The 55,319-nt window shown below is 68.4% G+C and carries 59 protein-coding genes (1 of these 59 running past the window's edge); 46 read left to right on the plus strand and 13 right to left on the minus strand.

All coding sequences use genetic code 11. The annotated features are described in order from the left end of the window. Window positions 1-30 precede the first annotated feature (30 nt). The gene (locus tag ACWGCN_RS14750; protein WP_452459544.1) at window positions 31-858 is read right to left on the minus strand and encodes an SDR family NAD(P)-dependent oxidoreductase; all 828 of its coding nucleotides are present in this window, start codon (window positions 856-858) and stop codon (window positions 31-33) included. A gap of 107 nt (window positions 859-965) precedes the next feature. Between ACWGCN_RS14750 and ACWGCN_RS14755 the strand changes: the two genes are divergently transcribed. Then, window positions 966-1,538, plus strand: coding sequence for a TetR/AcrR family transcriptional regulator (locus ACWGCN_RS14755; RefSeq protein WP_452459545.1), 573 nt, complete (start codon window positions 966-968; stop codon window positions 1,536-1,538). A 17-nt stretch (window positions 1,539-1,555) separates the two neighbouring features. Here the strand turns inward: ACWGCN_RS14755 and ACWGCN_RS14760 are convergent, their stop codons facing one another. Both ACWGCN_RS14760 and ACWGCN_RS14765 read right to left on the minus strand, forming a co-directional pair. Next, a complete protein-coding gene (locus ACWGCN_RS14760; protein WP_379313418.1) occupies window positions 1,556-2,206 on the minus strand; it encodes a response regulator in 651 nt (216 codons plus the stop codon). Further along, window positions 2,203-3,366 (minus strand): sensor histidine kinase, encoded by a 1,164-nt coding sequence (locus tag ACWGCN_RS14765; protein WP_452459546.1) that lies wholly within the window; start codon window positions 3,364-3,366, stop codon window positions 2,203-2,205. Before ACWGCN_RS14765 ends, ACWGCN_RS14760 begins: the two co-directional genes overlap by 4 nt. 139 nt (window positions 3,367-3,505) lie before the next feature. On the opposite strand from ACWGCN_RS14765, the gene ACWGCN_RS14770 reads away from it, so the two are divergent. After that, window positions 3,506-4,123 (plus strand): hypothetical protein, encoded by a 618-nt coding sequence (locus ACWGCN_RS14770; RefSeq protein ID WP_452459547.1) that lies wholly within the window; start codon window positions 3,506-3,508, stop codon window positions 4,121-4,123. A 19-nt stretch (window positions 4,124-4,142) separates the two neighbouring features. Here ACWGCN_RS14770 and ACWGCN_RS14775 read toward each other — a convergent pair whose 3' ends face one another. Beyond that, window positions 4,143-4,940: a hypothetical protein gene (locus ACWGCN_RS14775; RefSeq protein WP_379313414.1), complete on the minus strand. Its 798-nt coding sequence runs from the start codon at window positions 4,938-4,940 to the stop codon at window positions 4,143-4,145. Window positions 4,941-5,066: 126 nt separating this feature from the next. Between ACWGCN_RS14775 and ACWGCN_RS14780 the strand changes: the two genes are divergently transcribed. From ACWGCN_RS14780 to ACWGCN_RS14790, 3 genes are all read left to right on the plus strand, one after another. Beyond that, window positions 5,067-5,801 carry a sulfite exporter TauE/SafE family protein gene (locus tag ACWGCN_RS14780; RefSeq protein WP_378988949.1) on the plus strand — a complete coding sequence of 245 codons (735 nt, stop codon included), beginning with the start codon at window positions 5,067-5,069 and terminating at the stop codon, window positions 5,799-5,801. A gap of 101 nt (window positions 5,802-5,902) precedes the next feature. Further along, the gene (locus ACWGCN_RS14785) at window positions 5,903-6,691 is read left to right on the plus strand and encodes an inositol monophosphatase family protein (protein ID WP_378988950.1); all 789 of its coding nucleotides are present in this window, start codon (window positions 5,903-5,905) and stop codon (window positions 6,689-6,691) included. A gap of 176 nt (window positions 6,692-6,867) precedes the next feature. After that, the gene (locus tag ACWGCN_RS14790) at window positions 6,868-7,365 is read left to right on the plus strand and encodes a hypothetical protein (RefSeq protein ID WP_378988951.1); all 498 of its coding nucleotides are present in this window, start codon (window positions 6,868-6,870) and stop codon (window positions 7,363-7,365) included. Window positions 7,366-7,439: 74 nt separating this feature from the next. Here the strand turns inward: ACWGCN_RS14790 and ACWGCN_RS14795 are convergent, their stop codons facing one another. Then, the gene (locus tag ACWGCN_RS14795) at window positions 7,440-8,048 is read right to left on the minus strand and encodes a nucleoside/nucleotide kinase family protein (protein ID WP_387442755.1); all 609 of its coding nucleotides are present in this window, start codon (window positions 8,046-8,048) and stop codon (window positions 7,440-7,442) included. Between the two features lie 79 nt (window positions 8,049-8,127). On the opposite strand from ACWGCN_RS14795, the gene ACWGCN_RS14800 reads away from it, so the two are divergent. The 3 genes from ACWGCN_RS14800 (at window position 8,128) to ACWGCN_RS14810 (ending at window position 10,462) form a co-directional block, all read left to right on the plus strand. Further along, window positions 8,128-8,949 carry an acyl-CoA thioesterase gene (locus ACWGCN_RS14800; protein WP_378988953.1) on the plus strand — a complete coding sequence of 274 codons (822 nt, stop codon included), beginning with the start codon at window positions 8,128-8,130 and terminating at the stop codon, window positions 8,947-8,949. A gap of 44 nt (window positions 8,950-8,993) precedes the next feature. Beyond that, complete coding sequence (pdxT, locus tag ACWGCN_RS14805; RefSeq protein ID WP_378988954.1) at window positions 8,994-9,614, plus strand: pyridoxal 5'-phosphate synthase glutaminase subunit PdxT; 621 nt, start codon at window positions 8,994-8,996, stop codon at window positions 9,612-9,614. Window positions 9,615-9,706: 92 nt separating this feature from the next. After that, the gene (locus tag ACWGCN_RS14810) at window positions 9,707-10,462 is read left to right on the plus strand and encodes a YebC/PmpR family DNA-binding transcriptional regulator (RefSeq protein WP_378988955.1); all 756 of its coding nucleotides are present in this window, start codon (window positions 9,707-9,709) and stop codon (window positions 10,460-10,462) included. A 59-nt stretch (window positions 10,463-10,521) separates the two neighbouring features. On the opposite strand, the gene ACWGCN_RS14815 is transcribed toward ACWGCN_RS14810, so the two are convergent. Beyond that, window positions 10,522-11,022, minus strand: a complete 501-nt coding sequence (locus ACWGCN_RS14815; protein ID WP_452459548.1) for an SRPBCC domain-containing protein — start codon at window positions 11,020-11,022, stop codon at window positions 10,522-10,524. A 91-nt stretch (window positions 11,023-11,113) separates the two neighbouring features. On the opposite strand from ACWGCN_RS14815, the gene ACWGCN_RS14820 reads away from it, so the two are divergent. Then, window positions 11,114-11,623: an O-acetyl-ADP-ribose deacetylase gene (locus ACWGCN_RS14820; protein WP_452459549.1), complete on the plus strand. Its 510-nt coding sequence runs from the start codon at window positions 11,114-11,116 to the stop codon at window positions 11,621-11,623. A gap of 43 nt (window positions 11,624-11,666) precedes the next feature. On the opposite strand, the gene ACWGCN_RS14825 is transcribed toward ACWGCN_RS14820, so the two are convergent. Beyond that, the gene (locus ACWGCN_RS14825; RefSeq protein WP_452459550.1) at window positions 11,667-12,359 is read right to left on the minus strand and encodes a FadR/GntR family transcriptional regulator; all 693 of its coding nucleotides are present in this window, start codon (window positions 12,357-12,359) and stop codon (window positions 11,667-11,669) included. A 199-nt stretch (window positions 12,360-12,558) separates the two neighbouring features. Here ACWGCN_RS14825 and ACWGCN_RS14830 point away from each other — a divergent pair, with 199 nt between their 5' ends. From ACWGCN_RS14830 to ACWGCN_RS14850, 5 genes are read left to right on the plus strand one after another with little or no spacing between them, the layout of a single operon-like run. Further along, on the plus strand, window positions 12,559-13,701 hold the full coding sequence (locus tag ACWGCN_RS14830) for an acetamidase/formamidase family protein (RefSeq protein ID WP_449966165.1): 1,143 nt from the start codon (window positions 12,559-12,561) through the stop codon (window positions 13,699-13,701). After that, window positions 13,698-14,930 carry an amidase family protein gene (locus ACWGCN_RS14835; RefSeq protein WP_452459551.1) on the plus strand — a complete coding sequence of 411 codons (1,233 nt, stop codon included), beginning with the start codon at window positions 13,698-13,700 and terminating at the stop codon, window positions 14,928-14,930. Before ACWGCN_RS14830 ends, ACWGCN_RS14835 begins: the two co-directional genes overlap by 4 nt. A gap of 14 nt (window positions 14,931-14,944) precedes the next feature. Beyond that, window positions 14,945-15,958 carry an ABC transporter substrate-binding protein gene (locus ACWGCN_RS14840; RefSeq protein ID WP_452459552.1) on the plus strand — a complete coding sequence of 338 codons (1,014 nt, stop codon included), beginning with the start codon at window positions 14,945-14,947 and terminating at the stop codon, window positions 15,956-15,958. Next, the gene (locus ACWGCN_RS14845) at window positions 15,955-16,824 is read left to right on the plus strand and encodes an ABC transporter permease (protein ID WP_452459553.1); all 870 of its coding nucleotides are present in this window, start codon (window positions 15,955-15,957) and stop codon (window positions 16,822-16,824) included. Before ACWGCN_RS14840 ends, ACWGCN_RS14845 begins: the two co-directional genes overlap by 4 nt. Before the next feature lie 19 nt (window positions 16,825-16,843). Beyond that, window positions 16,844-17,650: an ABC transporter ATP-binding protein gene (locus tag ACWGCN_RS14850; protein ID WP_452459554.1), complete on the plus strand. Its 807-nt coding sequence runs from the start codon at window positions 16,844-16,846 to the stop codon at window positions 17,648-17,650. 50 nt (window positions 17,651-17,700) lie between these two features. Here the strand turns inward: ACWGCN_RS14850 and ACWGCN_RS14855 are convergent, their stop codons facing one another. Both ACWGCN_RS14855 and ACWGCN_RS14860 read right to left on the minus strand, forming a co-directional pair. Continuing rightward, entirely contained in the window at window positions 17,701-18,966 is a 1,266-nt protein-coding gene (locus tag ACWGCN_RS14855) for an amidohydrolase family protein (RefSeq protein ID WP_452459555.1), read from the minus strand. A 110-nt stretch (window positions 18,967-19,076) separates the two neighbouring features. Continuing rightward, entirely contained in the window at window positions 19,077-19,748 is a 672-nt protein-coding gene (locus ACWGCN_RS14860; RefSeq protein WP_378988965.1) for a GntR family transcriptional regulator, read from the minus strand. A 202-nt stretch (window positions 19,749-19,950) separates the two neighbouring features. On the opposite strand from ACWGCN_RS14860, the gene ACWGCN_RS14865 reads away from it, so the two are divergent. The 10 genes from ACWGCN_RS14865 to ACWGCN_RS14910 all read left to right on the plus strand — a co-directional run bounded on the left by ACWGCN_RS14865 (window position 19,951) and on the right by ACWGCN_RS14910 (window position 28,300). Continuing rightward, window positions 19,951-20,697, plus strand: coding sequence for a sulfite exporter TauE/SafE family protein (locus ACWGCN_RS14865; protein ID WP_452459556.1), 747 nt, complete (start codon window positions 19,951-19,953; stop codon window positions 20,695-20,697). Window positions 20,698-20,765: 68 nt separating this feature from the next. After that, window positions 20,766-21,965, plus strand: coding sequence for an amidohydrolase (locus ACWGCN_RS14870; RefSeq protein WP_452459557.1), 1,200 nt, complete (start codon window positions 20,766-20,768; stop codon window positions 21,963-21,965). A 68-nt stretch (window positions 21,966-22,033) separates the two neighbouring features. Next, window positions 22,034-22,846 (plus strand): ABC transporter ATP-binding protein, encoded by an 813-nt coding sequence (locus tag ACWGCN_RS14875; RefSeq protein WP_452459558.1) that lies wholly within the window; start codon window positions 22,034-22,036, stop codon window positions 22,844-22,846. Beyond that, window positions 22,843-23,697, plus strand: coding sequence for an ABC transporter permease (locus ACWGCN_RS14880; protein ID WP_452459559.1), 855 nt, complete (start codon window positions 22,843-22,845; stop codon window positions 23,695-23,697). Before ACWGCN_RS14875 ends, ACWGCN_RS14880 begins: the two co-directional genes overlap by 4 nt. A gap of 51 nt (window positions 23,698-23,748) precedes the next feature. Then, window positions 23,749-24,882 carry an ABC transporter substrate-binding protein gene (locus ACWGCN_RS14885; protein WP_378988970.1) on the plus strand — a complete coding sequence of 378 codons (1,134 nt, stop codon included), beginning with the start codon at window positions 23,749-23,751 and terminating at the stop codon, window positions 24,880-24,882. 60 nt (window positions 24,883-24,942) lie between these two features. Beyond that, window positions 24,943-25,389: an acyl-CoA thioesterase gene (locus tag ACWGCN_RS14890; protein WP_378988971.1), complete on the plus strand. Its 447-nt coding sequence runs from the start codon at window positions 24,943-24,945 to the stop codon at window positions 25,387-25,389. Between the two features lie 80 nt (window positions 25,390-25,469). Then, the gene (gene ruvC / locus ACWGCN_RS14895; protein WP_358111945.1) at window positions 25,470-26,039 is read left to right on the plus strand and encodes a crossover junction endodeoxyribonuclease RuvC; all 570 of its coding nucleotides are present in this window, start codon (window positions 25,470-25,472) and stop codon (window positions 26,037-26,039) included. Further along, window positions 26,036-26,635 (plus strand): Holliday junction branch migration protein RuvA, encoded by a 600-nt coding sequence (gene ruvA / locus ACWGCN_RS14900; protein WP_378988972.1) that lies wholly within the window; start codon window positions 26,036-26,038, stop codon window positions 26,633-26,635. Before ruvC ends, ruvA begins: the two co-directional genes overlap by 4 nt. A gap of 3 nt (window positions 26,636-26,638) precedes the next feature. After that, window positions 26,639-27,733, plus strand: a complete 1,095-nt coding sequence (gene ruvB / locus ACWGCN_RS14905; protein ID WP_452459560.1) for a Holliday junction branch migration DNA helicase RuvB — start codon at window positions 26,639-26,641, stop codon at window positions 27,731-27,733. 54 nt (window positions 27,734-27,787) lie between these two features. Then, window positions 27,788-28,300 (plus strand): GtrA family protein, encoded by a 513-nt coding sequence (locus ACWGCN_RS14910; RefSeq protein ID WP_378626902.1) that lies wholly within the window; start codon window positions 27,788-27,790, stop codon window positions 28,298-28,300. 186 nt (window positions 28,301-28,486) lie between these two features. On the opposite strand, the gene ACWGCN_RS14915 is transcribed toward ACWGCN_RS14910, so the two are convergent. After that, entirely contained in the window at window positions 28,487-29,065 is a 579-nt protein-coding gene (locus ACWGCN_RS14915) for a DivIVA domain-containing protein (RefSeq protein WP_378626903.1), read from the minus strand. A 36-nt stretch (window positions 29,066-29,101) separates the two neighbouring features. Beyond that, window positions 29,102-29,731 (minus strand): TetR/AcrR family transcriptional regulator, encoded by a 630-nt coding sequence (locus ACWGCN_RS14920; RefSeq protein WP_378988974.1) that lies wholly within the window; start codon window positions 29,729-29,731, stop codon window positions 29,102-29,104. A gap of 82 nt (window positions 29,732-29,813) precedes the next feature. Here ACWGCN_RS14920 and ACWGCN_RS14925 point away from each other — a divergent pair, with 82 nt between their 5' ends. The 6 genes from ACWGCN_RS14925 (at window position 29,814) to ACWGCN_RS14950 (ending at window position 37,091) form a co-directional block, all read left to right on the plus strand. Further along, window positions 29,814-31,304: a flavin-containing monooxygenase gene (locus tag ACWGCN_RS14925; protein ID WP_452459194.1), complete on the plus strand. Its 1,491-nt coding sequence runs from the start codon at window positions 29,814-29,816 to the stop codon at window positions 31,302-31,304. A 143-nt stretch (window positions 31,305-31,447) separates the two neighbouring features. After that, complete coding sequence (yajC, locus tag ACWGCN_RS14930; protein ID WP_378988976.1) at window positions 31,448-31,789, plus strand: preprotein translocase subunit YajC; 342 nt, start codon at window positions 31,448-31,450, stop codon at window positions 31,787-31,789. Window positions 31,790-31,887: 98 nt separating this feature from the next. Continuing rightward, a complete protein-coding gene (secD, locus tag ACWGCN_RS14935) occupies window positions 31,888-33,585 on the plus strand; it encodes a protein translocase subunit SecD (RefSeq protein ID WP_379314378.1) in 1,698 nt (565 codons plus the stop codon). After that, on the plus strand, window positions 33,582-34,757 hold the full coding sequence (gene secF, locus ACWGCN_RS14940) for a protein translocase subunit SecF (protein ID WP_452459195.1): 1,176 nt from the start codon (window positions 33,582-33,584) through the stop codon (window positions 34,755-34,757). Before secD ends, secF begins: the two co-directional genes overlap by 4 nt. Before the next feature lie 25 nt (window positions 34,758-34,782). Further along, on the plus strand, window positions 34,783-36,495 hold the full coding sequence (locus ACWGCN_RS14945; protein ID WP_452459196.1) for an ABC transporter substrate-binding protein: 1,713 nt from the start codon (window positions 34,783-34,785) through the stop codon (window positions 36,493-36,495). Between the two features lie 23 nt (window positions 36,496-36,518). Beyond that, on the plus strand, window positions 36,519-37,091 hold the full coding sequence (locus ACWGCN_RS14950) for an adenine phosphoribosyltransferase (RefSeq protein ID WP_378626917.1): 573 nt from the start codon (window positions 36,519-36,521) through the stop codon (window positions 37,089-37,091). A gap of 1 nt (window position 37,092) precedes the next feature. On the opposite strand, the gene ACWGCN_RS14955 is transcribed toward ACWGCN_RS14950, so the two are convergent. Next, window positions 37,093-37,701: a GNAT family N-acetyltransferase gene (locus ACWGCN_RS14955; RefSeq protein WP_452459197.1), complete on the minus strand. Its 609-nt coding sequence runs from the start codon at window positions 37,699-37,701 to the stop codon at window positions 37,093-37,095. 233 nt (window positions 37,702-37,934) lie between these two features. On the opposite strand from ACWGCN_RS14955, the gene ACWGCN_RS14960 reads away from it, so the two are divergent. Continuing rightward, the gene (locus ACWGCN_RS14960; protein WP_452459198.1) at window positions 37,935-39,605 is read left to right on the plus strand and encodes an ABC-F family ATP-binding cassette domain-containing protein; all 1,671 of its coding nucleotides are present in this window, start codon (window positions 37,935-37,937) and stop codon (window positions 39,603-39,605) included. On the opposite strand, the gene ACWGCN_RS14965 is transcribed toward ACWGCN_RS14960, so the two are convergent. Then, entirely contained in the window at window positions 39,523-39,966 is a 444-nt protein-coding gene (locus ACWGCN_RS14965; protein ID WP_452459199.1) for a nuclear transport factor 2 family protein, read from the minus strand. The genes ACWGCN_RS14960 and ACWGCN_RS14965 overlap by 83 nt on opposite strands. Window positions 39,967-40,058: 92 nt before the next feature. Here ACWGCN_RS14965 and ACWGCN_RS14970 point away from each other — a divergent pair, with 92 nt between their 5' ends. The 15 genes from ACWGCN_RS14970 to ACWGCN_RS15040 form a co-directional block, all read left to right on the plus strand. Further along, a complete protein-coding gene (locus ACWGCN_RS14970; RefSeq protein WP_452459200.1) occupies window positions 40,059-40,577 on the plus strand; it encodes a winged helix-turn-helix transcriptional regulator in 519 nt (172 codons plus the stop codon). Between the two features lie 92 nt (window positions 40,578-40,669). Further along, window positions 40,670-41,617 carry a hypothetical protein gene (locus ACWGCN_RS14975; RefSeq protein WP_387444439.1) on the plus strand — a complete coding sequence of 316 codons (948 nt, stop codon included), beginning with the start codon at window positions 40,670-40,672 and terminating at the stop codon, window positions 41,615-41,617. Next, complete coding sequence (locus ACWGCN_RS14980) at window positions 41,614-42,930, plus strand: adenylosuccinate synthetase (protein WP_452459201.1); 1,317 nt, start codon at window positions 41,614-41,616, stop codon at window positions 42,928-42,930. The genes ACWGCN_RS14975 and ACWGCN_RS14980 overlap by 4 nt, the downstream gene beginning before the upstream one ends. Window positions 42,931-42,998: 68 nt before the next feature. Then, a complete protein-coding gene (locus ACWGCN_RS14985; protein WP_452459202.1) occupies window positions 42,999-43,628 on the plus strand; it encodes an NUDIX hydrolase in 630 nt (209 codons plus the stop codon). Between the two features lie 219 nt (window positions 43,629-43,847). Further along, window positions 43,848-44,864 carry an alkaline phosphatase family protein gene (locus ACWGCN_RS14990; protein WP_452459203.1) on the plus strand — a complete coding sequence of 339 codons (1,017 nt, stop codon included), beginning with the start codon at window positions 43,848-43,850 and terminating at the stop codon, window positions 44,862-44,864. Between the two features lie 307 nt (window positions 44,865-45,171). Continuing rightward, a complete protein-coding gene (locus tag ACWGCN_RS14995; protein ID WP_101467044.1) occupies window positions 45,172-47,544 on the plus strand; it encodes a RelA/SpoT family protein in 2,373 nt (790 codons plus the stop codon). Between the two features lie 198 nt (window positions 47,545-47,742). Continuing rightward, window positions 47,743-49,392, plus strand: a complete 1,650-nt coding sequence (locus ACWGCN_RS15000; RefSeq protein WP_452529039.1) for a cutinase family protein — start codon at window positions 47,743-47,745, stop codon at window positions 49,390-49,392. 52 nt (window positions 49,393-49,444) lie between these two features. Beyond that, the gene (locus ACWGCN_RS15005) at window positions 49,445-50,656 is read left to right on the plus strand and encodes a hypothetical protein (protein WP_452459205.1); all 1,212 of its coding nucleotides are present in this window, start codon (window positions 49,445-49,447) and stop codon (window positions 50,654-50,656) included. A 9-nt stretch (window positions 50,657-50,665) separates the two neighbouring features. Further along, a complete protein-coding gene (locus tag ACWGCN_RS15010) occupies window positions 50,666-51,520 on the plus strand; it encodes a MinD/ParA family ATP-binding protein (protein ID WP_378626934.1) in 855 nt (284 codons plus the stop codon). Next, window positions 51,517-52,158, plus strand: a complete 642-nt coding sequence (locus tag ACWGCN_RS15015) for a hypothetical protein (protein WP_449966109.1) — start codon at window positions 51,517-51,519, stop codon at window positions 52,156-52,158. Before ACWGCN_RS15010 ends, ACWGCN_RS15015 begins: the two co-directional genes overlap by 4 nt. A gap of 94 nt (window positions 52,159-52,252) precedes the next feature. Further along, window positions 52,253-52,546: a hypothetical protein gene (locus ACWGCN_RS15020; RefSeq protein WP_056815437.1), complete on the plus strand. Its 294-nt coding sequence runs from the start codon at window positions 52,253-52,255 to the stop codon at window positions 52,544-52,546. Window positions 52,547-52,554: 8 nt separating this feature from the next. Continuing rightward, window positions 52,555-52,800, plus strand: coding sequence for a hypothetical protein (locus ACWGCN_RS15025; protein ID WP_371852067.1), 246 nt, complete (start codon window positions 52,555-52,557; stop codon window positions 52,798-52,800). 8 nt (window positions 52,801-52,808) lie between these two features. Continuing rightward, window positions 52,809-53,405, plus strand: a complete 597-nt coding sequence (locus ACWGCN_RS15030) for a hypothetical protein (RefSeq protein ID WP_378988991.1) — start codon at window positions 52,809-52,811, stop codon at window positions 53,403-53,405. Next, window positions 53,402-54,217: a hypothetical protein gene (locus ACWGCN_RS15035; RefSeq protein WP_378626938.1), complete on the plus strand. Its 816-nt coding sequence runs from the start codon at window positions 53,402-53,404 to the stop codon at window positions 54,215-54,217. The genes ACWGCN_RS15030 and ACWGCN_RS15035 overlap by 4 nt, the downstream gene beginning before the upstream one ends. Before the next feature lie 56 nt (window positions 54,218-54,273). Next, window positions 54,274-55,319: the 5' portion of a hypothetical protein gene (locus ACWGCN_RS15040; RefSeq protein ID WP_379313399.1), read on the plus strand. It continues 406 nt past the right edge of the window; only the first 1,046 of its 1,452 coding nucleotides appear in the window; the start codon lies at window positions 54,274-54,276; the stop codon falls past the right edge of the window.

Raw genomic sequence — 55,319 nt, forward strand, 5'->3', positions numbered from 1 at the left:
ACGCCCGCCGAGGCATTCTCGTGCGTCGACTCAGCGCTGGACGAGCTCGGTGGTCAGGGTGTCGAGGCGGATCGCGTTGTCCGGGTCGAAGTCCTTGCGTGTGAGGGGGAGCCGGGTCCGGCGCCGGAAGGCGGTCACCTGATCGGCGGGTGGCTCGTCGAGGAGCTGGGCGATCGGCGGGACCGCTTGATCGACCGATCGGCCGACAACGAATCCGGCGGCCTTGGCCAGTATCCGGTGGGGTGCGGGCAGCGGGTCGGCCATCGCGGTCCGCACCATCATCGGGTTGTAGAGCACGTAGCGGGTGCGGGTGTTCGGGTGGCGGTGCGGGAAGGCGACGCCGAGCAGGTCATTGGCGCGTGAGGCCTGCATGGCGGCGCGCATGCCGGTGTAGCCCTCGCGCAGGGTCAGGTCGTCCCAGTGGATGCGGCCGGGAAAGCCGCCGGGGCCACAGATGTTCATGATGACCGGGGTATCCGCGCGTTCCAGCGCATCGACGAGACCGTGTCCGAGAACGAATCGGCTCAGGTAGTGCAGCGCGAAGGTGAACTCGGTGCCGTCCTCGGTGACCTCGCGCCGTGGCCGGAAGCGCTGGGCGCCGAAGACGAGGCCGTCGACGGTACCGGCCAGCGCGGTGACCCGGGCAAGAGTGTCCCGCATTCCCGTCAGGGTGCTCAGATCTGCTCGCAGGAACACCGCGCGCTCGCCTGCGCCGATCGCGGCGGCCGCCCGGCCGAACGCCTCGCCTTTCGTCGCGCCGCTGGCGATCGCGATCACCCGGTCGCCGCGTCGCAGAAAATGTAGGCCGAGCCCTTTGCCCATGCCGTCGGTGCCGCCGGTGATGACATATGTGCGCATCGAATCCCGTTCTCCTCGAATCACTCTGGACTGTGTCATCGGCCGATATGTCGAGGCTAGAAACGAACGCGCCACCAAGTCAACATCTGATGACTTAGCATGACTTCATGGAACCGAAAGCCGAACCCCGTCGCCGCGACCGCGCGGCCACCCGCGCCGCGCTGCTCGACGCCGCACGAATCCGCTTCGCGGCGCAGGGTTTCGACGGCACCGGACTGCGCGAGATCGCCGCTGAGGTCGGGGTCGATCCCGCCTTGGTGTCGCGCTACTTCGGTTCCAAGAAGGGGCTCTACGCCGAGGCGATGCACCTGGAGATCCCCACCGGAGTGGCCGCCGATCCGCACCGCCCGGTCGTCAGCATCGCCGACGCCCTGCTCCACGATGTCGTGTACCAGGACTGGTCGCGCTACGGCGGCGAACACCCGCTCCTGGCCATGCTCCGATCGGCCGGTCACGACGATGTGCGCGATCAATTGCGCGCCCAACTCTGCGACGGCTACCTGCGTGAATTCGCCGACCGGCTCGACGGACCCGACGCGGAACTACGCGCGGAGCTGATCGGCGCCCTGCTGATCGGCCTCGGCGCGCTGCGCTCGGTGATCGGCACGCCCGCCGTGAGCGCGGCGCCGTTCGACCGAACCCGGGTGCTCGCCGCGCGCATGGTGAACGCCCTGACCTGAACCCGGGCGCGGGCGTTTCAGAGGAGGCCCTGCTCGTGTGCGTAGATGGCGGCCTGGGTGCGGTCACGCACGCCGAGACGGTTCAGGATGCTCGAGATGTGGTTCTTGACGGTGCCCTCGCTGAGGTAGAGGGACCGGGCGATCTCGCGGTTGGCGGCGCCGGTGGCGAGCAGACGAAGGACCTCGGTTTCGCGACCGGTGAGCTCGACGGTGGGGCGTGGTGTGCGGGATCGGACCATGGCGGCCAGGCGCGCGGTGACGGCGGCGGAGTACTGGTCGACGCCCGCGTGCGCGAGGCGGATCGCCTGGGCGAGTTCGGCGGCGGGGAGGTCTTTGAGCAGGTATCCGGAGGCGCCCGCGCGCAGGGCCGCGACGATATAGCCGTCGTCGTCGAAGGTGGTGAGCATCAGCACCGTCGCCCGGCCGCGCACGAGAGCGGCTGCCTCGACGCCGTCCATTCCGGGCATCCGCACGTCCATCAGGACCACATCAGGTGTCAGCGCGCCAGTCGATTCGACTGCCTCGGCGCCACTTTCGGCCGTGCCGACTACGTCGATACCGGACTGCAAGGCGAGCAGCGCGGCGATCCCTTCGCGGACGAGACGCTCATCGTCGGCGATCAGCACGCGGACCTTCGGCGCAGGAATACCGGCATCGTGTCCGATCATCGCGCCACCACCGGGATCCTGACGAGCAGACGAGTTCCTGTGGTGCTGGAGGTGATTCGCACCTCGCCGTCGACCAGATCGAGCCGTTCACGCATTCCGGTGAGCCCCTGCCCCTCGACCGTGCCCGGCGCGAAACCTGTTCCGTTGTCGGCGATGTCGAGGACGCCGGTGGCCGGTGTCAGGTCGACCCGGACCGCCACCGCGGTGGCGCCGGAATGGCGGCGCGCGTTGGTGAGTGCTTCCTGCGCGGCGAGATACAGGGCGAGGCGGACAGGCTCGCCGACGGCGTCCTCGGTGCCGGTGAGGTCGAGGGACACGGCGAAGCCGGTGTCGTCGAGCCGGATCGCGAGCGCTCGCAACGCGGTGGCGAGGGTGAACTGTGTGTCGTCGGCGCGCAGGGTGCCGACCGCGCGCCGTACCTCGTCGAGCGCCAGGCGCGTGGAATGACGCCCCTCGGCGAGCGCCCGGTCGGCGATATCGGCGTCCAACGACCGGTAGGCGGCCGATTTCTCCAGTTGGATCGCGGTAACCACGAGATGGTGGCCGACGCTGTCATGGATATCGCGGGCCACCCGGGTTCGTTCGGCGACGGTCGCGAGGGAGACTGCCTGGTCGGCGTATTCCCGGAGCCGGGCGTGCGCGTCGGACAGTTCGGTGAGCAGTGTTTCCGCGCGCCGCCGCCCGGTTTCCTCGCGTTCGGCGATCACCGCGATCGCGAGGGCGAAAACGACGCCGATCGTGAACATCAGCAGATCCGAGAGCGCTTCGGGATTCGTTCGCAGCGCCGGTCGCCCGAGGACGATGATCCCGGCGAGGAGTAGACCGCCACCGGCGAGTGTGTAGGCGACACGGTGTCCGACGGTGAAATAGGCAGTGAGCGGCAGCAAGACGAACAGGACCTTCGCATTGCCGCTGCTGTCGAGCACGGTGATCACCGTGTACAGGACGGCGCGGACGACCAGCCCGGCGATCGCGAGGGTCCTGGACCCAGTGAACCTCCCTGCGGCGATCTCGAGCCCTCCCGCGAGCAGGAGGGTCCCGGCGAACGCGCTGGACCGGGCAGGGTCGACAGGTCCGGTCGAGGCGACGGCGAGCCCGGCGACCAGCACGGAGACGTAGAGGAAGCACGCCACCCAGGTCAGTGCGCGCGGTCGATGCATTCGCTGAGCGTATGGCCGGATTCGTCGCACGGCCACGGTCGCGGGGCAATTTTGGCCGAAGGTCATGGGTCGCCCGGCACTTACCGCCGTGACCACCGGATTCCTACCGTCGAACTCGACATCGAGAAGGGATTTCGACATGGACACACGAGCACTACTGCGACTGGGCGGCATCTCCGGCTTCGTCTGCGGCGGAGCGATCGCGGCGGCGGGCGCGATCGAACTGATCGCCGCGGGCAAGATACCGCTCACCCAGGTTCTCAACGGGGCGGCCGTCCCCTTCGGGATCGGACTGCTGGTGGCGTTGTACGCGCTGCTGCACCAGCGTCTCGGCCGCTTCGGCGCACTCGCCTTCGTCGTGCAATTCCTCGGCTTCGGCTATTTCGCGGGTATCGCCTTCGCCATGAACTTCGTGCTGGTGTATCTGGACAAGCCGGTGGTCGACGAATTGCTCACCAGCCCGGCCGAATTCGCTTTCCTCGCCACCGCGGTCATCGCGCTGAGTGGAACGTTGCTGTTCGGCACAGCGCTGCTGCGTAGCGCGGCGGTCCCGCGCGGCGCGGCCATCCTCTACACCGCGGGCCTGTCCGTGCTCTGCCTCACCTTCCTGCTCCCGGCGACGCTGGTGCGCGTCGGACACATCGCGGCCGGATTCGGCATGGTGTGGCTGGCCTGGGCGGTGTGGTCGAGCGTGACGGTCGCCCCGGCGGCTACCGCTCGCGCGTGGCAGCCGTCGACACCCGATCCGGTGCGATAGCGCTACCAGGGGCCGCGGCCTACGGCTGGCCCGCCGCGCCCTCGGTATCGGCGGTGAGGGCGTCGGCGAAGTTCTCGGCGTAGCCGAGGATGAGCTGGCGCTGGGTGGGCAGGAGAACGGCCAGCTCGTGCCAGGCGATGGCGGTGGGGGAGCCGTAGAGGTGGGTCAGGTCGGTGACCAGGGCAGCGGCTTGCTCGGGGGTGGGGGCGGTGGGGCGGGCGAAGGCGAGCAGGGAAGCGCCGATGGCGATGTGGCGGTAGCCGTGGGTGGCCATGCGGCGGATGACAGTGTGGTTGTCGTAGGTGCTCCAGTCGTCGGCGAAGTACCCGTTGGGGATACCGGCGATGGCGAGGTCGTCACGGTCCACCGGGACCCGCTGGATCAGCACGACGTCGTCGACCACACGGTCGGGGGAACGGTTGGCGGCGACGAGCGCGGCGAGTTCGTCCTCGGACGCGTTGCGGGTGTCGCGCAGCGCGTCCCACGGAACGCGGGCGGACGGGTTGTCCAGCAGCGCGGCGATGCGCGAGACCGTGGCGTTCTCGGCGTGGTGGGTGGCGGCGGGGTCGTCCGGGTCGTCGTGGACGACCCCGCCCTCGCCTTCGACGAGTCCGAGCGTGGCGTGCATGCTCGTGTAGGCGCACTGGCCGAGATCGTCGAGCGTGCAGAGGATCCTGGCATCGGGATGATCCATGCGGACCAGCTCTAACGCGTCGAGCAGCTGGGCGAAGGTGGTGACGTCGTCGAGGCGGGCAACGGTGTTGGAGTCCAGCCGGTTACGTCGAACGGGTGGTTCGCCCGGCTCGAAAGTCGTCATCTGCACTCCGACATCCTGGCACGGCCTTCGGCGCGTCGGAGTGATCCCGGCGCAGGTGGGCGATGTGGGCTCGGTATCGGTTGGCCCAGGAATTGCTGCCAACTGGGCATACCGTACAGTCGGTCCGTGACCGCGCTCGACTTCTCCTTGCTGGTCGTCGCGGGATTCTTCACCGGCTTGATCGGTTTCGTCACCGGGATGGCCTCGATCGTCTCCTATCCGGCGCTGCTGGCCGCCGGTCTGCCGCCCGTCGCGGCCAATGTCACCAACACGGTCGCCATGGTCGCCGTCGGTGTCGGGGCGACCGCGAATTCCGGGCGTGAACTCGTCGGCCGAGGGCCCACGCTGGTGCGCTGGGCGGTGCTGGCGGCCGTGGGCGGGCTGCTCGGCGCGCTCGCGCTGCTGGTCGCTCCGGACGGCGCGTTCGAGGTGGTCGTGCCGTTCCTGGTGGCGATGGCGTCGATCGCGCTGTTGGTGCAACCACTGGTGCGCCACCATATCGGCGAGCTCAGCGCGCCCTGGATTGTGCCGGTCGGCATCCTGCTCACCTCCGTGTACGGCGGATACTTCGGCGCGGGCGCGGGCGTGATCTACCTGTCGATGATGATGCTGTGCACCGCCGAATCCATCTGGAGCGCGTCGATTCTCAAGAGCTTCCTGCTCGGCATCGCGAACCTCGTCGCCGCGGTCGGCTTCGCGGCCTTCGGACCGGTGCACTGGGGCGCGGCGCTGGCCCTCGGCGCGGGTGCGCTGGCAGGTGGCTGGTGTGGTCCGCCGGTGGTGAAAGTGATTCCGCCGAGTGTGTTGCGGGTGACCGTCGGTATCGGCGGACTCGGGCTCGCCGTGTATCTGGCCCGATAGGCGTACCTCCGCGTTGGCTCGGGCCGTGCGCGCTGCGTGTCCGGGCCGATCAGACCGCTGTTCGCCTGCCGGGCGGCGACACGGTCCGTAGCCTGGAGACGGTGCACCACTCAGATAGTGAAATCGCAATCCACGCAACAGAAGTCGCTTCGGCGGTGATCCGGTCGGCCTTCCACGGCCCGCTCACTCGCTACGCCAAACAGGGCGACGATTTCGCCACGCAGGCCGATATCGCGGCCGAGAAAGCCATCCTCGACGTCCTCGCGACCGAATGTCCGGGCGACCGGTTCGTCGCCGAGGAATCGGGCGTCACCGGCTCTGCCCGCAGCGATCGGACGTGGTTTGTCGATCCACTCTGTGGCACCAGGAATTTCGCCGTCGACACCGCGTTCGTGGCGGTCAACGTCGCGCTGCGCGACGGCGACGCCGTGACAGTGGCGGCGACCGCCGACCCGTTCGCCGACGAAGTGTTCTGGACGGCGGGGCAGGGCGCGTTCCTGCGCACCGAGGGCCGCGACGAGCCGTTGCGCCCGCACTCGGGAAGCCATCTCGTCGATGTCGACCTCGACCACCCGTTCCCCTGGTCGACCCCGGCGCGGCTCTTCGACGCCGAAGGCTTTGCGGGAGAGTTCCATCCGCGGGTCCTATCGACCTCGTTAGCCCTTGTCTGGGTGGCGGCCGGGCGTCGCGCCGCCTACATCACCGGCGGCGATCTCCGCGACAGCGTGCATTTCAGCAGCGCGATCGCGGTGTGTCAGGCGGCTGGCTGCGTGGTTACCGGTCTCGCCGGGCAACCGCTGCACACCGCGCCACACGGGCTCATCGCGGCAGCGGACGCGCCGACCCATGCGCGGCTGGTCGAGGCGGTGGTGGGTCTGCGCGCCGGGTGACGCTGGGGTGCATCACAATCGGGCGCATCTCACAGCCCCCGGTTGTCTGTGTCTCAGAGTTTCCTCAACATCACTGGGTAGCGTCCTCGCCGTGGCATCGAGGCCTGCGCTGTGTGGCGCCGGTCCTCCGCCGTCGCCCAGAGGGCGAGATTCCGACCCGACGTAAGGACGAGTGGATGAAGTTTCGTAGGACCGGACGAGTCGCGATCGCAGGATTGGCTGTGGTCGCCGCGCTCGGCCTGAGTGCGTGCAGTGACGACAAGGGCGACAAGCCCGCGCCCAAGACCACCACCAGTGCCAAGGCTCAGGGTTCGGCAACCGCGGACCTGCCGGCGGTGCCGACGGTCGAACAGCTCAACGCGCAGCTCACCACCGCACTGGATCCGGCGGTCCCCAACGACCAGAAGCTGGACTTCGTGCAGGGCATCGAGGCAGACCCCGAGCTGCCGAACCGCCTGGCACAGGCCGTCCAGGACAACAACGTCCAGGTCCAGGTGACCGAGGTGACTTCCTTCGGTGACAGCGTCAACGCCAAGGCCAACTTCACCGTCAACGGCCAGACCAATGTCGTCGACGTGCCGTTCGTGGCCGAAGCGGGCAAGTGGAAGGTCCAGAAGTCGTGGGCCTGCGGCATGCTGACCAACCTGGGTCAGACCTCGGTCGCCTGCGCCTGATCGTCGTCGCTCGAGCCCCGTTCGTCTGTCGGACGGGGCTTTCGCGTATCCGGGCTGTTTCGGCTCCCGTGCTGTCAGCGGCGAAGTGCCGCCCGATCGGGGTGATCCCAGCGAACGGTCCAGGTCGCTTCCTCGGGATTGTCGGCAGTGTGATCGCGCACAGCGGGCAGCGTCCATCGCTGCTCGGCGGGGGTGCGCCGCAGCGCCGCCTGCTCACTCAGTTCCAGGCGGATCGCGAGATCGAAATCCAGACCGCGACCGAGCAGCATCGGCCCCGCGAGCACCAGCACCAGATCGGCCTGCGCGGGCCGAATCGCCGCCCGCGCAGACCTGTCCCGCTCCTCGTCCCACAGCGCGGGCAACCAGCGCCCTTCGGTGCGGAGCACGTCGAGGATCTCGCGGCGCATGGCCTCGTAGTCGAACCATGCTGTGCGATAAGACCATTCGTCATCGCGCCCGTATTCCATGCGGAGCGACGCGGGTCGCACGAAGTCGTGCACCGACACCACCGCCGCCGATCGCCCCCGGTCGGTGAGCGTGTCCACGATCCGGCGGCCCAGTTCCACCGGGGCGGCCGCGTCGGCGCCGTCGACCGCGAGCACCCGTCGCCCCGGCAGCTCGACGAGCCGGTCGGCGACGAGCCGGGCGAGGGCGGCGGGAGAGGTGGGAGTGAACGTCGGCACCGGACCATCTCAGCAAATTCCGGGCCGCTGTGCAGAGCCGGACATACCGCCCGGTCGGCAAGGCGATAATCTCGAGCGCATGGCGACAATCGAAGAGGCGCTCGCGATCGAGCGACTGGAGCGCGACATCTTCCGCGGTGCTTCCACGGAGTCTCAGCTACCGCGCACCTTCGGCGGTCAGGTGGCCGGGCAGGCGCTGGTCTCGGCGGTCCGCACCGTCGATCGCAGCTTCCAGGTGCATTCTCTGCACGGCTACTTCCTGCGACCGGGCAATCCGGAGGAACCCACCGTCTACCTGGTGGAACGCATCCGCGACGGCCGGTCGTTCTGTACGCGGCGGGTCACCGGCGTGCAGGACGGACAGGCGATATTCACGATGTCGGCCTCGTTCCATCACGGTGACGAAGGGCCCGAACACCAGGACGTGATGCCCTCGGTCGACGGTCCCGACGACCTGCCCGATGCCAGCGTGACCATGACCCCCGAGCGGCTGTGGGCCATGCGTGAATGGGAGCACTGGGACATCCGCACGGTCCCACAGGATCAGGTCGTCGCGCGCGACGGCGCGGTCTCACCCCAGCAGGTGTGGTTCCGGTACCGGCACCCGCTGCCCGACGACCCGATGTTCCACGTCTGCACGCTGGCCTACATGAGCGATATGACGCTGCTCGGCTCGTCGAAGGTGATCCACCCCGACGAACCGACCCAGAACGCGTCGCTCGACCACGCCATGTGGTTCCTGCGCCCGTTCCGTGCCGACGAATGGCTGCTCTACGACCAGTCCTCACCCTCGGCCGGTTTCGGTCGCGCGCTGACCGGCGGCAAGATCTGGGACCGCGAGGGCAACCTGGTCGCCGCTGTCGTCCAGGAAGGTCTGATCCGCACGCCGCGCCAGAAGTGAGCGTGAGCGGGCCCACATCGGGCGCGCTCGTAAGCTCAACGGCTGTGAACGCAACCTCGACCCCCACCCGGCCGACCATCGGTGTCCTCGCGCTACAGGGTGACGTGCGTGAACACGTTGCCGCGCTGGAGCACTGCGGGGCCGATCCGGTGCTGGTGCGGCGCGAGGCGGAGCTGGCCGCGGTCGACGGGCTGGTGCTGCCCGGTGGCGAGTCGACCGCGATCTCCAAGCTGTTGCAGGCATTCGACCTGCTGGAACCGTTGCGGGCGCGGCTGCGCGACGGGCTGCCCGCGTTCGGGTCGTGCGCGGGCATGATCCTGCTCGCCTCGGAGGTCCTCGACACCAGGGCCGACGCCCAGCACCTGTCCGGCATCGATATGACGGTGCGGCGCAACGCGTTCGGTCGGCAGGTCGATTCCTTCGAGACCGACCTGGACTTCACCGGTCTCGACACGCCCGTGCGCGCGGTGTTCATTCGCGCGCCGTGGGTGGAGCGGGTGGGCGACGGCGTCGAGGTGCTGGCGCGGGTGCCGCACGGCCCCGCCGAGGGCCGCATCGTCGCTGCCAGGCAGGGCAACGTGGTGGCGACCTCCTTCCATCCCGAGGTGACCGGCGATCTTCGGGTGCACGAACTGTTCGTCGACCTGGTTCGGGCTGCGCGATAAAGCCCGCGTCGGCGGGCGTGGTGGACGGTGAGTAGGCTGGATCGAGCTTGTCCGCCCGGGCAGACGCGCAACCGACTTGAAGGAAGTAGGGCATGAGCGGCCACTCCAAATGGGCCACCACCAAGCACAAGAAGGCGGGAATCGACGCCAAGCGCGGCAAACTCTTCGCCAAGCTGATCAAGAACATCGAGGTGGCGGCCCGCACTGGTGGTAGTGACCCTGCGGGCAATCCGACGCTGTTCGACGCCATCCAGAAGGCGAAGAAGACATCGGTCCCCAACGACAACATCGAGCGCGCCCGCAAGCGCGGTGGTGGTGAAGAGGCCGGCGGCGCCGACTGGCAGACGATCATGTACGAGGGCTACGGGCCCAACGGTGTGGCCGTGCTGATCGAGTGCCTCACCGACAACCGCAACCGCGCCGCGGGCGAGGTCCGGCTGGCGATGACCCGCAACGGCGGCAACATGGCCGACCCGGGTTCGGTGTCGTACCTGTTCGCCCGCAAGGGCGTGGTGACGCTCGAGAAGAACGGCCTGTCCGAGGACGACGTCCTCGAGACGGTGCTCGACGCGGGCGCCGAAGACGTCAACGACCACGGCGACGTCTTCGAGATCATCTCCGAGCCCGGCGATCTGATCGCGGTGCGCTCGGCCCTGCAGGCCGCGAACATCGACTACGACTCCGCCGAGTCCGGTTTCCAGGCGTCGGTGTCGGTCGCGGTCGACGCCGACGGTGCGCGCAAGGTGTTCAAGCTGGTCGACGCGCTCGAAGACAGCGACGATGTGCAGAACGTGTACACCAACGTCGACATCTCCGACGAGGTCGCCGCGGAACTCGACGACGAGTAGATCGTTGTCCGTCGAACCCGCCCCGGTCGTGAATTCGGCCGGGGCGGTTCACGTTTCGGCTAGGACGCGCGCTGCTGGTAGTAGCCCGACATCGACGGGTAGTAGTCGGCGAAATCCGGTCGTTCGGTGTGCGTGCAGGCCGCGACGAACATGTCCGCGTAGTACTCCCACCCCGGACCGATCTGCGGGATCTCCGCCAGCTGATATTCCGACGTCAGATGGTGGACCAGGCGCAGTTCGGTGGCCGCGCCGGTGTCGAGCAACGTCACCTCGAGCCGCCACAGGCCGATCTGGTCGGTCGAGGAGACGCCGAGGTGGATCGGTGGGGTGCAGTCGTCGATGCGCATCGCCGACCACGGTTCACCCTCCTCGAAGCGCATCTGCACCCGGATGGTGTTGCCGGTCCCCGACTCGCCCTCCCAGGTGCCGTACCACCCCGAGGTCAGATGCGGATCGGTCAACCGTGCCCACACCTCCTCGATCGGCAACCCCAGCGACCTGGTGATCACCAGGTCCCGCCCGTCGGGCGTCGTGACGATGTCACCGGTGGGTATGGCCATGCGTGGTTCTCCTCGCCTCGGACGGACCGACCATGCCTGCTCACTCGACCGTACCCGTGGACTACGTCGACGCCCCGGCACAATGAGGATCATGACGCGAATCGAGACGGTCCGGGGCGACATCACCGAGCAGCAGGTGGACGCGGTGGTCAACGCCGCGAACTCCTCGCTGCTCGGCGGCGGTGGCGTCGACGGGGCGATCCACCGCAAGGGCGGTCCGCAGATCCTGTCGGAATGTCGCGACCTGCGCGCCTCGCACTACGGCAAAGGCCTGCGTACCGGCCAGGCGGTGGCGACCACCGGGGGCCTGCTCCCCGCCCGCTGGGTGATCCACACGGTCGGCCCCGTGTGGTCGGCCACCGAGGACCGCTCCGAGCTGCTCGCCTCCTGCTATCGCGAATCCCTGCGCGTGGCAGACGAACTGGGAGCGGCGACCGTCGCGTTCCCGGCGATCTCCACCGGTATCTTCGGCTGGCCGATGGATGACGGCGCGCGGATCGCGGTCGAGACGGTTCGCGCGGCCGAGACGCAGGTGACGCAGGTGCGGTTCGTTCTGTTCGACGATCGTGCCCTGGAGGTCTTCACCACCGCTGTGGGGTAAGCGACGGCGTGGGAAGGTTCTGCTCCCCGGATCGTGTGGGTCGCTAGCGGGTGCTGATCTCGCGGACCTCGCGCAGGTGTTGTTCCATGGCGGCAGCGGCGGCGGGGCCGTCTCGGTGGTCCACGGCGCGCAGGATCTGGGTGTGACCCTGGAGGGAGACGCGGCGGCCGAGCGGAGTGCGGTGGGAGAGGACTCGGGTGTGGCGGGTCCATTCCGTGGTCATCGTGCAGAGGGTGACCAGGAGCGGGTTCTGGGCCGAATGTGCCAGGAGCGTGTGGAATTCGATGTCGAGGGCCATCGATTCCGCCGGGCCGAGGGCTTCGTCGGAGCGGTCGATGATCTCGTGCAGCGACAGCAGATTCGATTCGACGGCGCGCAGGGCGGCGAGCTGGGCGATGCGGGGTTCGACCAGGTCGCGCAGTTCGGTCGCGTAGGCGAGTTCGGTGTCGAGGTCGGCGAGGCTGCCGTGCAGTTCGGCGGCGCCGCGGGGGAGATCGGTGACGGTGCTGCCACGGCCCTGCCTGCGGTCGACCAGCTTCTTGGATTCCAGCTCGAACATGGCTTCGCGAAGCGAGGACCGCGACACGTTCAGCTGCGTCGCGAGCTCGCGTTCGGGCGGCAGGCGATCGCCCGCGCGCAGCGCGCCGTCGATGATCAGCCGCTCCAGGTGAGCGGCGACTTCGGCGCTGACGCTGCCGGTGCGGCGGCGCAGCGGGGGGATCGGCGGGACGGCCATCGAACTCCTCTCGACACCCACGGATTGGTCCGGCCAATCATATAAGACTGGTGCCCGGCGGCCCGATATTGCCAGGGTGTAAAGCCTCGGTTACGCACGTTTCTCCCGGTAGCAGGGCTGTTGATAGTGGAATACCGTTATCGCATCAGATGGTCGGACCAATGTTCGACCGAGTGTCGCGGAGACCGGAGGACCCACTGTGACGTCATTGGCCGGGGACCAGATCGCCGCCGCTTTCCCGGTGCTGCAGCAGGGCATCGGCATCACACCGGAGACCACCTATATCCCCGCCGATCCGGATCGGGTGCTGTGGGGCAGGCTGCCGCGACGCGGCGATACGCCGGTCACCACCGTCGCGCCGGGGACGCGGGTGGTCATCGACACCATCAGTCATGAGGGCATCCTCGACGATCAGGGCTCGGACCCGGTCGCCTACTTCCGCGGGCACGGCGTGGCCCGCGATCAGATACTCGACGACACCGTCGAGGTGGTCGCCCGGCGCGTCCGCGAGGACGGAGCAGGCCCGCATATCGTGACCGGTCCGATCGCCGTCGACGGCGCCGAGCCCGGCGATCTCCTCGCCGTGCGGATCGAGCACCTCGCCATGCGCGCGCCCTACGGCGTCATCTCGACCCGGCACGGCCGCGGCATGCTGGCCGGGACACCACACGACGGTTCGTACGGTCAGTTCTGCACGGTGACCGGGCGCGACGACGAGTGGTTCGGCACCATGCCGATCCGGCCGGGCAGCCCGCACCGGGCGCGCTTCCCGCTCGCCCCGTTCCTCGGCATCATGGGCGTGGCCACCGACACCGAGGACCGGGCGCACTCCGTGCCACCGGGCGCGCACGGCGGCAATATCGACGTCACACTGCTCACTCCCGGCGCTACCTTGTTCCTGCCGGTGCAGGTGCCCGACGCGCTGTTCTATGTCGGCGATCCGCATTTCGCGCAGGGCGACGGAGAGGTGGCGCTCACCGCCCTGGAGGCGCCGCTGCGGGCGACCGTGACCCTCGACGTCGTTGCGGCCGAACAGGTCACCGACATCGGGTCGGGTACAGGTCCGTTCGCCGCAGGCCACGGACTCGTCATCCCGACCGGGCTCGATCCCGATCTGGACACCGCGCTGTCGCTATGTGTGGGCAACGCCGTCGACCTGCTCGGCGCGCTGTTCGACACCGATCCGCGCAGCGCCTACCTCTACCTCAGTGCCGCAGCCGACTTCACCATCTCGCAAGCCGTCGATCTGACCCGCGGGGTACACGGCAAGATCCGTGTCGCCGACTTCGCGCATACCACCGGTACCGATCTGGCCCGCTTCATCCTGGAGCGGGCGCGGTGACCGCGACGGCGCGGGAGACGGCGACGCGGTTCGGCGCGGGAGCGCGTTGCGGCGTGGACACCACGGTGTGGCGCGAGCTCGGTTCGCCGTTGGTGGGGGCGACCTCGACCGGCCCGCTCACCGGGCACACGGTGGCCGTGAAAGACCTGTTCGCTGTCGCCGGCCACCCGCTCGGCGCAGGTGTGGAGGACTTTCTCGCCGAGCGCACTCCCGAGTCCCGCCACGCCGCGGTCGTCGCCGACCTGCTCGCGGCGGGCGCCACCGTCATCGGCATCGCCAGGACCGACGAGTTCGCCTATAGCATCACCGGCGCCAACGGGCGCACCGGCATGCCGGTCAATCCGGTTGCACCACAGCGAGTTCCGGGTGGTTCATCGAGCGGACCCGCCGTCGCGGTCGCCCGCGGCGAGGTATCCATCGGCCTCGGCACCGACACCGCGGGCTCGATCCGGGTTCCCGGCTCGTACCAAGGACTCTGGGGCATCAGGACTACGCACGCCGGTCTCGACACCACCGGCCTCCTCCCGCTGGCCCCGTCGTTCGACACCATCGGATGGCTCACCCGCGACGCCGCGACCCTGCTCGCGGTGGCCGACAGCGTGTTCGCCCATCCTGCTGTACCCCGGCCAGACGGGTCCGGGTTCTCGAACACGGACCTGGTCGTCGATCCCACGTTGTGTGCGGCGGCAGAGCCCGAGATCGCCGAGCAGTGTGCGCGGGCCTCCGAAGAACTCGGCGCTCGACGGATCACCCTGCGGGCCGACCTCGATCGCTGGTTCTCCGCGTTTCGCGCGGTGCAGGCGTTCGAAGCATGGGCAGGGCACGGCGACTGGCTGACCGCGCATCCCGACGCGCTCGAACCCGACGTGCGCGAGCGATTCGCCTGGGCCGCAACGGTGACCGCCGAGGAGGCCGCGGCCGCGCGGACAGTCGTCGCCGAGGCCGCTGCGCGGATCCGCGACATCCTCGGCGACCGGGCGCTGGTGCTGCCGACCACGGCGGGACCGCCGCCGCCGCGAGCGGCTGACCGGCGTACGCGCGACGCCGTCCGCCACGCGACTCTGCGGCTGACCTGCCTGGCGTCGATCGCCGGGCTGCCCGCCGTCACGCTGCCGTTGCCGAACCGCCGCAGCCTGCCCGCCGGGCTGTGCCTGATCGGCGCCGCGAACTCCGACCGCGCCCTCATCGTCCTCGCTACCCAGTGCGCCGCCCGACTGGCGAACCTATGAGAAATGGACCCGCAATGCCTGCCTCCGACATGCCGTGGACCGCCACCGCTGCACCGATGAATCGCCCACTGCGCCGGGTTCTCTCGGCCGTGATCGCGGCCTTGCTCATCGTCACGGGCCTGACCGCCTGCGTATCGACACCGGGCGGCGGCAGCGACCCGGCATCGGTGCGAATCGGCACCCTGCGGGGGCAGCCGCATCTCTACGCGCCCTACTTCATGCAGCGTTTCGCCCCCGCGGGCACGACCTACGAGATCGTGCTGTTCGAGAATTCACCCGATATCAAGAACGCGATCGCCTCGGGTGCTATCGATTTCGGAGTGCTCGGCGCGCCGTCGATTCTGGCGGGCAGTGCCGCGGGTCAGGATGTGAAGATCGTCGCCTCGGCCGCTGACGGCGGGTCGGCGTTCGTCGGCAAGCCGGAGATCACCACGGTGAACGGGCTGCGCGGCAAGAAGATCGGATTCCCGCAGGGCTCGTCGCAGGAGATCCTGCTGCGGCTCACCTTGACCGCGCACGGCCTCGACCCGGCCACCGACGTGCAGTTGGTCAACCTTTCCTACTCGGACATGGCCAACGCCTACAAGTCCGGCCAGATCGACGCGTTCCTGAGCGCCGAGACCGCACCGTCGATCGTCATGGGGGTCGGCGCGCATCCGATCGTCTCGCCGTACGACACCGCGATCGGCGCGGTGAACATCGTCTTCGGTACCAGGGGCGCGCTGATCGACCAGGATCGCGACCGGGTACAGCAAACCGTGCGCAGCTTCGTCCAGGCGATCGAGTACATGAAGGGCGATCACAGCGCCTGGGTCGACGGGCTCGTCGACACCTTCGGCCTCGACCGCACGATCGTCGACACCGCGACGAAGAACGTCTGGTTGCGGTGGGAACTCGGTGACGAGTATTGCGGCCGGGTGGTCGCCCTCGCCGAGCAGATGCGGGCCTTCGACCAGCTGTCCAAGGCACCCGATATGGCGAAGGTGTTCGACACCGGGTTCCTGACCCCCGCGGGTATCGGGCGATGACAGCGCTCGACGCACCACCGGTCGTCCGCACCACCGAGGCGCCGCCCACGCGTCGACGGCGGCTTCCCGACCGGGTGCTGACAGTGCTGTGGGCCCTGCCGGTCCCGCTGCTGCTCGGGCTGCTGTGGGATCGTGGTGTCGACGGCGCGTGGACGCTGCCGTTCGGTATCCAGATGCAATTCCTGCCGAAACCGTACGAGGTGGCGCGGCGCCTGGCCGACCTCGCGTTCGGCGGCGTCATCGGCGACACCTACAGCGGCACCCTGTGGTTGCACCTGTACGCGAGCACGCTGCGGGTGGTGCAGGGGTTCTTGTTCGCGGCCGCCGTCGCGATCCCGCTCGGCATCGTGATGGGTCGCTCCCGGCTGGTCTACCGGATGCTCGAACCGACCGTCAACCTGGTCCGCCCGATCCCGGTGACCGCGTGGGCGCCGCTGTCACTGCTGATCATCGGCTTCGGTGACCGCTCCACGATCTTCCTGGTGTTCCTCGCCGCGGTGTTCTCGATCCTGCTGAACACGATCGCCGGGGTGCGGGCGGTACCGGACCGGCTGCTCGAGGCCGCCGCGATGCTGGGCACCCGACCCGCGCACACGCTGTACAAGGTGGTGCTGCCCGCCGCCGTGCCGAGCATCGTCTCCGGTCTGCGGATCGCGCTCGGCCTGTCGTGGGTGATCCTCGTCGTCGGCGAGACGGTCGGTATCCGAATCGGCTTGGGGGCGTTGGTCACCCAGGCCAGAGAACAGTCACGCACCGACCTGATCATCGCGGTGATGATCGTGATCGGATTGGCCGGATTCGTCGCCGACCGGTTGCTGATGCTGCTGGTGAGGCTGTTGGCGGGCCGTAGGCCGCTCCTACCGTGATCGAGCAGACAGGACCCTCATGAAGATCTACTCCACCCGCCGCCGCCCGCAGCGCCCCGCGCGCATCGTCGTCGACGGGCTCGGTAAGCGATATGCCGGTGCAGCCGGATTCGCCGTCGACGGCGTCGAACTGGACATCGCGGCAGGTGAATTCGTCTGCGTGGTCGGCGCCAGCGGCTGCGGAAAGTCCACGCTGCTGCGGATTCTCGCCGGTTTGGAGACAGGTTCCAAGGGCACGGTCACCGTCGCCGACGAACCGGTGAGCGGGGCGGGTCCCGAGCGCGGTGTGGTGTTCCAGGACTACGGGCTGTTCCCCTGGCTCACGGTCGCCGAGAACATCGCCTACGGACCGAAACAGGCCAGAATGGCCCGGCCCGACATCCGTGAGATCACCGACCGATGGCTCGATACCGTCGGCCTGTCCCGGGTGCGCGAGTCGTTCCCGCACCAGCTCTCCGGTGGCATGCAGCAGCGCGTGGCGATCGCCAGAGTGCTGGCGAACAGTCCCGCGGTGCTGCTGATGGACGAGCCGTTCGGCGCACTCGACGCCCTCACCCGCACGGACATGCAGGCCGAGCTGAAACGCATCCACCACGAGACCGCGGTGACCGTCGTGTTCGTCACCCACAGCATCGACGAGGCGGTCTACCTGGCCGACCGTGTCGTGGTGATGGCCGGTGGTGCGGCCCACGGCAACGCGGGCCATGTGCGCGAGATCGTCGAGATCGACCTGCCCGGCGAACGCGACTCCACCACACCGGAATTCAATGCCTTCAAACGGCGCATCGACGCCCTCGTCCACCGCGGCAACCACAGCGCGGCCTGAGCCGACGCAGCGGATGCCCCACGGGCGAAGTCGGTCCGTCGAGCGCCGGATCAGCGTGCGTGGGCAGCGGGGGCGAGGATTTCGGTGACGCGTGTGGTGCGGGCGATGATTCGGCCTGCCTTGATGACGTAGCAGCGGTCGGGGCGATCGAGCAGGGCGTCGGCGAGGCGATGTGTGCCGAGGACGACCAGATCGGCTCGGGCGCCGACGCGCAGGCCGTGGTGCTCGGCGATGCCGAGCACCCTGGCCGCGTCGGTAATGGCCATGTCGAGGACGCGGCGCAGGTCGGTGTCGCCGGACAGATGCCCGGTCTGGGCGAGGAACAGGCCGATGTCGAGGAGATCGGCGTTGCCGTAGGGGGTGAACGCATTGCGAATGTTGTTGGAGGAGTACGCGGTTGTCACACCGGCGGCCCACAGTTCACGGACCGGTGCGACGCCACGGCGCACCGCGGCCTGATCGCCTCGCCCGCCGAGGTGCATGTCGGTGGCGGGCAGCGGAACCACGGCGACGCCTGCCTGGGCGAGGTGGGCCATGGTCGCCTGTCGTTCGCGCGGGGGACGGGCAGCCAAGGAGGTGACGTGGCCGAGGGCGACCCGGCCGCGCAGACCGGAGCGCTGGGTGGCCTCGGCGATGTAGTCGGCCATCGCGAAGCGGGGGTCGGTGGCGTCGTCGGCGAAGTCGGCGTGGATGTCGACGGAGACGCCGAATTCGGCGGCCAGTTCGAAGACCAGGTCCACGTGGCGGCGGCAGTCGGCGACGTCGGCTTCATTGTAGGAGCATCCGCCGATGACATCGGCGCCCAGACGCAGCGCTGCGCGGAGCAGTTCCAGCGTGCCGGGTGCGCGCAGGATTCCCTCCTGTGGAAAGGCGACGATCTGGAGGTCGATCAGGTCGCGATACTCCTCGCGCAGCCCCAACAGCACCTCGACGCCGAGTAGCCCGACGATCGGATCGACATCCGGGTGTGCGCGAAGTGCGGTGGTGCCGTGGGTGATCGCCTGATCGAGAATCCGGCGCGCGCGGTCGCGAACCCCGTCGGCGGTGAACCCCCGTTTGAGTTCGCCGGTCACCTCGATCGCGCTCGCGAGGGTGCCGTCGGGCGCGCTGCGCCGGCGATCGAGCAGAGCCTTGTCCAGGTGCACATGGGATTCGACGAGCCCGGGAATGACGACCCTTGTCGCGCAATCGATCTCGGTCGCCGCGCTATCAGGCAAGGCGGGTCCGATCGCGGTGATCAAGCCTTCGGTGACGGCGATATCGACCGGGTCGGCGTCATCGGCGATACACGCGCGACGCAGCAGCAGATCGACCATGAAAACCTCCAGTCGCAGAACGGGACAACGTTTGTATACGACGCTGAGGTTTCGGGTGATGGCGGCGATTGCTGCGCCTGTGTTACGCCATCGGCGCGCAGGCGCGGTACTCAGGGCGTAGGTACCGGCGGGGGAACGGGCTCGGGCGCAGTCTCGGCGCCGGCACGTGGTCGCAGGCGATAAGCCGAGGTGGCGTGGGCAATGTGCTCGGCGACCACCGCGCTCGCCCGGTCGGGATCCTGTGCCTCCAGCGCCGCGCAGATCTCCTCGTGCTCGCGCCAGGAATCCTCGGCGCGCCGCGGGAGTTCGACCGCGTACACCCAGGCGATCTTCCAGCTCAGCTGGGTGATGAGCTGGCTGAGTAGCGCGCTGCCCGACGCCTCGGCGAGCACCTCGTGGAAGCGGCTGTTGAGCCGGGCGAGTTCGCCGAGTCTGCCGTCGCGCACCGCTTCCTGGCCGAGCGAGGTGAGTTCCTTGAGTCGTCCCAGCTGTTCGGGCGAACGGCGCACGGCGGCCCTACCGGCGCACATCGGTTCCAGCAGTGCCCTGATCTCGAGCAGATCGGCCGCCTCGGCCTCGGTGAGCTCGGCGACGAAGGTCCCCGCGTAGGGGCGCGACCAGGCGAATCCCTCGGCTTCGAGCGTCCGCAGTGCTTCCCGGACCGGCACGCGGGAGACACCGTATCGCTCGGCCAGAGTGTCCTCGGTGAGGCGCTGCCCGGGGCGGAAATCGCCACGGATGATGTCGTCGCGGATCGCGCGGCACACCTGCTGCGGTGTCATGCGTCGGACGGTGCTGCTCACGTCGCCCCCAACGGTCGAATGGCGGAGCCGCGCGCCGGTCGGCTACGAACCGGCGCCCGGTCTTCGAAGGATTGCTCCGAATCTACGGCATTCGGGCGGGTGTTCTGCCGGTGACATCGCTCGGCGCGACCCCTCGACCGCTGTCGTATACGATCGCACGACGCTCTGTCGGAAGGATTTCATGGACCCCGTGCATCTAGCGCTGCTGCTGGCCGCAGGACTCGGCGCAGGCTTCTGCAACGCCATCGCGGGCGGCGGCAGCCTGCTGTCGTTCCCCGCGCTACTCGCACTCGGCCTGCCCCCGGTGACCGCCACGGTCACCAACTCGGTCGCGGTCTGGCCGGGCTACCTGGGCGGCGCGGCGGCCCTGCGCAAGCGTGCCGAAGACTACCGCGCACTGCTGCCGCGGCTCGTCGTGATCAGCGTCGCCGGTGCCGGTCTCGGTGTGCTCGCACTGCTCGCCGCACCCCCCGAGGTGTTCGCCGCGCTGGTGCCGTTCCTGGTCCTCGGGGCGACCGCGGTGTTCGCCGCGCAACCCTGGCTCTCGCGCACTCTCGGTGCCCGCCGGCCCGATTCGCGCATCACCCTCTATCTCGGGGTCTTCGTCGGCAGCGTCTACGGCGCCTACTTCAACGGCGGCATGGGCATCGTGCTGCTGACCGCTCTCGCGCTCGGCCTCGATGCCTCCGCGCAACTGCTCAACGGCCTGAAAAGCATCCTCACGCTGAGTGTTTCGACCACCGCGATGGTGGCGGTGGCACTGTTCGGGCCGGTGGACTGGCTCGTCGTCGCGATCCTCGCGCCGGCCTGTCTGTTCGGCGGTGTCCTCGGCGCGAAGTTCGCCGATCGTCTGCGCCCGGCCGTGTTCCGGACCGTGGTGATCGTCTTCGGGGTCGGCGCCGGGTCCGCCATGTTGGTCACCGGCTGACAGTGCGCCGGGACCTACGACGACCGCTCATCGCACGACTCCCTACCCCGCGACCGAAAGGACTTCTGATGACCGACCTGCTCCTGCGCGGTGGCCGACCGTGGACACCCGGTACCACACCGGAACTCGCTGACCTCCACCTCGCCGACGGCCGGATCGCCGCGATCGGCACCGGCCTCACCGCTCCCGGCGCCGAGATCATCGAGCTGAACGGCGCGCTGGTACTGCCCGGCCTCGTGGACACCCACTGTCATCTGGACAAAACCCTGTACAGCGCGCCATGGGTGGCCAACTCGGGAGGTCGGACGCTGGCCGGGCGCATCGCCAACGGGGAACGCCGCCGCGCCGAACTCGGCATTCCGAATGCCGAATACGCCGCGAATCTGTTGGGTGCCATGGTCGGATACGGCACCTCCTTCGTGCGCAGCCACGTCGACATCGATCCCGGTATCGGGTTGCGGGGCGTCGAGCAGGTGCGGGCCGCCGCCGAACGGCACGCGGGGCGGGTCGAGGTGGAACTGGTCGCCTTCCCGCAGGGTGGGCTGATCACGCGTCCCGGCACCGCCGCGTTGATGGCCGCGGCGCTGGCCGATGGTGTCGAGGTCGTCGGCGGCCTCGATCCGGCGGGCTACGACAACGACCCGGTCGGGCAACTCGATGTGATCTTCGATCTCGCCGACAAATTCGGCGCCAAGGTCGATATCCACCTGCACGACGGCGGTGCCATGGGTGTGTGGGAGTTCGAGCTGATCATCGAACGCACCAGGGCGACCGGCCTTTCCGGCCGGGTCACCATCAGCCACGCCTACGCGATGGGCGGGCGATCCGACGACGAACAGCGCCGCATCGCCGACGCGCTCGCCGAGGCGGGTGTCGCCATGGTGACCTGCGCGGTCGGTGAGGCGGCGGTCGTTCCCGTCCGCGTGATGCACGAGGCGGGCGCCACTTTGGCTCTGGGCAACGACGGCATTCGCGACCTGTGGACGCCGTACGGCGACGGCGACATGCTGCGCCGCGTGAACACCGTCGCCTACCGTGACCGCCTTGTCGCCGATGCCGAGATCGAACTCGCGCTGGCCGCGGGAACCTATGGCGGCGCGAGGGTTCTCGGCCTCGACGACTACGGGCTCGCGGTCGGCGCACCCGCCGATCTGTTCGTGGTGGAGGCCGAAACGCCCGCCGCCGCGGTGGTCCAGCTGCCCACCCGGCAGCTGGTGGTGAAGCGCGGCCAGATCGTGTCCCGGGCGGATACCCGCACTGCGAACTGATCGTATACGAAACAGGGACGTAATCGCGCTGACCGCTGGCGGCAATGGTATGCCACTAGAAATAGTGCATGAGCGCCACGGTTTCCACCGCCCCCGCAGTATCGGGCCGGGACTCGTATACGACTGCTGAACGCGACGAGCCCGCCCCCGCCCTGTCCTTCGACAATGTGACGTTGACCTTCGACAACGGCACCACCGCCGTCGCCGACATCGACATCGCTGTTCGCAGTGGCGAATTCGTCTCGCTGGTCGGGCCCTCCGGCTGCGGCAAATCGACCCTGCTCCGCCTGGCCGCCGGATTCGAGAAGCCCACCACGGGCACGGTCGGTGTCGGCACCCGCCGCCTCGGCTACGTCTTCCAGGAATCCACCCTGCTGCCATGGCGATCGGTGCGGCAGAACGTGGAACTGCCCGGCGAGCTGGAAGGCGTCGACAAGACCACCCGCCGGGCCGCCGCCGCGGACGCCATCGAACGCGTCGGACTGGCCGGGTTCGAGATGCACAAACCCGCCCAGCTGTCCGGCGGCATGCGGATGCGCGCCTCCATCGCGCGCGCCCTCACGTCGCAGCCGGAGCTGTTCCTGTTCGACGAGCCGTTCGGCGCGCTGGACGAGATCACCCGGCAGCGCCTGAACGAGGAAGTCGGCACCCTGTTCCGCCGCGACGGTTTCGCGGGAGTGTTCGTCACCCACTCGGTGGGAGAGGCGGTGTTCCTGTCCACTCGGGTCGTCGTGCTCACGGGCCGGCCGGGCCGGGTGACTGCCGACATCCCGGTCCCGTTCGACTTCCCGCGCACCCCGGAGCTGCGCTACACCCCCGAATTCGCCCATCTGTGCGCCGAGGTATCGGCCGCGCTGCGTGGACAGGAGGCTGCCGCATGACCACCGTCGCCATCCCCGGGGGAGTCGTCGCGGAATCGGCGGCGAAACCGAAGTACCGCTGGCCTTTCCGGGTCGCCCCGGTGCGTGTCGTCGCGCCGATCCTGGTGTTCGTCGCAGTCCTCGGGCTCTGGTCGCTGGTCAGCCACCAACTGCTGGCCGAGGAGTCGCGGTTCCTGCTGCCCGCGCCGGAACAGGTGATCGGCAAGGGGCTGCTCGATCCGCTGGCGCGATCGACGATCCTGACCGCGCTGTGGTCGACGGTGCAGGTCGCGCTCGTGGGACTGGTGATCGCGATCGCGCTCGGCGTCGGCTTCGCGGTGGTCATGAGCCAGGCACGCTGGGCCGAATACTCGCTGTATCCGTACGCGGTGGTGCTGCAGACGATCCCGATCCTCGCGGTGGTGCCGCTGTTCGGGTTCTGGTTCGGCTACGAGTTCTCCAGCCGGGTGATCGTGTGCGTGATGGTGGCGCTGTTCCCGGTGATCACCAATACGCTGTTCGGGCTCAAATCGGTGGCTCCCGCCGAGCACGACCTGTTCACCCTGCACGGCGCCTCGCGGTGGCAGCGGTTGCTGAAACTACAACTGCCCACAGCGCTTCCGGCGATGATCTCCGGATTCAAGATCTCCGGCGGCATGGCCATCATCGGCTCCATCGTGGCCGACTTCTTCTTCCGTCAGGGCGAGCCCGGCATCGGCCGGATGATCGATGTCTACCGTCAGCAACTCGCCACCGAGGAACTGCTCACCGCACTGCTGATGTCCTCGCTGGTCGGCCTGATCCTGTTCTGGTTCTTCGACTTCCTGGCCGGGCGCGTCGACCGGGCGCACGGACTGCGTCGCGGCAAGTAGCCCACTTCTCCTGTCCCACCCTCACATTCGCTCGACCCCGAAGGATTCCCGGTGCGCAAACCTCTCCTCGCCACGGCCGTGCTGGCCGGCGCCACAGTGCTGACCGCCTGCAACAGTGCGACCTCGGTGCCCGGCCCCACCGGGCAGGGTGTCCTCGCCGGTGTCTGCCCGTCGACCGTGGTCGTTCAGACGGACTGGTTCGCCACGCCGGAGCGGGCGGCGGCGTATCAGCTGGTCGGGCCGAACGGCACGGTCGATGTGAAGAAGGGCGCGTACTCCGGTCCGCTCGGTGACACCGGGGTGAATGTCGAAGTGCGCCTCGGTGGTCCGTTCCTCGGTGGTCAGCCGGTGCCCGCGCAGATGTATCAGGACCAGAGCATCACCCTCGGTTTCGTCCCGACCGACGACGCGGTGCGGGCGCAGGCGAAATTCCCGGTGACCGGGGTGTTCGCCTCACTCGACGTCAATCCGCAGATCGTCCTGTTCGATCCGGCGACCTACCCGCAGATCACGTCGTGGAAGGACGTTCCCGCGTCCGGCGCACCCGTCGTCTACAGCGAGGGCAAGCTGTTCATGGACTACCTGATCGCCCACGGCGACGTGAAACCCGACCAGGCCGACGCCTCCTTCGACGGCACCCCGAGCCGCTTCGTCGCCGAACACGGCCGAGTGATGCAGCAGGGCTACGTCTCCAACGAGCCCTACCGCTGGGAACACGACGTGAAGGGGTGGCTCAAGCCGGTGAAGTCGTTGCTGGTCCACGAGTCCGGCTATGAGATCTATCCGCACGCCTGGTCGGTACGCGCCGGTGACAGGGAAAAACTCGGCCCCTGCCTGAGCAAGCTGGTGCCGATGCTGCAGCAGGCCCAGATCGACTACATCAGCGATCCGGAACCGGTCAACGCGGCGCTGCTGCGCATCGCCCAGACGATTCCCGACGGTCCGCCGATGACCGCGGGCGGTAACACCGACTCGGTGAAAGTCCAGCTCGCCCAGAAGATCGTCGGCAACGGCCCCGACGGCAGCCTCGGTGATTTCGACACCGCCCGCGTCGACCGGGTGATCAGCGCTGTCACCCCGATCCTGCGCAAGCGCGGAGTCGAGGTTCCCGACGGCCTCGCCGCCGACGCGATCGTCACCAACGAGTTCATCGACCCGTCGATCGGGCTGAAGAGCACGCCGTAGTCGCCGGTCCCTCGGCGACGACCCGCGAAGGTGTCGGACCCCGGTGGCACACTCGCGGGCATGGCGGAAACCACTGTGCCGTTTCGGGTTCGGATCCCGATTCGGGTGTCCGATCTCGACCCGCAACTGCACGTCACCGGCTCGGCGTATCAGCAGTTCGCCGATCACGCGCGGTTCGCGTGCGTGACCGAGGCGGGAGTCTCGGTGCCCGGCCTCCTCGCGGCGGGGATGGGGCCGGTCAATCTCGAGCTGAACGTTCGCTATCTGCGGGAGTTGCGCGCGAACGACACGGTCGAGGTCGACTGCCGGTGGGAGTGGGGGCAGGGCAAGACCTATCGGGTGGAGCACACCCTCACCAGGGCGGACGGTGAGATCGCCGCGACGGTGTCGTATGTGAGTGGACTGCTCGACCTGCGGGCGCGCAAGCTGGTCGCGGATCCGGCGGGGGTCTGGGCCGAGCACGCCCGCGATCCGGCGTTACTGGGGCTGCCGCCGCGACCGGCGTGAGGATCGTGTCGTTGGTCGGCCCGAACGCGGGGATGCTCTAGACTTTCGAACAACTGTTCGTGTCTTCGAAGGGGTGGCCGGTGCGGGTGATGGGCGTCGATCCGGGGCTTACCCGGTGCGGGCTCAGCATGGTCGACAGCGGACCGGGCCGGAAGGTGGTCGCCCTCGATGTGGGGGTGGTGCGGACCCCGCCCGACGCCGAGCTGGCGTTGCGGTTGATGGCCGTCGCGGATGCCGCCGAAGAGTGGATGGATACGCATCGGCCCGAAGCTGTCGCGATCGAGCGGGTGTTCGCCCAGCACAATGTGCGGACCGCGATGGGCACAGCGCAGGCCGGTGGGGTGATCGCGCTGGCCGCGGCGCGGCGCGGGATCCGGGTGGCGTTCCATACGCCCAGCGAGGTGAAAGCGGCCGTCACCGGCAACGGTACGGCGGACAAAGCGCAGGTCACCGCGATGGTGACGCGGATTCTCGGTTTGCGGGTCGCGCCGAAACCGGCCGATGCCGCCGACGCGCTCGCACTGGCGATCTGTCATTGTTGGCGGGCGCCGCTGATGGACCGGATGGCGGCCGCGCAGGCACAGGCGGACGAGGTCCGCCGCCGCTACGAACAACGGCTCGCCGAACAACGGAAGGTGGTGCGCGGGTGATCGCGTCGGTACGCGGGGAGGTGCTCGAGATCGCGCTCGATCACGTGGTGATCGAAGCAGCGGGCGTCGGGTACCGCCTCAACGCCACCCCGGCCACACTCGCCGGGCTGACCCGCGGCGAGCAGACCCGCCTGTACACGGCGATGATCGTGCGCGAGGACTCGATGACCCTGTTCGGGTTCGCCGACACCGAAGCGCGCGAACTGTTCGCGTTGTTGCAGACCGTCTCCGGCGTCGGCCCCCGCCTGGCGATGGCGGTGCTCGCCGTGCTCGAACCCGAAGCGCTGCGAAAGGCGTTGGCCGAGAGCAACGTCGCCGCGCTGACCAGGGTCCCCGGCATCGGCAAACGCGGCGCCGAGCGGATGGTCGTCGAACTGCGCGACAAGGTGAACCAGGTGGCCGTCCCCACCGGTCCGCCCGGTGCGCAAACCCCGAGTACCCCTGTGCGCGAGCAGGTTTCCGAAGCGCTCGTCGGCCTCGGGTTCCCGGCGAAGCAGGCCGAACAGGCCGTCGACACCGTCCTCGCCGACCAGCCCACCGCCACCACCTCGGTGGCGTTGCGCGCGGCGCTCGGCCTGCTCGGTAAGAACAGGTAGACCGTGGACGAAGACTTCGACACCTTCGCCGAGGCCGACGAATCCGATCTCACCGCCCGGTATCTCAGCACCGACGGCGAAGCCGAGACCGGCCTGCGTCCCACCTCGCTCGACGAGTTCATCGGCCAGCCCCGCGTGCGCGAACAGCTGGCACTGGTCCTGCGTGGCGCGCGTCAGCGCGGCGCCACTCCCGACCATGTCCTGCTGTCGGGACCACCCGGCCTCGGCAAGACCAGCATGGCGATGATCATCGCCGGCGAACTCGGCACCGCCCTGCGCATCACCTCGGGACCCGCGCTGGAACGCGCGGGCGATCTCGCCGCCATGCTCTCCAACCTGGTCGAGGGTGATGTCCTGTTCATCGACGAGATCCACCGCATGGCCCGCCCGGCCGAGGAGATGCTGTACCTGGCGATGGAGGACTTCCGCGTCGACGTGGTCGTCGGCAAAGGTCCCGGCGCGACCTCGATCCCGCTCGACATCGCCCCGTTCACCCTGGTCGGCGCCACCACCCGCTCGGGCGCGCTCACGGGTCCGCTGCGTGATCGCTTCGGTTTCACCGGGCACATGGACTTCTACGACCCCGTCGAGCTGTTGCAGATCCTCACCCGCTCGGCCCGGATTCTCGGAGTGCAGATCGACCACGACGCCGCCGCCGAAGTCGCCGGGCGCTCGCGGGGCACGCCGCGTATCGCCAACCGGCTGCTGCGCCGGGTGCGCGACTACGCCGAGGTCAGGGCGGACGGCATCATCACCCACCCCATCGCGATGGCGGCGCTCGAGGTCTACGACGTCGACGCGCTCGGCCTCGACCGGCTCGACCGCGCCGTCCTCGGTGCGCTCGTGCGTGGATTCGGTGGGGGACCGGTGGGTGTATCGACCCTGGCCGTCGCCGTCGGCGAGGAAGCGGCCACCGTGGAAGAGGTCTGCGAACCCTTCCTGGTCCGCGCCGGGCTCGTCGCCCGCACACCCCGCGGCCGGGTGGCGACCGCGGGGGCCTGGGAACATCTCGGCCTGGTGCCGCCGCCCGACCTGGTCATCGGCGCCATCGAAGTGCGTGGTCGCGAACCGCAACCGAGCGCTGACCGCTTCGACTGAGCTAGCGCGCCTCCGGGCGGGCACGGCGCCGCAACGTCGTCTACTGTCGATTCGGTGGCAGTCCTAGAGGTGGTGCAACGACTCCCCGAGCCGTTGCGTTCCCTGCTCTTGAAGCATCGGGAACTTCTGAAATTCGCCGTGGTCGGTGCGATCACCTGGTTCATCGACACGGGCGTTGTGTACGCGGTGAAACTGACGGTGCTCGGCGACAAGCCGCTCACCGCGCGCCTGCTCGGGGCGCTGATCGCGACCATCGCCTCCTATATCCTCAACCGCGAGTGGTCGTTCAACGCACGCGGCGGGCGCCAGCGCAGTCACGAAGCGGCCCTGTTCTTCGCGGTCAGCGCCTTGGGCATCGTGGTCACCATGATCCCGCAGGCGCTGTCGCTCTACGCGCTGAATCTGCGTGTGCCGCACGTGGATCCGACGGTACAGATGGTCGCCAACTTCATCTCGGGACAGATCCTCGGCGTCCTGCTGGCCATGGCGTTCCGCTTCTGGGCCTTCCGCCGCTACGTCTTCCCCGACGACCTGCGAGAAGCCGAACTCCACAGCATCCAGGGATAACGCAACCGGCGGCAATCCCTACCGCTCGTGCCAGGCCGAGAACCCCGCGGCGCCAGCCGCCAAAATTACTGTTGGTTCTCGGCCGCCTCGATCTGGACTGAGTGGAGGGTGCGACGAAGGAGTGCCCGGAGGGAGGGAAGATCGAGGCCTTCGGGCCGAGAACCCCCGCGGCGCCAGCCGCCATAATTATTGACGGCGCTCGGGGTGTTCCAGTGCGGTGATCACCAGGTCGATGAAGGCGTCGACTTCTTCGCGGGCGTAGCCGCGGGTACCGAGGCGGGTGTCGGTGAAGCGGACGCCCCGCACATCGGCAGTGGTGAGGCTGCCGGGGCCGTTGTGGGCCAGGGTCGCCGCGACCAGGTCGAGGAAGGCGTCGACCTCTTCCTCGTGGTAGCCGCGCCTGCCGACGGCGGACTGGGTGAACCGCATGCGGTGCACATCGTCGGGGGTGAGCATCTCGGCGACATCGTCGCCCGCGCGCGCCGCCGGAACGGGGGCGCCGCCCTTCTGGCGATGTTCGAGCTCGGTCCGCACCCGGTCGAGGAAGTCGTCGACCTGATCGGCCTGATATCCGCGACCGCCGAAGCGCGGTGCGCCGAAGTGCACGTGACGGATGTCGTCGGCGGTGAGCGCGCCCTGCCCGTCGAGGGTGGCCGACACCCGTTCCAGGAAGGCGTCGACCTCGTCTGCGTGGTAGCCGCGGTGCCCCAGGGTCGGCATGGCGAAGTGGGTGCGGCTCACATCGTCGGGCGTCACAGCGGTCATTGTCTCAGGATTGCCCTTCTATCCCACGGCTTTTCGTTATCGGGCAGCGGCGCGCACGCCATCGATGAACAGCCGCCGCACGGCGTGACTGTACACCGACATCGATGCCGGATCAGGGGTTCGCATCCCCGCCACCAGCCCGGCGACGATCATGCCGAGTGCCGCCTTGGCGGTGTTGGCGGTATCGATATCGGCGCGCAGGTAGCCGACGCGCACACCGTGATCGAGGTAGCGCGCCATGAGGATCTCGGTGGCGTCGACGAGGCCGTACACCCGGTCGGTGAGCTCGTCGTCGATGCCGGTGGCGTGGAACAGCAGCAGGTGCGCGGTGCGCGGATCGTCGAGCAGGACGCGGTTGAGTGAATCGCTGAGCCGGTCGATCAGTGCGGCGTATTCCTCGATGGTGGCGGCGCTTTCGGGCTCCATGTCGTTGTCGAGCGTGCCGAAGATGCGCCCGCTCACCTCGTCGATGACATGGTCGATGATGTCGCGCTTGTTCGCGAAGTAGCGGTAGAAGGTGCCGTGTCCGATGCCCAGACGCGTGGCGATATCGGCGATTCCGGTGGCGTGATAGCCCTTCTCGGCGAAGCAGTCGAACGCGGTATCGATGATCTCCCTGCGCAATTCGGCTTTGCGCTGGTCGATTCGCGAGGGTGGCTTCGTCACATTGACGATGTTACATTCGATGTAATCAGAATGACGTGTCATTCTGAGACTGGAGCATTCTCTCTCAGTGTGGAGGTTCGGCGTGGTACCTCAGTTCGACGCGGTCGTGGTCGGAGCGGGTTTCGGTGGCATCGGTGCCGGTATCGAGCTCGACCGGCTCGGGTTGCGCGATTTCGTCATCCTGGAACGGGAGGACGACCTGGGCGGCACCTGGCATGTGAACAGGTATCCGGGTCTGGCGGTCGACATCGCCTCGGTGACCTATTCCTATTCCTTCGAGCCGAATCCGCGCTGGACCCGCTTGTTCGCGCCCGGCGCCGAGCTGAAGAAATACGCCGAGCACGTGGCCGACAAATACGATCTGCGCAGGCGGATGCGGTTCGGCACCGTCGTCGACGGTGCGCGCTGGGACGCGGAGCACCAGCAGTGGGTGGTGACGATCGCCGGCGGTGAGACGCTGACCGCGCGCTATCTGCTCGCGGCGACAGGGTTCCTGTCCCAGCCCTACACGCCGCCGTTCCCCGGCATCGAGTCCTTCGCGGGCAAGATCATCCACACCACCGACTGGGACGCCGATTACGACCTGACCGGTCGCAAGGCCGCCATCATCGGCACCGGCGCCACCGCGGTGCAGCTGGTGCCCGAGGTCGCGAAGAAGGTCGACGAGCTGACCGTGTTCCAGCGGACCCCGATCTGGGTGGTGCCCAAGGTCGACGCGCCGATTCCGGGGGTGGTGCGGGAACTGTTCGACAAGGTCCCGCTCACGCAGAAGGCGGCTCGGCTCGTCAACACCGGCATGCTCGAGGCGCTGATGGTTGTCGGCGTGCTGCACTACAAGCAGGCCAAACCGCTGAACCGGGCGGCCGCCGCGCTGGCCAAGGCGCACCTGTTCGCACAGGTGCGTGATCCCGGGACCCGGGAGAAGCTCACCCCGCACTACGACTTCGGCTGCAAGCGCCCGACGTTCTCCAACACCTACTTCAAGACGTTCAACCAACCGCACGTGCGGCTGGAGACGAACTCGATCGACCATGTGGAACCCGACGGCATCGTCACCGCCGACGGCCACAAAACCGAGATCGACACCTTGCTGCTGGCCACCGGCTTCAACCTCTGGGACGTGAACTTCCCGGCCATCGAGATCATCGGCCGCGACGGTGTGAACCTCGGAAAGTTCTGGCGCGACAACCGTTTTCAGGCCTATGAGGGCATCACCGTGCCCAAGTTCCCCAACTTCCTGAGTCTCAACAGTCCCTACTCCTACAGCGGGCTGTCGTACTTCACCACCATCGAAGCCCAGATGAAGCACATGGGCAGGTTGTTCGCCGAGCTGTTCCGTCGTGGCGAGCAGACCTTCGAGGTCACCGAAGAAGCCAACGCGGAATTCCTCGACCGGATGACCGACAAGCTGGGTTCCTCGGTCTTCTACGGCGGTGACTGCTCATCCGCGCGCAGCTACTACTTCAACCAGCACGGGGAAGCGGCACTGCTGCGCCCGACCAGCACCGCCGCCGCGCACCGCGAGGCCGTCACCTTCCCCCTCGACGATTACACCTACGGCGGCATCGCCTGAACACCCTCGGCCCCGGTTCGCGCACCCGCGGACCGGGGCTGTTTCACGCGCGCGTCGGTGTCCGGTGTGTCGCCGCGGCGGGGAACTGGCAGACTGTCAGGCGTACTTGCACGTCCACCACTGACTAGGGACTGACTTCGACGATGGACTTCCTGTTTCCGCTGCTGATCCTGGCCCTGCTCGTGCCGATGTTCTTCGGTATCCGCAAACAGAAGCGGGAGGCCGAGAAGGTCTCGACGATGCAGGAGGCCTTGAAGGTCGGTGACGCTGTCGTCACCACCTCGGGTCTGTACGGCACCGTCGTCGACCTCGACGAGAACACCGTCGACCTGGAGATCGCCGAAGACGTGGTCACCACGTGGCTGCGCCAGGCGATCCGCGAGGTGCGCGCCGACGAGCAGACGGTCGAGGAGACCCCCGAGGTCACCGACGCCCCCGTCGAGGAAGTCGTGGAACAGACCGAGACCCGGCTGACCAAGGACTGACCAGTCCCTTTTCCCGCCCGGGCGCACTGGCGTTGCGGGCCGGGCACCGTTGTGCCCACCGATCCAGCCTCGACTTCCCGCCTAGGAGATGACCTGCTGTGCCACCTTCCCAAGGATCGGCGCATCCGTTCCGGCTGCTCGGCGTCTACGCCGCGCTGCTGGCCGTGATCTACGCGCTGGTGTTCTTCACCGGTGACCATTCCCCGTCGGCCAAGCTCGGCATCGACCTGCAGGGCGGTACCCGCGTCACGTTGACCGCGCGGACCCCCGACGGCAACAAGCCGAGCCAGGACAGCCTGAAGAAGGCGCAGGAGATCATCGAGAGCCGCGTCAACGGTCTCGGCGTCTCCGGCTCCGAGGTGGTCATCGACGGTGACAACCTGGTCATCACGGTGCCCGGTGAGGACAGCCAGCAGGCACGCGCGCTGGCCACCACCGCCAAGCTCTACATCCGCCCGGTGCTGTTCGCGACCGAGCCGCAGGCAGGCGGCGCGGCTCCGCCCGCGACCGGTACCGCGCCACCGGGTGGCACCGCGCCCCCCGCGGCCACGGAGACGCCGGCGCCCGTGCCCGGCGAGTCGACCCCGCCCGCCGAGGGCGCGACGACCCCGGCGCCGCAGTCGCGGGTGTTCCCTGCGCAGGCACCGCCGACGCCGACGCCGCCGCCCGGTGGGCTCACCACCCAGCAGCAGCAGGCCAAGGAGATCGCCGACGCCAAGGCACTGCGTCAGAGCACCGATCAGCAGGTTCAGCAGGTCGCCGTGGCGGCCATGGACTGCACCAAGCCCGACCCGCTGACCGGTAACGACGACCCGGCCCTTCCCCTGGTCACCTGCTCGCAGGACGGCACCGAGGTCTTCCTGCTCGGCCCGAGCCGCATCGACGGCCAGGAGATCGCCGACGCGACCTCCGGCCTGAACTCCCAGCAGGCCCGGCACGAGGTGAACCTCGAGTTCAAGTCCTCCGGTGCCGACGCCTGGTCGAAGCTGACCGGTGAGTACGTCAACAAGCGGGTCGCGTTCGTGCTCGACTCGAAGGTCGTGAGCGCGCCGCAGGTGCAGCAGGGCCCGCAGCTGGGTGGTCGTACCTCGATCTCGGGCAGCTTCACCGCCGACAGCGCGGCCGAGCTGGCCAACACGCTGAAGTACGGTTCGCTGCCGCTGTCGTTCCAGACCTCCGAAGCGGAGACGGTCTCGGCGACGCTGGGCCTGTCCTCGCTGAAGGCGGGTCTGCTGGCCGGCGCCGTCGGCCTGATCGCGGTGCTGCTGTACTGCCTGCTCGTGTACCGGATGCTCGGCCTGCTGGCCGGGTTCTCGCTGATCGCGGCCGGTGTCGCGGTCTACGGCATCATCGTGCTGCTCGGGCGGTGGATCGGGTTCACCCTCGACCTCGCGGGTATCGCCGGTCTGATCATCGGTATCGGTTTGACGGCCGACTCGTTCGTGGTGTTCTTCGAACGCATCAAGGACGAGATGCGCGAAGGCCGCAGCTTCCGCTCGGCGGTGCCGCGCGGTTGGCAGCGAGCCCAGCGCACCAACCTGTCCGGTAAGACGGTCAGCTTGATCGCCTCGGTCGTGCTGTACCTGCTCGCCGCCGGTCAGGTGAAGGGCTTCGCCTTCACCCTCGGTGTCACCACAGTGCTCGACGTGATCGTGCTGTACCTGGTCACCGCACCGCTGCTGATGCTCGCCTCGCGATCGCCGTTCTGGGCCAAGCCGTCGGTGAACGGACTCGGCTCGGTTCAGCAGATCGCCAGGGAACGCGGCCAGGCCAGGTCGAAGGAGATGTCACGATGAGCAACGACAAACCCACCGAGGAATCGGTGAACCTGGACTCCGAGCCCACGCAGGGCCCCAAGCACGGGTTCTTCGAACGTCTCTACACCGGCACCGGCGGCTTCCCCATCGTCAGCAGGCGCAAGTTCTTCTACGCGCTGTCGGCGGTGCTGCTGTTGATCTCGCTGCTCAGCATCGGGGTGCGCGGTTTCACGCTCGGTATCGACTTCGAGGGCGGCTCGCGTATCCAGATCCCCGCGGCCGAGGGCGTCACCACCCAGGAGGTGGAAGACGTCTACTCGCAGGCGCTCGGCCACGGACCGGTATCGGTGCAGAAGGTCGGCTCCGGGGACGCGGCCACCATCCAGGTGCGTTCGGAAACGCTAGACCTGGAACAGATCGACCAGCTCCAGACCGCGCTCTACGACGAATTCCAGCCCAAGGACTCGTCCGGGCAGGTGAGCCGCAACGCCATCAGCATCGCCGAGATCAGCGAAACCTGGGGCGGGCAGATCACCCAGAAGGCGCTGATCGCGCTGGCGGTGTTCGTGCTGTTGACGATGGTCTACATCGCCATCCGTTTCGAGCGGGACATGTCCGTCGCGGCGATCGTGTCGCTGTTCTTCAACCTGTTCGTGACGGCGGGTATCTACTCGCTGGTCGGGTTCGAGGTGACACCGGCCGCGGTGATCGGTCTGCTCACGATTCTGGGCTACGTGCTCTACGACAACGTGGTGGTCTTCGACAAGGTCGAGGAGAACACCCGTGGCGTGCTGCACCTGAACAAACGTACCTACGCCGAACAGGCCAACCTGGCCGCCAACCAGACGCTGATGCGCTCGATCAGCACCACCGTGATCGGCATCCTGCCGATCATCGGCATGTTGGTGATCGCGGTGTGGTTGCTCGGGGTCGGCACGCTCAAGGACCTCGCGCTGGTGCAGCTGGTCGGCATGATCGTCGGCGCCTACTCCTCGATCTTCCTCGCCGTGCCGGTGCTGGTCTCGATCAAGGAACGCTGGGGTCCGGTGGCCGCGCACACCAAGAAGGTCCTGGACAAGCGCGCCGGTGTCGGTGCGGGCGCTCGGGTTCCGGTGGGCGCGACGGCTGCCCGTGGCGCGCGACCGACCGGCAGCGGTGCGCCGCGGCCGGGGTCGCGTCCGAGTGGGAAGCGGCAGCAGAGAAGGCACTGACGACCGACTAGCAGGGGGTCTCATCATGCGACGCAGCACGATTCGACTGATCACCGTGCTCGCCACGGCGGCTGTGACCACCTCCGTGGTGGCCGGGTGCTCGACCAAGAACCAGGTGCCCTCCATCGGGTACGCGGTCGACGCCGCGGTCGCCAGCTACAACGGCGCGAGCACGCTCGGCGCGAGCAGCGGCGCCGCGGCGGTGTTCGGCCGGGTGCTGACCGGGTTCTTCTACACCGGACCCGACGGTCAGCAGGTGGCCGACACCGACGTCGGCACGGCCAAGGAAGTGCCGGGCGAGACGCAGACGGTGCAGTACCGGCTCAACCCGGACGGGGTTTACTCCGACGGGGTGAAGACCTCCTGCGACGATCTGGTGCTGGCGTGGTCGGCGCGCTCGGGCAAGTTCACCCGCCCCGGCGACCGTGGGCCCGTCTCGTTGTTCGACGCCGCGAGCACCGTGGGCTACGACGAGATCGAACGGATCGACTGTCAGCCCGGGTCCAAGGACGCCACCGTGGTGTTCCGGCCGGGCAAGCACTACCTGCCGTGGCGGACGCTGTTCACCGCGGCCGAGGTGATGCCTGCCCATGTGGTGGCGCAGGCGGTGGGTGTGCCGAACGTGGTGAACGCCCTGCAGACCGGCGACGGTGCGGTGATCGGCCGGATCGCCGACTTCTGGAATACCGGCTGGACCGTGAAGGCCGGGGCGCTCGACCTGACGAAGTTCCCGTCGTCGGGGCCGTATCGGATCGAATCCTTCAGCGCGAAGGACGGTCTGGTGCTGGTCGCCAATGAGAAGTGGTGGGGTGACGCGCCCGAGACGAAGCGGATCGTGGTGTGGCCCAAGGGCACCGACTTCGCCGCCAAGGCGAAGGAGAACGCGTTCGGGGTCGTCGATCTCGGGGCCGGGTCGGTCGCGGATCTGAAGCTCGACGGTTTCGACGAGCGGACGGTGGCGAGCCGTAGCGCCGAGCAACTCGTGCTCGCCACCGGTGGGGTGTTCTCACGGGTGGAGGTGCGCCGGGCGTTCGCACAGTGTGTGCCGCGCCAGGCACTGTTCGACACGCTGGGTAAAGCGGGTGAGCCCGCGCCGCACGGCCTCGGCGCGGGAGTGCTGAACGCCCATGTGGTACAGCAGGATTCGCTGTACTACCCCGCAGTGACCGGAGGTGCCGACCGGTATCGCGGCGCCGACATCCCCGCGGCCACCGCGACGTTGGCGTCCTCCGGCACGGCGCAGCCGACGGTGCGGATCGGCTATCAGGGTCCCGATGCCCGCCGTGCGCAGACCGTGGCGATGATCGCCGAGACCTGCCGCGGCGCGGGCATCACCGTGGTCGACGCGGGTTCGCCCGACTTCACCCCGGTGAAGCTCCCCGAGGGCGCGGTCGACGCGGTCCTCGGCGGAACCGGCGCGGTGCCGGGGCCCGCGGGATCGAGCGAGGGCGCTGCCGCGTTCGCCGCGTTGCGGGCAGGTAGCGGCCTCGATTTCGGTGGCTTCGCTAACGGTCGCTACGATGCGATCACCGATCAGCTTGCGGGCGAAGCCAACTCGACCGCGACGCTGAACCTGCTGACCGAGGCCGAGAACCTGCTGTGGGCGCAGCTACCGAGCATTCCGTTGTTCGCGACGCCGCGCATCATCGCGTTCGGTAACGGGATGCAGAACGGGATCGCCGGGCCGACACAGGCCGGTACCGGCTGGAACATGGATCGCTGGGTGTTGCAGCGATGAGCGCACGTGATGAAAGAGGGTTGATGAGCAAGCACGCGGTGGTCGAGTCCGACGATCAGGCCAGTGAGCGCACCGCCGAGGCGGCCGCCGCGGTCACCCGGCTGACCCGCTGGCACGACGACTTCCCCACGCCGGGTGTGCGTTTCGCCGATCTCACTCCCGTGTTCGCCGACGCCGTCGGCTTCCGCGCGGTCATCGACTGCTTCGCCGCCATCGCGCCCGACGCCGACCTCGTGGCAGGCGTCGACGCGCGTGGCTTCCTGCTCGGAGCGGGCGTCGCCGCGACGCTCGGCACCGGCGTGCTCGCCATCCGCAAGGGCGGCAAGCTCCCGCCGCCGGTCGTCTCACGCGAGTACAAGCTCGAATACGGTTCCGCCGCACTGGAAATCCCCGCCGACGGCGTCGACCTCGAGGGCAAGCGGATTCTGCTGCTCGACGACGTCCTCGCCACCGGCGGCACTCTCGCCGCCGCGGCCGCCCTGTTCAAGGAGGTCGGCGCCGAGGTGGTGGCCGCCGCCGTGGTGATGGAACTCGAGTTCCTGAAGGGCCGCGAGCACCAGGGTGACTACCCGGTGAGCTCGATCGTCAAGATCTGACTCAGCGCGCTGCCCGCAGCATCGGCCACAGCATCGGGCCGCCCGGGACCTGCAATTCGCCGGTCACGACGAAGCCGAAGCGTTCGTAGTACGGGACGTTGACCGGGTTGCTCGATTCCAGATAGGCGACACCGTGCTCGGCGTCGACGCGGTCGAGCCGGCTGTGGAGCAGGGCGCTCCCGTAACCTCCGCCTCGGACATCGGGGGCGGAGCCGAGCATCGCCAGATACCAGTGTGGTTCGGTCGGATGGTTCTTCTTCAGCAGGTCACCCACCTGTTTGCCGGCCAGGGTGCGGCGGCCGAACGCGCGCCAGATACCGGGCAGCGTGCGAAGTTCGGTCAGGGGTGACGGGTTCTGACGGTGCGGTGGGGTCCACAGGGCCACGCCGCCCACCGTGTCGTCGGGGCGCAGCGCGAGGTCGGAGGCATCCGCCGGTAGGAAGAGGTGGCGCGCCATCGTGGCGAAGAACCGGGGCAGGCCGGCGGCACGCCGATCCGGATCCGGCAGGATCCAGCTCATCACCGGGTCGTGCTGGAACGCCGCGGCCAGCGTCTCGGCCACCGCGCCGACATCGTGCCGGGCCGCGTTGCGCACCACAATCGTCGCCATCGCACTCCTTCGATCCGGGTTCGCCCACGAGATGGCGACTCGCGTCCAGGCTAGCTTTTCCATGACGGGCCTCACAGGAGGAGAAAAGGGGTGGCGCGTCGGGGTAGCTCGGTGTTATCAATGAAGGGTCTTGTTCCCGGCGATCGGAGCCACGCGTTGATTTCTTGAGGTAGCGCTCTCGGACGGTCCGCATTCTGCGCACCGTGTTTCCGTCGCACCTCCAGGGGATCCGCATGACCTCTCTTTCCTTGTCCGATCTCACCTTTCACTGGCCGGATGGCACCGCTGTCTTCGACGGGCTCGATGCTGTCGTCGGCCCCGGTCAGATCGGTCTCGTCGGTAGCAACGGGGCCGGTAAATCGACGCTGTTGCGGCTGGTCGCCGGTGAACTGAAGCCGGTGCGTGGGTCGATCTCCGTGCCGGGCAGTCTCGGCTATCTCCGGCAGGACCTGGGCATGCAGACCGGTCAGCGGGTGGACGCGGTGCTCGGTATCGCCGAGGTACGCGGCGCGCTGCACCGTATCGAGAGCGGCGCCGGCGAGCCCGCCGACTTCGACACGGTCGGCATGTCCTGGCAGATCGAGGACGAGGCTGTCGCACTGCTCGGCAAGCTCGGTCTCGACTATGTCGCCACCTCGGTCGACGACCTCGACCGCACCCTGGACACCCTCTCCGGTGGCGAAACCGTGCTGCTCGGCCTGGTCGCCGAGCTACTGCGCGAACCCGACGTGCTGCTACTCGACGAACCGACCAACAACCTCGACGCGGTCGCTCGCGGGCGGCTCTACGAGGTGATCCGGCAGTTCGCGGGCACCGTGATAGTGGTCAGCCACGATCGCGAACTGCTCGATCGGATGGACGGCATCGCCGAACTGCGCGCGGGCGAAATCCGCTCCTTCGGCGGTGGTTTCAGTGACTACGAGCGGATCATCGCGGCCGAGCAGGAAACGGCGCGCGCCGCCGTTCGCGATGCGCGCAGCGATGTGCGCAAGCAGGCGCGCGAACTCGTCGACGCCCGAACGAAACTGGACCGGCGGGCGCGCTTCGCACAGAAGATGCAGGACAACAAGCGGGTACCGAAAATCGTCGCGGGACTGCGCAAGAACGCCGCGGAGGTATCGGCGGGCAAACTGCGCAACTCCCATATCGACAAACTCGACTCTGCCCGCGAAACCCTTGATCAGGCCGAGGAATTGGTGCGCGCGGACCGGGAGATCCGCGTCGAGCTCCCCGGCACCCGGCTGTATCCGGGACAGGATGTGCTCGACCTACAACAGGTCGAGCTGGCCAACGGTCCGGTGGTCGACCTGCGCGTGAGCGGACCGGAGCGGATCGCGGTGACCGGCCGCAACGGCGCGGGCAAAACCACCCTGCTGCGTCGGATCGTCGCCGAGGGACCGAAGGTTTCGTGGCGGTTGTTGCCGCAGCGACTCGATGTCTTCGACGAAACGCGAACGGTGTTCGAGAATGTCGCCGCCGCGGCACCGCACGCGACACCGGAACAGATCCGCGGTCAGCTCGCGCGCTTCCTGTTCCGCGGCGCCGACGCCGACATCGCGGCCGCCGCCCTCTCGGGCGGTGAACGACTGCGCGCCGCCCTGGCCACCCTGCTGCTCGCCGAACCGGCTCCCCGGCTGCTGATGCTCGATGAGCCCACCAACAACCTCGACCTGCCCAGCCTGGCTCATCTGACCCAGGCACTGGCGAGTTTCGAGGGTGCGCTGATCGTGGTGAGCCACGACGAACGCTTCCTCGACGACATCGGGGTCACCCGCAGGCTCGAGCTCACCCCGGACGGCCTGGCCGAAGACGGTCCGGTGGCTACCGCCCAGAACTCGCGGCCCGGCGCACCGCTCCCGGATACCGGAGCAGATTCGGGCCCAACCACACCGCCACCGCGGTGAGCGCGAGCCAGGGACGCAAGTGTGGGCGCATGCGCCGGATGCGGCCGTCGGAATCGAGGTCGAGCACCATCGCCTCGGTCATCCGGAAAGGCCCGAACCTCGCTTCGCCCAACAGGACTCGGGTGTCGCCGGTGCCCAGTGTGTCGGTCCATCGCAGATCGCTGACCGCGCGATAGACGAGGGTGAGCAACGGGGAGAGGTCGGTTCGGCCACGGAAGACGAGCCGCCCCGACACCGGTGAGATGAGCTCGGCATCGTCGGTCAAGGTGTCGAGCAGGGCGGGGATGTCGTTGTCGGTGGTCGCGCGCCGGAATCGGGCGACCGAATCGGTGGACACCGGATCGGCAAGGGCGTCGGGCATGGGAAATACACCTTCCTCTGTGGCGAATCCTTCAGGTGCCTCCCGACCGTAACCAGCTGACTTGCAAAAAGCAATGGACTACTCTGAGTGCTATGGCAAAAGTGGACCTCGCCGATATCGCGTGCTCGATCGCCCGTACCGTCGGCATCGTGGGGGAGCGGTGGACTCCCCTGATCCTGCGCGACCTGTTCCTCGGCATCAGCCGCTTCGAGGACCTGCGTCGAGACCTCGGCATCGCGTCCAATGTGCTGACCGATCGTCTTCGTACCCTGTGCGACCACGAGATCGTGGAAACCAGGGTGTACCAGGAGAACCCGACCCGCACCGAGTACGTCCTCACCGACCGCGGTCGCGATCTCTACCCGATCCTGACCATGCTGCTGGCGTGGGGAGATCGCTGGCTCGCCGGTGCGGATGGGCCGCCGCTGTCGGTGGTTCACCGCGACTGCGGTCACGTGACCGAGGGTGTCGTCGTCTGTCGAGCCTGCGCCGCTCCGCTCGCCTCGGACAATGTCACCTGGCATGCCGGCCCGGGCGGTAGGCCCGGTCCCGGTGTCGTTCTCGTCGCCTCGCGCTTGACGCCTCTGCCGGACGGCGCTGCCTCCTGCTGATCGGCTCCGGCGAATTCGCCCCGGCGCCTTGACGATCGTTGTTTTAGTTGAATAGACTAAAACAACGATCAAGGCGAGAGGGTGTGGTTCGGATGGGGTACGGGAACTGGGATGACACCGCCTACCGGGCGGGCAAGACGTATCGGGCGCGGCAGGGGGTGGACGATTTCGGGTACACGGCCGAGATGCGGGCGAAGCCGTATGACACGTGGTGCGCGCATCCGCTGCTCGATCCCTTCGGGGTCGGCACGCGCGAGTGCCGGGACTCGGCCGAGCACGGGAACTCACTGCCGGTCGCCGTGCTGTTCGATGTGACCGGGTCGATGGGCCGGGTGCCACGCATCATGCAGGACAAGCTGGGAAAGCTGCACGGGCTGCTGAAGAACAAGGGGTACGCGCAGGACCCGCAGGTCCTGTTCGGCGCGATCGGCGACGCCGACACCGACCGGGTGCCGTTGCAGGTCGGGCAGTTCGAATCCGACAACCGGATGGACGAACAGCTGCGGGCGATCCTGCTCGAAGGCGGCGGGGGCGGGCAGAAGTCCGAAAGCTATGAACTGGCCGCTTATTTCGTCGCCGAGCATGTCGCGACGGACGCATGGGACAAGCGCGGCAAGAAGGGATACCTGTTCCTGATCGGCGACGAACTGAACAAGCCTCGCCTGGCCGCCCGGCACATCAGGGCGGTGATCGGCGACCATGTGCGCCGCGACGTGTCCGTCGAGTCGATCTATCGCGAACTCGAGCGGCGCTGGCACGTGTACTACATCCTGCCGAATCAGTCGTCGTACTACCGGGATCCGGACATCGCCGAACACTGGCGGGCGTTGCTCGGGCAGAACTTCCTGAAACTCGACGACCCCGGCGCGGTCTGCGAACTGATCGCGCTGACCATCGGATTGGGCGAGGATCGGGTCGATCTCGACACCGGTCTGGCCGATCTGCGCGACGTCGGATCGAGTGACGAGGCCGATGCGGTCGGCCGAGCGCTCGGCTCGAAGCCCGGCCAGGCGCCGCGCGCGCTGCCGCCGGGGCGATGAGCCAGGTGTTCGGTGACAGGCACCTCGTCGTCGTCGATCTGGGCTTCGGTGACGCGGGCAAGGGCGCCACGGTCGACTGGTTGTGCTCGCCCGAGGCCGATCTCGGGGTGGCGGCCGTGGTGCGGTTCAACGGCGGTGCGCAGGCCGCGCACAACGTCGTGGCCGACGGTCGCCACCACACCTTCGCGCAATTCGGATCGGGGACTTTCTCGGGGGTCCCGACGCTGCTGTCGCGGCACATGCTGGTCGAGCCGATCGCGCTCGCCGCCGAGTCCGAACAGGTGGCGGCGCTCGGTGTGCACGACCCGCTCGGCCTGCTCGCCGTCGACGGCCGCGCCCTGCTGACCACGCCGATCCACATCGCGGCGAACCGTGCGCGCGAGGACGCGAGGGGTACTTCGCGGCACGGTTCCTGCGGCCGTGGTATCGGTGAAACAGCCTGGTACGCACTGGAGAACGACGCGCCGAGCGTTGCCGACTGCCGGGCTCCTGCCGTGCTGCGCGCCAAACTGGATCGGCTCGCGGCGCACTACGAGGACCTCATCGGCCCCAGCGCGCACGGGTACGAATCGATCGATGCCCTGGTGGCGATGTACGGCGATTTCGCGCGAGCCGTCCGCATCACCGGTGCGGAGGAACTCGCCCGGATCGCGCACGGTGGCCGATTGGTGTTCGAGGGCGCGCAGGGTGTGTTACTCGACGAGTGGCGCGGCCTGCACCCGCACACCACCTGGTCGACGGTCGAGCCACGCAACGCCCGCGCCATGATCCGCGACATCGGCGGATCCGCCGCGGTTCTCGGCGTGACCCGCACCTATATGACCCGGCACGGCGCGGGTCCGCTGCCGACCGAAGCACCGCTCGGTTTTCCCGAACCGCACAACGGCACCGGGCACTATCAGGGTGCGTTTCGGCAGGGACACCTGGATCCGATCCTGCTGCGCTACGCCGTCGACGTGTGCGGCGGGATCGACGGGCTGGTCGTCAACCACCTCGACATGCCCGGAACCCTCTGCGCCGCAGAGGCATACGAGACGCCGGCGGGCAGATCGGCCGAACTGGTCCCCGGCCGGTGGCGTGATCTCGGTCACCAGCAGCGGCTCACCGGTCAACTCCTCACTGCGACACCGATTCTCGTGCCGATCGACACCGACCCGGCAGCGTGGCTGGCCGAGCGGTTGCGGGTACCGGTGGTGCTGACCGGGCACGGCCCGGATCGGCGCGACCGCGCTGTCGCGGCTTCGGTCGCCGACCGGAGGGAGCGGACCGCTGATGTCGGTGGGCAGGGAAGAATCGGAGCATCCGTACCGTGAACCGCGGTACCGGCCGGTGACAACGTACTGCGCCCGGAGCAGAGCAGCTCGAGGCAGGATGGGATGACGTGGAGCAATCCGTTGTGTCGATCGATGTGGTGACCCTGCGGTGCTGGGATGCCGACAATGGCGTCCGGATCGGCATCGCCCCCCGCGAGTTCGAGCCGTTCACCGGCGAACTCGCGCTACCGGGTGTGCTACTCGGCCGCGGCGAACGTCTCGTCGACGCGGCCCGGCGCGCCGTCCACACCAAACTCGGGGTGCCACCCGCGGCGGTCGGCGCGGTCGGCCAGCTCGTGACGTTCGACGAACCACACCGCGACCCGCGCGGGCCGACGCTGGCCATCGCGATGTGGGCGGTGGTCGCCGAGCACGAGGGACCCGCCGAGTGGGTGGGCTTCGACGAGGTCCCGCCGCTGGCGTTCGACCACAATCGCATCGTCGATACCAGTCGTGCGTTGCTGGCCGGACTTCTGTGGAAGGACCCGACGCTCACCCGGGCACTGGCGGGCACCGAGTTCCCCGCCACCCGCGCGGTCGATCTCAGTACCTCCCTCCACGGCACTCGTCCCGACCCGGCCAACCTCAACCGCACGCTCGCCGCGATTCCAGGGCTCGGCCGGACCGGTGAACGTCGCCGGGTGAAAGCCACCGGGCGGCCTGCTGTGGTGTGGGCGTTCGACGTCGACGGACACTGAGCCCCGGCGACCGGATTTCCGACTCTCGCTCGGTATCGCCATCGGTGAGATCGCTTGCCTGCGGCAGTATTTCGGCGTGCGCGCCGAGGCGGCGGAACTCGCCTCGCCCGTTCGCGGGATGTTCAGCGAGGCGTCCGATGCGTGCGAAGCCGATGAAACGTCGATGAACACCGTCACGTCGGCCTCGCCGCGTCGGTGCCGATCCCGCATCGTGAGGACATGCGCGAGATGTCGGCTCCGGCGAAAGTGCTCGCAGCGCTGGTGACGGCGTTGGTGACGATTCCGCTGGTGGGATCGACGGCAGGCTCGGTAGCGGCGTTCGACGACGTGGGGGCGAGGGTCGACGCGGCCGCCGCGTTCGGTGCTCCACGGCGCGGGGCGGGCGAGGTGGTGAACAAGGTCGTCGTCATCGGGATCGACGGGCTGATGTTCGACAAGGCCGATGCGGCACAGGCACCGCGATTGCGGCATCTCGCCGCGCAAGGGCTGCTGTCGCAGGGGACCATCGCGGGGCACATCACGATTTCCGGGCCGTCGTGGGCCAGCGCGCTGACCGGGGTGTGGGACACCGAGCACGGGATCACCGGCAACGAATTCGACGCGAGTCCGTTCCTGGCGCACCCGAGCGTGTTCACCCGGATCGAACGGGCCGACCCCGCTCGGCACACGGTGTCCATCGGCACCTGGCATCAGATCGCGACGATCGCCGCCACCGGTGACCGGCGCGCCGACATCGCCCTCACCACCGCACCCGTCGTCGACGATCCCGATGAGTCGGCCACCGATGCCGCGACCGCCACCGAAGTGGTGTCCGCGATCGAGCGTTCCGGCCCCGATCTGGTCTTCACCCACCTCGACCAGATCGACCTGGCGGGCCACCGGCACGGCGGTGCGTCCCGCGCCTATCTCGCCGCGATTCGCCGGGTGGACGCGCTCGTCGGCCAGATCGTCGCGGCGGTCGACCAGCGCGCGCACGCTCATCCCCGCGAACAGTGGACCGTCCTGGTCACCACCGACCACGGCCACCTCCCGGCCGGTGGCCACGGCGGGCAGACCCCCGCCGAAACCGCCAACTTCGTCATCGCCCGCGGCCCCGACTTCACCCCGGGCACCGTGATCAGCGCCCACACCCTGGTGGACCTCACGCCCACCGTCCTCGACCTCCTCGCCGCCCCGCCCGGCCGTCTCGACGGCCACAGTCTCCGCACCCGCCCGATGCCAGGCGATGAGCGCTGAACAGGTTCGCCCCCAGGCACTCCCGCTCCGGCGGGATCCGCGACTCGGTCCCGAACAAAACCACTGATCACGCTGGGAGATGGGAAACGCGCCGGGGACCTCCGAACCTGTCGAACACCTATCCGCACTCCCGGAAACTCACTACGCTGCCCGGGAACGACCGGCAGAAACCGCGAAGAGGCGGATTAGCCGCAGGCCTGTGACCCCGGTGACTCGAACGCCAGGTCGGTACGAGGACTAAAGTGAGGACCTGGGCGGTTGCAGCACTCGGCCGACAAGGTCCGAATGCAGCGTGAGAGGTGGTGGCATGACTCGACAACTGGGCGAGGCGAAGGTTGGGCAGGAATCCACCGGCGCCACGCCGAGCCAGGGTGCACCGGCGAAGACCCCCGAAACCGCCAAGCAGTCCCCGACAGCCTCGGTGCCCAGTTCGGCGTCTCGGCGGGTTCGTGCGCGGCTGGCCCGGCGGATGACCGGTCAACGGGGGATCGCGGCGGTCAAGCCGGTGCTCGAACCGTTGGCCACCGTCCACCGCGAGCTGTACCCGAAGGCCAATCTCGGCCTGCTCCAGCGCGCCTTCGACGTCGCCGACGAACGCCACGCCAAGCAGTTCCGCAAGTCCGGCGACCCCTACATCACGCACCCGCTCGCCGTCGCCAACATCCTGGCCGAGCTCGGCATGGACACGACCACCCTGGTCGCGGCCCTGCTGCACGACACCGTCGAGGACACCGGCTACTCCCTCGAGCAGCTCAAGGAAGAGTTCGGGCAGGAAGTCGCCCACCTCGTCGACGGGGTCACCAAACTCGACAAGGTCAACCTGGGCGCGGCGGCCGAGGCCGAGACCATCCGCAAGATGATCATCGCCATGGCCCGCGACCCACGTGTGCTGGTGATCAAGGTCGCCGACCGGTTGCACAACATGCGCACCATGCGTTTCCTGCCGCCGGAGAAGCAGGCCAAGAAGGCCAAGGAAACCCTCGAGGTGATCGCGCCGCTGGCGCACCGCCTCGGGATGGCCACGGTCAAATGGGAGCTGGAGGACCTCGCCTTCGCGATCCTGCACCCCAAGAAGTACGACGAGATCGTGCGCCTGGTCGCCGATCGCGCGCCCTCGCGTGACACCTATCTGGCGAAGGTGCGCGCGGAGATCACCAACACCCTGGCCGCGTCGCGGATCAACGCGATCGTCGAAGGCAGGCCCAAGCACTACTGGTCGATCTATCAGAAGATGATCGTCAAGGGCAAAGACTTCGACGACATCCATGACCTGGTCGGCATGCGGATCCTGTGCGAGGAAGTCCGCGACTGCTACGCCGCGGTCGGCGTCGTGCACTCGCTGTGGCAGCCGATGGCGGGGCGGTTCAAGGACTACATCGCGCAGCCGCGCTACGGCGTCTACCAATCGCTGCACACGACGGTGGTCGGCCCCGACGGCAAGCCGCTCGAGGTGCAGATCCGCACGCAGGACATGCACCGGACCGCCGAGTTCGGCATCGCCGCGCACTGGCGGTACAAGGAGACGAAGGGCAAGCACTCCGGTGACGCCGCCGAAGTCGACGACATGGCGTGGATGCGTCAGCTGCTCGACTGGCAGCGGGAGGCCGCCGACCCCGCGGAGTTCCTCGAATCGCTACGCTTCGACCTGAAGTCGCCGGAGATCTTCGTGTTCACGCCCAAGGGCGATGTGATCACGCTGCCGCAGAAGTCCACTCCGGTCGACTTCGCGTACGCGGTGCACACCGAGGTCGGGCACAAGTGCATCGGCGCGCGGGTGAACGGTCGCCTGGTGGCGCTGGAACGGCAGCTGGAGAACGGCGAAGTCGTGGAGGTGTTCACCTCCAAGGCGCAGAACGCGGGACCCAGTCGCGACTGGCAGAAGTTCGTGGTCTCACCGCGCGCGAAAGCCAAGATTCGCCAGTGGTTTGCCAAAGAACGGCGCGAGGAAGCGCTCGAGAGCGGCAAGGAGCAGATCTCCAAGGAGGTCCGCCGCGTCGGGCTGCCGCTGCAGCGGTTGATGAGTGTCGAGGCGATGACCGCGGTCGCGCACGAGCTGCACTACAGCGACATCTCCACCCTCTACACCGCGGTCGGCGAGCACCAGGTGTCGGCGCATCACGTGGTGCAGCGGCTCATGGCCCAGCTCGGCGGCATCGGCGATGTGGAGAACGAGCTGGCCGAGCGGTCGACACCGTCGACCACGCCGGCCCGTCAGCGGGTCACCGGGGACGCCGGCGTGCTCATTCCCGGTGCGCCGGGAACGGTCGCGAAGCTGGCCAAGTGCTGCACGCCGGTGCCGGGTGACGAGATCATGGGCTTCGTGACCCGCGGTGGCGCGGTGAGCGTGCACCGGACCGACTGCACCAACGCCGATTCCCTGCAGGAGCAGTCGGAGCGGATCATCGAGGTCGAATGGGCGCCCTCGCCCTCGTCGGTGTTCCTGGTCGCGATCCAGATCGAGGCGCTCGACCGCACCCGATTGCTCTCGGATGTGACCAAGGTGCTGGCCGACGAGAAGGTCAACATCCTGTCCGCCTCGGTGGCCACCCATGGCGACCGTGTCGCGATCAGCAAGTTCACCTTCGAGATGGGCGACCCCAAGCACCTCGGTCACCTGCTCAATGTGGTGCGCAACGTCGAAGGCGTCTACGACGTGTACCGGGTGACCTCCGCCGCCTGACCCCGACCACGGCCCGGGCACTCTCCTCGCGAGGGTGCCCGGGCCGCTGTCTGCCCAGGTGATCGCCGAAAGGTTGCTGGTCGCATCGGGTTTGCCGGGGGCAGCGAAAGGGCCGATTAGGGCAGCGGTTGGGTTACCCGGAATCTGTTACGGTTTAGTGCGTTTCAACGCTCCACTGGTCAGCCGAAACGGACTGTGATGCGGATCGATATGGCTCGGTGCACGACACGACTCACGGGGACGCTGATCGCGTTCACCGTCGCTTCGCTGTCGGTTACGGCGGGGGTGGCCGGCGCGGAAGACGGTACACCCACCACGCCGTCTACACACGTATCCATCGCCGCGTGTCCGGCGCTCTACGCCTTGGGAATTCAGGGCACGGGTGAGTCCTCGCCCGACGCGGCGCCCAGCACCGACACCGGGATGCTGTCGACGGTGTTCCGTCCGATGTTCGCCGGTGCGGCCGACCCGGGCCTCGTCGATCGTGCGTACGTGCCCTATGAGGCCGGTTTCGGCGGTGCGGTCCAGGGCGGCGCGGTGCCGTACACCGAATCGGTGGCCGGGGGCCTGGAACGACTTCGCGCGATGGCGACCCAGGTGGCGCAGCGCTGCCCGGACACCCGGTTCGCGGTCGTCGGCTATTCCCAAGGTGCCCACGTCGCCTCGCTGTTCGCCCAGGAGGTCGGAGCGGGCACCGGGGCACTGCCCGCGGACAAGGTCGCCGCGGTCGCGTTGTTCGCCGACCCGACCCGTGCCGAGAACGCGCCACTGTTTCCCGGCGCGCCCGACCGGACCGCACCACTGGCGGCGCCGGGAACCTCCGGCGACGCGGTGGCGAACATCGGTGCCGTGCGTCAAGGGGTCGCCTCCGGTGGTGGGCTCGCCCCGCAGAGCGAGCAGACCGACGACTTCGGTAAACTGACCGGTCGTGTCGCAAGCTTTTGTGCCACAGGCGATCTCGCGTGTGATGCACCGCAGGGCGCGCCGATCGTGCGCGCCGTCACCAACCTCATGAGCCAGTCGAAACTCTCCGGCGGCGATCCGATCGGCTCGTTGACCTCGATCGCGCAGGCGCTGGCGTTCACCTCCATCAAAACCGCCACCGCGGTGGTCGAGGAGGACATCTCCGGCGCCACCCTGGCCGACGTGTCGATCTCGCCGAAGAAGTCGATCTCACAGCGAGTGTCCGATGCCTCGGACCCGAACAGCAAGCTCGACATGAACGCCGCGTATCAGGCGCTGCTGAAGGTCGGCATGATCGGCCTGAACGCTGTCGCCACCGTGGTGAAGTCGGTGATCAGCCCGGCGAGTATCAGCGAATTGGCCACGGCCACACTGTCGAATCCGCTGGCCGGACTGACGCTGCTCGGGACGAAACTGGCAGGCGCGGTCCCGCAACTGGTGCCGCCGACCACCGGGGTTCGGCTGGTCAACGAGGCGTTCACCGCGGTCCAGCAGAATGTGACCGACAACGCCGAACTCCTCGACGTCACCACCTGGGTGCGCTACTGGGACACGCTGCAACGCCATGACGCGTACTCGCGGATGGGCGTCGGCGCGAACGGCGCCACCCCGACGGAGTACGTCGGCCGGTGGTTCGCCGCGCTCGCCCACGACGCGGCAGGCGTTTCCGGGAAGGGAACGGTACCGGTCGGCGGGTCCGACTCGCGTGGTATGGGAATATTCCAGAGCCCGACCGGCGCGTCTACGACAACCAAACCCTCCGGTGGGGGACAATTTCCGTTCGGGACAGGAGCCGATGGCGCCTCATCCGGCGGCGCGACGACTCCGCCTGCCGCGACACCCGTAACCACCGCACCCACCACCCGTCCGTTCTCTGTGAACTGATCACCGAGAGGTCTTCGATGCGAACTGTGCCCGGCGCCGTGGAAAGGGGGGAATGTTGAAGTCGTACAACGAATTGTCGCGCTGGTACTCGGCGCTGGAGCCCGAGGCCGAGACCGAGACCGGTGCCCCTGTGCGTCCGGACACCACCGAACCGGTGACGGGCGACGACGACAGCATCGACCGATATTCGACGAGTCCCGGCGCCGCCCCGATCGCCGAGCCGGCGCCGGATCGCGCCACGGCAGGGGAGCGGCAGCCAGAACCGTTCAGCCTCGCCCTCGACTTTCAGCCGACCGCCACCGGCGACTCGCAGGGCGGGGAGACGGGTCATCAGGCGAAAGTTGCCGGCGACGCGCACGGCTGGAACGTCGAGTCCGAGCCGAAAGACGGTGACCCCGTCAGTCGGGCCACCGAGTTCGATGACACGACAACCGAATCCGCGGGCTGGGGCGCGGCCGAAGGCGACAAGCGGCCGTACCCCCCGGCCGAACCGGAGGATGTGCCCGAGCCCGAGCCCGAGCCCGAGCCCCCGCCACCGCCTCCCGCGCAACTTGCCGGACGCCGTAGCGACTTCACCGGCGGCTGGTCGGACTGGGTCGCCGAACCGGCACCCGGCCCCGACGACGACTACGACGCCGAGCTCGTCCAGTTTCCCTGGCCGGAGGCCGCCGCCGACGAATACGACAACGCCCGTGTGCTCGAGCCCTCCGGCGCCCTGCGGGCGAACCGGAAACGTCAGCGCACGTGGGTGGTTCTCGCGGTCTCGGTCCTCGTGCTCGTGCTCGCCGCGACCGGGGTGTTCTTCCTGCTGTTCGGGCGCGGCGACAGCAACACCGCCCGCAACGCCGCCCCGCCACTGCACTTCACCGCGGGCAACCTGACCGCCGACACCGCGGGCTCGTGCCCGACCGAACGCACCGAGATCGTGCTGCGCAGCGCCGAAGCGGGCGGCACCGACTCGGGCCCCGACGCTGTCCTCGCCTTCCAGTACGCCTACTACGTGACCCGATCGGGGGCGCAGGCCAGAGCGGTGGTCACCCCCGACGCCGACGTCTCGCCGGCCGCCGTGATCCAGCGCGGTATCGACACCATCCCGGTGGGGACCACCCACTGCGTGCGGATCACCACAGTCGCGGCCGACCGGTTCACCGTGGAGGTCACCGAGTTCCGGCCCGCGGGCGCACCGGCCACCTACACCAAGCAATCGGTGCGGACAGCGCTGGTCGGCGATCGCACGCTCATCACGGGCATCGCGGCAGGGTAAGGAGAGGCGATGACAGACGATTGGAGCCGATGGCTCGACGAGGCCCCCGAGGGGGACCCGTCCGATGACCTGGCGCGTGATCCGGCTCCGGTGGTGCGGTTGCGGCGTCGCAACGGTGAGCGCCGCGACGGCACTCGCAGGCCGATCCTGGTGGTCGGCGGCTGCGGCGGCGCGGGCACCACGACGACCGCGCTCGGCCTGGCCGCGGAGCTCGTCACCGCGGGTGCGACGACAGTGGCGGTCGACGCGACCGCGGCGGGTAGCGACATCGCGCTGCGTGGGGCCGACAAGCACCTGCACCCGGTGAACCTGCAGTCCTGGGTGTACGGCCGGGGCGACGACGAACCGGCGCCGCTGGAAGACTGCCTGTCCCGCTCCACCTCCGGGTTCGGGCTGCTCTGGCGGGACGCGACCCCACTGCGCCGCCGCGCGACATTTCTCACTGTCGCGCGGGCGCTGGACACCGGTGGGTACACCGCGGTCTACGACGGCGGCAACCCGATTGCCGGACGGCAACTGCGACCCCTGCTCGACGATGCCGATATCGCACTGGTGCTGGCCATCCCGGCCCGCGTCGACGCCGCCAACCGGCTGCGCGTGACCCTGGAATGGCTCGACGACCACTACGGCGACGACGGTGCCGGTGTGGTCGCCGACACCACTATCGTTGTCTCGCATCAGTATTCGCACGACGACTCGCGCGTAGCGGAGCATTTGCGCGAGCACCTGTCGGGGTGGGTGCGCGAGGTCGTCGAGATTCCCTACGATCCGCATCTCGCGCGCGGAGAACTCGTCCGCCACGCCGAGCTGGCCGAGACGACGCGTTCGGCGTATGCGAGCTTGCTCGCGGGGGTGGCATCATGACGGCAGCCATGAATCTTCGTCGTCGTCGTGAACCGGACGCCCCCGCCGGTGTAGTCGCGCCGCCAGAATCGCTGCGCGCCAAGATCTGGGAGCGCCCGGTGCCAGGGGTCGGCCGGGCGCCGCTGGTGTGGTTGCTCGGCGTGCACGGTGGCGCGGGCGCGACCACGCTGTCGCATGTGCTCGCCCCCGCCGCCGACGCGCGCGGGCGCTGGCCCGGGGTGTTCGACCGCGAATCCCCCTATGTGGTCCTGGTCGCCAGGGAAACCATCTCCGGACTCACCCGTGCGCACGATCTGCTGCGCCAGCATCACGCCGGGCTCGCGGGCCCGGCGCTGGTTCTCGGCCTGATCACCGTGGCCGCGCGCCCCGGCCGGATGGCACCGGAGATCCGGCGCTACCGGGAGGTGGTCGGCTCGCTGGCCGGGCACGTCTGGCAGGTGCCGTGGTTCGAGGAATGGACTCTGGTGGAGTCCGATGCGCTTCCGGTGTGGTCGCCGGGCGACGAGGTGGCGGTCAAGAAGCGCCGCCCCGACCCGCTCGACGACGTGCCGGTCGAAATCGGTGACCTCGGTACCGATGTGGTCGCCGCGATCCGCACCAGTCTCGGCCCGCCCACGTCGGGTCAGGGTCGATCATGAACGCCGGGCGGTTCGCCGGTCGGTGGTGTACAAACGTGTGTCGTCGTCGAAGTGTTTGTGGCACAACACCTTTACTGTGGGAGAAAGGCACCCGATGAGCATGCTCCTCCTCGCCGTGCAGGACACGTACGGCACCGTGCTGGCCCAGGTCGGTAACCCGACCCCGGAGGCTCCTCCCGGCTCGGAGAAGATCCTGCAGCTGGTGCGTTACCTCACCTGGTTCGTGCTGCTGTCGGGCATCTGCGGCATCACCTACGCGGGCGGCAAGTTCGCGTGGGAGCGCTGGACCGGTGGTGGTCTCGAATCGCCGAAGATGGTGGCGGGCGCCATGATCGGTGGCGTCGTGGCGACCAGCGCCGGCACGATCATGAGTGCGGTCATCGGTTAGTGATCACCGTGCTCGCCTATAAACAGATCCCGGCCGACGTGTTGGCGCCGATGATGCAGTTGCTCAACTGGCTGCTCTGGTTCGTCCTGCTGTCGTGCCTGGCCTGGATGATCCTGTCGGCGGGTCGATTGTGGATCGCGTTCCGCAGCGACCTGGCGGTCAACGACGCCTCACACGGCGTCCTGATGAGCCTGATCGGTGCCTCGGTGGCCAGCACCGCGTCGGCGATCGCGCTGGCCTTCCTGCCGGCATGAATTCCACAGTGACACGACCGGTTGCGGTCGGTATCGCATTGCTCGCCGCGGCCGTCGGCTGTGGCGGCGGTGGTGATACCGGCCCCGACCTGACAGCCGCGCCGACCGGGGTGGGCTGGCAGGACTACCAGGGCATCTCCCTGCCGCACACCGATCAGGGCCCGAAAACAGTGGGGCAGGGCGCCGCGACGGGGTTCGAGCATTCCCCGCGCGGGGCCGGGCTGGCGGCACTGACCCACACCATCCGGTTGTCGGTGGCGCCGGACAGTCAGTGGGCCCAGGTGGTGAACGCCGAACTCGTCCCGGGGCCCGCGCGGGACGAGTGGGCGATCAACCGAGTACAGCTGTCGATCACCGGACCCGCCACGGCGGAGTACGCGCCGAAATTGTTGGGTTACAAAATTACCGAATATCGTGACGAGCGAACGACTGTCGACGTCTATACCGAATACTCCGACCGGTCACGGGCGGTGAACCACACCACGGTGAGCTGGTACGGCGGAGACTGGCGGCTGCAGTTACCCGATCCCCGGTCCACCGACCGGCCGGTCGACCCGATCGATGAATTACCGCAGGACATTGTGACATTGGAGGCACCGCAGTGAGCGAGAAGGAGCCGGGCACGCGCGACCGCGCGTCCTTCGGCATGATCGCCTCCGGTGCCCTGCTCGCCCTGATCATGGTCGTCGGCGCCGTCGTGTACTTCACTCGCGACGGCGGCAGCGAGGTGGACAACGCGCCGCCGCCCGCCCAGGCCGCGGGCGGAACGGGATTCGCCGAACCCGAGGTCGACCTGCTCGGCAGGCGGGTGGACATCCCGAACAACCCGGCGGGTCAGCCGCTGGCCCAGCAACCGGGTACGCAACGTACCGCCGCGGACCCGGATTGGCTGACCGGCGCGCCGGAGGGCACCACGAAACCGCACGGCTGGCAGCGTGTCTACGGCGCGTCGGTGCCGTTCTCCACTTCCGACGGGCCGTCGCGAATCGAGGACGGGCTCGCCGTCGGCTACGCGCGGACACCACAGGGCGCCGCACTGGCCGCCGCGCAGATCACCTACCGGCTCAACGCCCGCCCGGCGGACCGCGACCTGTATGTGACGCAATTGCGGGTCAGCACAGCGCAGCTGGCCGCCTACGACTCCGCGTTGTCGGGCGAGCGGCTGCCCAAACAGCAGCCGGAGAAGGTGACCCGGTATTTCGTGGCCTCCGACGCGTTCAAGATCGACGATTTCGCCGAGGATCTGGCGATCGTGCGGCTGGCTTCGCGCGGTCCGGTGATCGATGGCAAGCAGTTGTACGCCGCGATGCGGATGATCGTGGTGTGGGACGCCGGTGACTGGCGGCTCAAACCGTCGACGACAGCAAATACCCAGACCGAATACGTGGAATCGCTGGCGGGGTGGACGACATGGTGATCGAGGTACAGCACAGCCCGGATCGATTCCGCGCGGACCATCGAGGGGTGCCAACTATGCTGAGGCGGATCGTCACCATTTTCGCGGTGATCTTCACCGTGATGATCGCGACGCCGACGGTGGCCTACGGCCAGACCTACGGCTTCGACGAGGCGTGCAACGAACTGCACGACACCCTCGACAGCGTCGCGATCCCCGGAGTCTCGCTCGGCGACGCGGCGTCGGCGGTGTGTAAGGCGGGCAATGCCGCCTCCCATCCCGGCGACGCGGCCACCGCGGTCAAGGACAAGGCGTGGGATTCCACCTTCGGCAAGGTGGTCGACTCGCTGATGAAGGGCCTCGGCGAGGCGTTGATCCTGGCGTTGACCTTCTGGATGAAGGTGCCCAACGAGGCGGTGAGCGACTCGGGGGCACTGTTCACCAAGATCAACGACTACACCTATCAGATCCAGATATTGCTGTTGATCGCCTCGGTGATCATCACCGGCGGCCGATTGGCCGAGGCCAGACGCGGGGCGGCCGTGAGCGAGGCCGCCGAATCGTTCCGCCTGTTCGCCAGGGTGGTGTTCAGTTCGTGGATGCTGGGTGCGGTGATCGTCGCGGGTACGCGAGCGTCGGACAAGTTCTCCGAGTGGATCATCGACGACGCCACCGGCGGCAATGCCAAGAACATGGCCGAGTTGATGGTGAAAACCAGTAAGTTGCAGGCCTTTTCGCCGGGCCTGGTGCTGATCATCGCCATCGTCGGCCTGCTCGGCGCGCTCGCCCAGATCGTGCTCGCCATCGTTCGGCAGGGTTTGCTGGTGGTCGCCGCGGGCGTGCTGCCGCTGGCCGCCGCCGCCTCGGCGACGGGCACCGGCAAGCAGTCGTATCAGAAACTGGTCGGCTGGATCATCGCGTTCATGCTGTTCAAACCGGTGGCCGCGATCGTGTACATGATCGCGTTCACCACCGCGGGCCACGTCGACGAGACCACGGACTCCGGCGGCTTGCCCAGCGGCGAGGACGCGCAGCGGATGCTGGTCGCGCTGGTGTTGCTGTGCAGCGTGGCGTTCGTGCTGCCCGCGCTGATGCGCCTGGTCGCGCCCGCGGTGGCCACGGT

It is taken from the genome of Nocardia sp. NPDC055050, from assembly GCF_053608345.1.

What these genes read in the sequence shown, in the direction of transcription:
- ACWGCN_RS14750 (WP_452459544.1), bottom strand. Translation starts at nt 858, where the DNA reads ATGCGCACATATGTCATCACCGGCGGCACCGACGGCATGGGCAAAGGG.
- ACWGCN_RS14755 (WP_452459545.1), top strand. Translation starts at nt 966, where the DNA reads ATGGAACCGAAAGCCGAACCCCGTCGCCGCGACCGCGCGGCCACCCGC.
- ACWGCN_RS14760 (WP_379313418.1), bottom strand. Translation starts at nt 2,206, where the DNA reads ATGATCGGACACGATGCCGGTATTCCTGCGCCGAAGGTCCGCGTGCTG.
- ACWGCN_RS14765 (WP_452459546.1), bottom strand. Translation starts at nt 3,366, where the DNA reads ATGCATCGACCGCGCGCACTGACCTGGGTGGCGTGCTTCCTCTACGTC.
- ACWGCN_RS14770 (WP_452459547.1), top strand. Translation starts at nt 3,506, where the DNA reads ATGGACACACGAGCACTACTGCGACTGGGCGGCATCTCCGGCTTCGTC.
- ACWGCN_RS14775 (WP_379313414.1), bottom strand. Translation starts at nt 4,940, where the DNA reads ATGACGACTTTCGAGCCGGGCGAACCACCCGTTCGACGTAACCGGCTG.
- ACWGCN_RS14790 (WP_378988951.1), top strand. Translation starts at nt 6,868, where the DNA reads ATGAAGTTTCGTAGGACCGGACGAGTCGCGATCGCAGGATTGGCTGTG.
- ACWGCN_RS14800 (WP_378988953.1), top strand. Translation starts at nt 8,128, where the DNA reads ATGGCGACAATCGAAGAGGCGCTCGCGATCGAGCGACTGGAGCGCGAC.
- ACWGCN_RS14810 (WP_378988955.1), top strand. Translation starts at nt 9,707, where the DNA reads ATGAGCGGCCACTCCAAATGGGCCACCACCAAGCACAAGAAGGCGGGA.
- ACWGCN_RS14815 (WP_452459548.1), bottom strand. Translation starts at nt 11,022, where the DNA reads ATGGCCATACCCACCGGTGACATCGTCACGACGCCCGACGGGCGGGAC.
- ACWGCN_RS14820 (WP_452459549.1), top strand. Translation starts at nt 11,114, where the DNA reads ATGACGCGAATCGAGACGGTCCGGGGCGACATCACCGAGCAGCAGGTG.
- ACWGCN_RS14825 (WP_452459550.1), bottom strand. Translation starts at nt 12,359, where the DNA reads ATGGCCGTCCCGCCGATCCCCCCGCTGCGCCGCCGCACCGGCAGCGTC.
- ACWGCN_RS14840 (WP_452459552.1), top strand. Translation starts at nt 14,945, where the DNA reads ATGCCTGCCTCCGACATGCCGTGGACCGCCACCGCTGCACCGATGAAT.
- ACWGCN_RS14845 (WP_452459553.1), top strand. Translation starts at nt 15,955, where the DNA reads ATGACAGCGCTCGACGCACCACCGGTCGTCCGCACCACCGAGGCGCCG.
- ACWGCN_RS14850 (WP_452459554.1), top strand. Translation starts at nt 16,844, where the DNA reads ATGAAGATCTACTCCACCCGCCGCCGCCCGCAGCGCCCCGCGCGCATC.
- ACWGCN_RS14855 (WP_452459555.1), bottom strand. Translation starts at nt 18,966, where the DNA reads ATGGTCGATCTGCTGCTGCGTCGCGCGTGTATCGCCGATGACGCCGAC.
- ACWGCN_RS14860 (WP_378988965.1), bottom strand. Translation starts at nt 19,748, where the DNA reads ATGACACCGCAGCAGGTGTGCCGCGCGATCCGCGACGACATCATCCGT.
- ACWGCN_RS14865 (WP_452459556.1), top strand. Translation starts at nt 19,951, where the DNA reads ATGGACCCCGTGCATCTAGCGCTGCTGCTGGCCGCAGGACTCGGCGCA.
- ACWGCN_RS14870 (WP_452459557.1), top strand. Translation starts at nt 20,766, where the DNA reads ATGACCGACCTGCTCCTGCGCGGTGGCCGACCGTGGACACCCGGTACC.
- ACWGCN_RS14875 (WP_452459558.1), top strand. Translation starts at nt 22,034, where the DNA reads ATGAGCGCCACGGTTTCCACCGCCCCCGCAGTATCGGGCCGGGACTCG.
- ACWGCN_RS14880 (WP_452459559.1), top strand. Translation starts at nt 22,843, where the DNA reads ATGACCACCGTCGCCATCCCCGGGGGAGTCGTCGCGGAATCGGCGGCG.
- ACWGCN_RS14890 (WP_378988971.1), top strand. Translation starts at nt 24,943, where the DNA reads ATGGCGGAAACCACTGTGCCGTTTCGGGTTCGGATCCCGATTCGGGTG.
- ACWGCN_RS14915 (WP_378626903.1), bottom strand. Translation starts at nt 29,065, where the DNA reads ATGACCGCTGTGACGCCCGACGATGTGAGCCGCACCCACTTCGCCATG.
- yajC (WP_378988976.1), top strand. Translation starts at nt 31,448, where the DNA reads ATGGACTTCCTGTTTCCGCTGCTGATCCTGGCCCTGCTCGTGCCGATG.
- secF (WP_452459195.1), top strand. Translation starts at nt 33,582, where the DNA reads ATGAGCAACGACAAACCCACCGAGGAATCGGTGAACCTGGACTCCGAG.
- ACWGCN_RS14945 (WP_452459196.1), top strand. Translation starts at nt 34,783, where the DNA reads ATGCGACGCAGCACGATTCGACTGATCACCGTGCTCGCCACGGCGGCT.
- ACWGCN_RS14950 (WP_378626917.1), top strand. Translation starts at nt 36,519, where the DNA reads ATGAGCAAGCACGCGGTGGTCGAGTCCGACGATCAGGCCAGTGAGCGC.
- ACWGCN_RS14955 (WP_452459197.1), bottom strand. Translation starts at nt 37,701, where the DNA reads ATGGCGACGATTGTGGTGCGCAACGCGGCCCGGCACGATGTCGGCGCG.
- ACWGCN_RS14960 (WP_452459198.1), top strand. Translation starts at nt 37,935, where the DNA reads ATGACCTCTCTTTCCTTGTCCGATCTCACCTTTCACTGGCCGGATGGC.
- ACWGCN_RS14965 (WP_452459199.1), bottom strand. Translation starts at nt 39,966, where the DNA reads ATGCCCGACGCCCTTGCCGATCCGGTGTCCACCGATTCGGTCGCCCGA.
- ACWGCN_RS14970 (WP_452459200.1), top strand. Translation starts at nt 40,059, where the DNA reads ATGGCAAAAGTGGACCTCGCCGATATCGCGTGCTCGATCGCCCGTACC.
- ACWGCN_RS14975 (WP_387444439.1), top strand. Translation starts at nt 40,670, where the DNA reads ATGGGGTACGGGAACTGGGATGACACCGCCTACCGGGCGGGCAAGACG.
- ACWGCN_RS14980 (WP_452459201.1), top strand. Translation starts at nt 41,614, where the DNA reads ATGAGCCAGGTGTTCGGTGACAGGCACCTCGTCGTCGTCGATCTGGGC.
- ACWGCN_RS14990 (WP_452459203.1), top strand. Translation starts at nt 43,848, where the DNA reads ATGCGCGAGATGTCGGCTCCGGCGAAAGTGCTCGCAGCGCTGGTGACG.
- ACWGCN_RS14995 (WP_101467044.1), top strand. Translation starts at nt 45,172, where the DNA reads ATGACTCGACAACTGGGCGAGGCGAAGGTTGGGCAGGAATCCACCGGC.
- ACWGCN_RS15000 (WP_452529039.1), top strand. Translation starts at nt 47,743, where the DNA reads ATGCGGATCGATATGGCTCGGTGCACGACACGACTCACGGGGACGCTG.
- ACWGCN_RS15005 (WP_452459205.1), top strand. Translation starts at nt 49,445, where the DNA reads ATGTTGAAGTCGTACAACGAATTGTCGCGCTGGTACTCGGCGCTGGAG.
- ACWGCN_RS15010 (WP_378626934.1), top strand. Translation starts at nt 50,666, where the DNA reads ATGACAGACGATTGGAGCCGATGGCTCGACGAGGCCCCCGAGGGGGAC.
- ACWGCN_RS15015 (WP_449966109.1), top strand. Translation starts at nt 51,517, where the DNA reads ATGACGGCAGCCATGAATCTTCGTCGTCGTCGTGAACCGGACGCCCCC.
- ACWGCN_RS15020 (WP_056815437.1), top strand. Translation starts at nt 52,253, where the DNA reads ATGAGCATGCTCCTCCTCGCCGTGCAGGACACGTACGGCACCGTGCTG.